This is a genomic window from Metabacillus malikii (assembly GCF_030813355.1).
GTDB classification, from domain to species: domain Bacteria; phylum Bacillota; class Bacilli; order Bacillales; family Bacillaceae; genus Metabacillus; species Metabacillus malikii.
In genome coordinates, this window is sequence record NZ_JAUSUD010000010.1 from 1 (window position 1) to 57,671 (window position 57,671).

The 57,671-nt window shown below is 37.5% G+C and carries 51 protein-coding genes, 21 tRNA genes, 2 rRNA genes and 1 riboswitch (1 of these 75 running past the window's edge); of the genes, 61 read left to right on the top strand and 13 right to left on the bottom strand.

All coding sequences use genetic code 11. The features are described 5' to 3' along the window. The 30 genes from J2S19_RS11025 to J2S19_RS11170 form a co-directional block, all read left to right on the top strand. Positions 1–86 (top strand): 23S ribosomal RNA (locus J2S19_RS11025); the annotation flags it as partial. Between the two features lie 240 nt (positions 87–326). After that, a 5S ribosomal RNA gene (gene rrf / locus J2S19_RS11030) occupies positions 327–442 on the top strand. Positions 443–468: 26 nt separating this feature from the next. Continuing rightward, positions 469–544, top strand: a tRNA-Val gene (locus J2S19_RS11035). 21 nt (positions 545–565) lie between these two features. After that, a tRNA-Thr gene (locus J2S19_RS11040) sits at positions 566–641 on the top strand. A gap of 167 nt (positions 642–808) precedes the next feature. Beyond that, a tRNA-Lys gene (locus tag J2S19_RS11045) sits at positions 809–884 on the top strand. 12 nt (positions 885–896) lie between these two features. Then, positions 897–982: transfer RNA gene (locus tag J2S19_RS11050), tRNA-Leu, on the top strand. 11 nt (positions 983–993) lie between these two features. After that, a tRNA-Gly gene (locus J2S19_RS11055) sits at positions 994–1,068 on the top strand. 11 nt (positions 1,069–1,079) lie between these two features. After that, positions 1,080–1,168: transfer RNA gene (locus J2S19_RS11060), tRNA-Leu, on the top strand. Between the two features lie 9 nt (positions 1,169–1,177). After that, positions 1,178–1,254 (top strand) — tRNA-Arg (locus J2S19_RS11065). A gap of 4 nt (positions 1,255–1,258) precedes the next feature. Beyond that, positions 1,259–1,335 (top strand) — tRNA-Pro (locus J2S19_RS11070). Positions 1,336–1,353: 18 nt separating this feature from the next. Then, positions 1,354–1,429, top strand: a tRNA-Ala gene (locus tag J2S19_RS11075). A 29-nt stretch (positions 1,430–1,458) separates the two neighbouring features. Next, positions 1,459–1,535, top strand: a tRNA-Met gene (locus J2S19_RS11080). 16 nt (positions 1,536–1,551) lie between these two features. Further along, positions 1,552–1,628 (top strand) — tRNA-Ile (locus J2S19_RS11085). 19 nt (positions 1,629–1,647) lie between these two features. Next, a tRNA-Ser gene (locus J2S19_RS11090) sits at positions 1,648–1,740 on the top strand. Between the two features lie 182 nt (positions 1,741–1,922). Beyond that, positions 1,923–1,999: transfer RNA gene (locus J2S19_RS11095), tRNA-Met, on the top strand. 4 nt (positions 2,000–2,003) lie between these two features. Further along, positions 2,004–2,080: transfer RNA gene (locus tag J2S19_RS11100), tRNA-Asp, on the top strand. A 228-nt stretch (positions 2,081–2,308) separates the two neighbouring features. Then, positions 2,309–2,381, top strand: a tRNA-Phe gene (locus tag J2S19_RS11105). 25 nt (positions 2,382–2,406) lie between these two features. Then, positions 2,407–2,482 (top strand) — tRNA-His (locus J2S19_RS11110). A gap of 9 nt (positions 2,483–2,491) precedes the next feature. Next, positions 2,492–2,565, top strand: a tRNA-Gly gene (locus J2S19_RS11115). 11 nt (positions 2,566–2,576) lie between these two features. Then, a tRNA-Ile gene (locus J2S19_RS11120) sits at positions 2,577–2,653 on the top strand. Positions 2,654–2,674: 21 nt separating this feature from the next. After that, positions 2,675–2,749 (top strand) — tRNA-Asn (locus J2S19_RS11125). A gap of 3 nt (positions 2,750–2,752) precedes the next feature. Beyond that, positions 2,753–2,843 (top strand) — tRNA-Ser (locus tag J2S19_RS11130). A gap of 14 nt (positions 2,844–2,857) precedes the next feature. Next, positions 2,858–2,929 (top strand) — tRNA-Glu (locus tag J2S19_RS11135). A gap of 1,233 nt (positions 2,930–4,162) precedes the next feature. Then, entirely contained in the window at positions 4,163–4,654 is a 492-nt protein-coding gene (locus tag J2S19_RS11140; protein WP_307341456.1) for a DUF4825 domain-containing protein, read from the top strand. A gap of 49 nt (positions 4,655–4,703) precedes the next feature. Next, positions 4,704–5,252 carry a GNAT family N-acetyltransferase gene (locus tag J2S19_RS11145; protein WP_307341458.1) on the top strand — a complete coding sequence of 183 codons (549 nt, stop codon included), beginning with the start codon at positions 4,704–4,706 and terminating at the stop codon, positions 5,250–5,252. A gap of 909 nt (positions 5,253–6,161) precedes the next feature. Continuing rightward, positions 6,162–8,081 (top strand): 1,4-alpha-glucan branching enzyme, encoded by a 1,920-nt coding sequence (gene glgB / locus J2S19_RS11150; protein ID WP_307341462.1) that lies wholly within the window; start codon positions 6,162–6,164, stop codon positions 8,079–8,081. Next, positions 8,038–9,204 (top strand): glucose-1-phosphate adenylyltransferase, encoded by a 1,167-nt coding sequence (locus tag J2S19_RS11155; protein ID WP_307341465.1) that lies wholly within the window; start codon positions 8,038–8,040, stop codon positions 9,202–9,204. The genes glgB and J2S19_RS11155 overlap by 44 nt, the downstream gene beginning before the upstream one ends. 287 nt (positions 9,205–9,491) lie before the next feature. Next, the gene (locus tag J2S19_RS11160) at positions 9,492–10,508 is read left to right on the top strand and encodes a GlgC family sugar phosphate nucleotidyltransferase (protein ID WP_307341805.1); all 1,017 of its coding nucleotides are present in this window, start codon (positions 9,492–9,494) and stop codon (positions 10,506–10,508) included. Next, positions 10,505–11,950 (top strand): glycogen synthase GlgA, encoded by a 1,446-nt coding sequence (glgA, locus tag J2S19_RS11165; protein ID WP_307341467.1) that lies wholly within the window; start codon positions 10,505–10,507, stop codon positions 11,948–11,950. The genes J2S19_RS11160 and glgA overlap by 4 nt, the downstream gene beginning before the upstream one ends. Next, the gene (locus J2S19_RS11170; RefSeq protein WP_307341470.1) at positions 11,940–14,345 is read left to right on the top strand and encodes a glycogen/starch/alpha-glucan phosphorylase; all 2,406 of its coding nucleotides are present in this window, start codon (positions 11,940–11,942) and stop codon (positions 14,343–14,345) included. The genes glgA and J2S19_RS11170 overlap by 11 nt, the downstream gene beginning before the upstream one ends. 111 nt (positions 14,346–14,456) lie before the next feature. Here J2S19_RS11170 and J2S19_RS11175 read toward each other — a convergent pair whose 3' ends face one another. The 3 genes from J2S19_RS11175 to J2S19_RS11185 all read right to left on the bottom strand — a co-directional run bounded on the left by J2S19_RS11175 (position 14,457) and on the right by J2S19_RS11185 (position 17,320). Continuing rightward, on the bottom strand, positions 14,457–15,251 hold the full coding sequence (locus tag J2S19_RS11175; RefSeq protein ID WP_307341473.1) for a TIGR00266 family protein: 795 nt from the start codon (positions 15,249–15,251) through the stop codon (positions 14,457–14,459). 185 nt (positions 15,252–15,436) lie between these two features. Continuing rightward, a complete protein-coding gene (locus J2S19_RS11180; RefSeq protein ID WP_307341476.1) occupies positions 15,437–16,195 on the bottom strand; it encodes a yteA family sporulation protein in 759 nt (252 codons plus the stop codon). 192 nt (positions 16,196–16,387) lie between these two features. Beyond that, positions 16,388–17,320 carry a 1,4-dihydroxy-2-naphthoate polyprenyltransferase gene (locus J2S19_RS11185; RefSeq protein WP_307341480.1) on the bottom strand — a complete coding sequence of 311 codons (933 nt, stop codon included), beginning with the start codon at positions 17,318–17,320 and terminating at the stop codon, positions 16,388–16,390. 457 nt (positions 17,321–17,777) lie between these two features. Between J2S19_RS11185 and J2S19_RS11190 the strand changes: the two genes are divergently transcribed. From J2S19_RS11190 to J2S19_RS11235, 10 genes are all read left to right on the top strand, one after another. Continuing rightward, entirely contained in the window at positions 17,778–19,187 is a 1,410-nt protein-coding gene (locus tag J2S19_RS11190) for an isochorismate synthase (protein ID WP_307341483.1), read from the top strand. Continuing rightward, positions 19,174–20,934, top strand: a complete 1,761-nt coding sequence (gene menD / locus J2S19_RS11195; RefSeq protein WP_307341488.1) for a 2-succinyl-5-enolpyruvyl-6-hydroxy-3-cyclohexene-1-carboxylic-acid synthase — start codon at positions 19,174–19,176, stop codon at positions 20,932–20,934. Before J2S19_RS11190 ends, menD begins: the two co-directional genes overlap by 14 nt. Next, the gene (menH, locus tag J2S19_RS11200) at positions 20,918–21,733 is read left to right on the top strand and encodes a 2-succinyl-6-hydroxy-2,4-cyclohexadiene-1-carboxylate synthase (protein WP_307341490.1); all 816 of its coding nucleotides are present in this window, start codon (positions 20,918–20,920) and stop codon (positions 21,731–21,733) included. Before menD ends, menH begins: the two co-directional genes overlap by 17 nt. A 78-nt stretch (positions 21,734–21,811) precedes the next feature. Continuing rightward, on the top strand, positions 21,812–22,630 hold the full coding sequence (menB, locus tag J2S19_RS11205; protein ID WP_307341493.1) for a 1,4-dihydroxy-2-naphthoyl-CoA synthase: 819 nt from the start codon (positions 21,812–21,814) through the stop codon (positions 22,628–22,630). Positions 22,631–23,149: 519 nt separating this feature from the next. Next, positions 23,150–24,613 carry an o-succinylbenzoate--CoA ligase gene (locus J2S19_RS11210; protein WP_307341808.1) on the top strand — a complete coding sequence of 488 codons (1,464 nt, stop codon included), beginning with the start codon at positions 23,150–23,152 and terminating at the stop codon, positions 24,611–24,613. Next, positions 24,600–25,709, top strand: a complete 1,110-nt coding sequence (menC, locus tag J2S19_RS11215; RefSeq protein ID WP_307341496.1) for an o-succinylbenzoate synthase — start codon at positions 24,600–24,602, stop codon at positions 25,707–25,709. Before J2S19_RS11210 ends, menC begins: the two co-directional genes overlap by 14 nt. 1,192 nt (positions 25,710–26,901) lie before the next feature. Next, complete coding sequence (locus tag J2S19_RS11220) at positions 26,902–27,843, top strand: metal ABC transporter solute-binding protein, Zn/Mn family (protein ID WP_307341500.1); 942 nt, start codon at positions 26,902–26,904, stop codon at positions 27,841–27,843. Positions 27,844–27,860: 17 nt separating this feature from the next. Further along, complete coding sequence (locus J2S19_RS11225; RefSeq protein WP_307341503.1) at positions 27,861–28,610, top strand: metal ABC transporter ATP-binding protein; 750 nt, start codon at positions 27,861–27,863, stop codon at positions 28,608–28,610. 5 nt (positions 28,611–28,615) lie between these two features. Further along, a complete protein-coding gene (locus tag J2S19_RS11230; RefSeq protein ID WP_307341506.1) occupies positions 28,616–29,932 on the top strand; it encodes a metal ABC transporter permease in 1,317 nt (438 codons plus the stop codon). Further along, entirely contained in the window at positions 29,922–30,842 is a 921-nt protein-coding gene (locus tag J2S19_RS11235) for a metal ABC transporter permease (RefSeq protein ID WP_307341509.1), read from the top strand. Before J2S19_RS11230 ends, J2S19_RS11235 begins: the two co-directional genes overlap by 11 nt. A gap of 42 nt (positions 30,843–30,884) precedes the next feature. On the opposite strand, the gene J2S19_RS11240 is transcribed toward J2S19_RS11235, so the two are convergent. The 3 genes from J2S19_RS11240 to J2S19_RS11250 form a co-directional block, all read right to left on the bottom strand. Beyond that, the gene (locus tag J2S19_RS11240; protein ID WP_307341512.1) at positions 30,885–31,070 is read right to left on the bottom strand and encodes a hypothetical protein; all 186 of its coding nucleotides are present in this window, start codon (positions 31,068–31,070) and stop codon (positions 30,885–30,887) included. Between the two features lie 147 nt (positions 31,071–31,217). After that, complete coding sequence (locus tag J2S19_RS11245; RefSeq protein ID WP_307341514.1) at positions 31,218–31,376, bottom strand: DUF1540 domain-containing protein; 159 nt, start codon at positions 31,374–31,376, stop codon at positions 31,218–31,220. Positions 31,377–31,685: 309 nt separating this feature from the next. Then, positions 31,686–32,786, bottom strand: coding sequence for a metal ABC transporter solute-binding protein, Zn/Mn family (locus J2S19_RS11250; RefSeq protein ID WP_307341517.1), 1,101 nt, complete (start codon positions 32,784–32,786; stop codon positions 31,686–31,688). Positions 32,787–33,039: 253 nt separating this feature from the next. Between J2S19_RS11250 and J2S19_RS11255 the strand changes: the two genes are divergently transcribed. Further along, a complete protein-coding gene (locus tag J2S19_RS11255) occupies positions 33,040–33,594 on the top strand; it encodes a beta-class carbonic anhydrase (RefSeq protein WP_370875134.1) in 555 nt (184 codons plus the stop codon). Between the two features lie 24 nt (positions 33,595–33,618). Here J2S19_RS11255 and yidD read toward each other — a convergent pair whose 3' ends face one another. Then, on the bottom strand, positions 33,619–33,858 hold the full coding sequence (gene yidD, locus J2S19_RS11260) for a membrane protein insertion efficiency factor YidD (protein ID WP_307341522.1): 240 nt from the start codon (positions 33,856–33,858) through the stop codon (positions 33,619–33,621). A gap of 319 nt (positions 33,859–34,177) precedes the next feature. On the opposite strand from yidD, the gene J2S19_RS11265 reads away from it, so the two are divergent. The 5 genes from J2S19_RS11265 (at position 34,178) to J2S19_RS11285 (ending at position 37,854) form a co-directional block, all read left to right on the top strand. Next, entirely contained in the window at positions 34,178–34,651 is a 474-nt protein-coding gene (locus tag J2S19_RS11265; protein ID WP_307341526.1) for an S-ribosylhomocysteine lyase, read from the top strand. Between the two features lie 648 nt (positions 34,652–35,299). After that, positions 35,300–35,422 carry a hypothetical protein gene (locus J2S19_RS11270; RefSeq protein WP_307341529.1) on the top strand — a complete coding sequence of 41 codons (123 nt, stop codon included), beginning with the start codon at positions 35,300–35,302 and terminating at the stop codon, positions 35,420–35,422. Continuing rightward, positions 35,404–35,538, top strand: a complete 135-nt coding sequence (locus J2S19_RS11275; protein WP_307341532.1) for a hypothetical protein — start codon at positions 35,404–35,406, stop codon at positions 35,536–35,538. Before J2S19_RS11270 ends, J2S19_RS11275 begins: the two co-directional genes overlap by 19 nt. Positions 35,539–35,913: 375 nt before the next feature. Then, positions 35,914–36,924, top strand: a complete 1,011-nt coding sequence (locus tag J2S19_RS11280) for a permease (protein ID WP_307341535.1) — start codon at positions 35,914–35,916, stop codon at positions 36,922–36,924. Positions 36,925–36,936: 12 nt separating this feature from the next. Further along, positions 36,937–37,854, top strand: a complete 918-nt coding sequence (locus J2S19_RS11285) for a TIGR03943 family putative permease subunit (protein WP_307341538.1) — start codon at positions 36,937–36,939, stop codon at positions 37,852–37,854. Positions 37,855–37,907: 53 nt separating this feature from the next. Here J2S19_RS11285 and ytzI read toward each other — a convergent pair whose 3' ends face one another. Next, positions 37,908–38,066: a YtzI protein gene (gene ytzI / locus J2S19_RS11290; RefSeq protein ID WP_307341541.1), complete on the bottom strand. Its 159-nt coding sequence runs from the start codon at positions 38,064–38,066 to the stop codon at positions 37,908–37,910. A 401-nt stretch (positions 38,067–38,467) separates the two neighbouring features. Between ytzI and J2S19_RS11295 the strand changes: the two genes are divergently transcribed. After that, positions 38,468–38,908 (top strand): Dps family protein, encoded by a 441-nt coding sequence (locus J2S19_RS11295; protein WP_307341543.1) that lies wholly within the window; start codon positions 38,468–38,470, stop codon positions 38,906–38,908. Between the two features lie 86 nt (positions 38,909–38,994). On the opposite strand, the gene J2S19_RS11300 is transcribed toward J2S19_RS11295, so the two are convergent. Then, the gene (locus J2S19_RS11300) at positions 38,995–39,210 is read right to left on the bottom strand and encodes a hypothetical protein (RefSeq protein WP_307341546.1); all 216 of its coding nucleotides are present in this window, start codon (positions 39,208–39,210) and stop codon (positions 38,995–38,997) included. Positions 39,211–39,347: 137 nt separating this feature from the next. Between J2S19_RS11300 and J2S19_RS11305 the strand changes: the two genes are divergently transcribed. Both J2S19_RS11305 and ytkD read left to right on the top strand, forming a co-directional pair. After that, the gene (locus tag J2S19_RS11305) at positions 39,348–39,677 is read left to right on the top strand and encodes a hydrolase (RefSeq protein ID WP_307341549.1); all 330 of its coding nucleotides are present in this window, start codon (positions 39,348–39,350) and stop codon (positions 39,675–39,677) included. Positions 39,678–40,021: 344 nt separating this feature from the next. Continuing rightward, positions 40,022–40,495: an RNA deprotection pyrophosphohydrolase gene (gene ytkD / locus J2S19_RS11310; protein ID WP_307341551.1), complete on the top strand. Its 474-nt coding sequence runs from the start codon at positions 40,022–40,024 to the stop codon at positions 40,493–40,495. Positions 40,496–40,612: 117 nt separating this feature from the next. Here ytkD and J2S19_RS11315 read toward each other — a convergent pair whose 3' ends face one another. Genes J2S19_RS11315 through J2S19_RS11325 form a run of 3 tightly spaced genes read right to left on the bottom strand, consistent with a single transcriptional unit; the run spans position 40,613 to position 43,191 of the window. Beyond that, the gene (locus J2S19_RS11315; protein ID WP_307341553.1) at positions 40,613–41,428 is read right to left on the bottom strand and encodes an ABC transporter permease; all 816 of its coding nucleotides are present in this window, start codon (positions 41,426–41,428) and stop codon (positions 40,613–40,615) included. Then, the gene (locus J2S19_RS11320) at positions 41,406–42,185 is read right to left on the bottom strand and encodes an ABC transporter ATP-binding protein (RefSeq protein WP_307341556.1); all 780 of its coding nucleotides are present in this window, start codon (positions 42,183–42,185) and stop codon (positions 41,406–41,408) included. Before J2S19_RS11320 ends, J2S19_RS11315 begins: the two co-directional genes overlap by 23 nt. A 16-nt stretch (positions 42,186–42,201) precedes the next feature. Continuing rightward, a complete protein-coding gene (locus tag J2S19_RS11325) occupies positions 42,202–43,191 on the bottom strand; it encodes an ABC transporter substrate-binding protein (protein WP_307341559.1) in 990 nt (329 codons plus the stop codon). A gap of 164 nt (positions 43,192–43,355) precedes the next feature. Here J2S19_RS11325 and J2S19_RS11330 point away from each other — a divergent pair, with 164 nt between their 5' ends. The 10 genes from J2S19_RS11330 to J2S19_RS11375 all read left to right on the top strand — a co-directional run bounded on the left by J2S19_RS11330 (position 43,356) and on the right by J2S19_RS11375 (position 55,335). Beyond that, positions 43,356–44,135, top strand: coding sequence for an alpha/beta hydrolase family protein (locus J2S19_RS11330; RefSeq protein ID WP_307341561.1), 780 nt, complete (start codon positions 43,356–43,358; stop codon positions 44,133–44,135). 68 nt (positions 44,136–44,203) lie between these two features. After that, entirely contained in the window at positions 44,204–44,446 is a 243-nt protein-coding gene (locus J2S19_RS11335; protein ID WP_307341564.1) for a DUF2584 domain-containing protein, read from the top strand. A gap of 630 nt (positions 44,447–45,076) precedes the next feature. Continuing rightward, positions 45,077–45,252, top strand: a riboswitch (SAM riboswitch). 556 nt (positions 45,253–45,808) lie between these two features. Further along, positions 45,809–47,005: a methionine adenosyltransferase gene (gene metK / locus J2S19_RS11340; RefSeq protein ID WP_307341567.1), complete on the top strand. Its 1,197-nt coding sequence runs from the start codon at positions 45,809–45,811 to the stop codon at positions 47,003–47,005. A gap of 210 nt (positions 47,006–47,215) precedes the next feature. Further along, entirely contained in the window at positions 47,216–47,689 is a 474-nt protein-coding gene (locus tag J2S19_RS11345; RefSeq protein ID WP_307341569.1) for a FixH family protein, read from the top strand. Between the two features lie 170 nt (positions 47,690–47,859). Beyond that, complete coding sequence (gene asnB, locus J2S19_RS11350; protein ID WP_307341572.1) at positions 47,860–49,755, top strand: asparagine synthase (glutamine-hydrolyzing); 1,896 nt, start codon at positions 47,860–47,862, stop codon at positions 49,753–49,755. 527 nt (positions 49,756–50,282) lie between these two features. Beyond that, a complete protein-coding gene (locus J2S19_RS11355; RefSeq protein ID WP_307341575.1) occupies positions 50,283–51,185 on the top strand; it encodes a DUF7847 domain-containing protein in 903 nt (300 codons plus the stop codon). A 107-nt stretch (positions 51,186–51,292) separates the two neighbouring features. Next, a complete protein-coding gene (locus J2S19_RS11360; RefSeq protein ID WP_307341577.1) occupies positions 51,293–51,940 on the top strand; it encodes a DUF4129 domain-containing protein in 648 nt (215 codons plus the stop codon). Positions 51,941–51,972: 32 nt separating this feature from the next. Beyond that, complete coding sequence (locus J2S19_RS11365) at positions 51,973–53,097, top strand: DUF4350 domain-containing protein (RefSeq protein WP_307341580.1); 1,125 nt, start codon at positions 51,973–51,975, stop codon at positions 53,095–53,097. Beyond that, on the top strand, positions 53,094–54,023 hold the full coding sequence (locus J2S19_RS11370) for an AAA family ATPase (RefSeq protein ID WP_307341583.1): 930 nt from the start codon (positions 53,094–53,096) through the stop codon (positions 54,021–54,023). The genes J2S19_RS11365 and J2S19_RS11370 overlap by 4 nt, the downstream gene beginning before the upstream one ends. Beyond that, a complete protein-coding gene (locus J2S19_RS11375) occupies positions 53,974–55,335 on the top strand; it encodes a DUF58 domain-containing protein (RefSeq protein WP_307341586.1) in 1,362 nt (453 codons plus the stop codon). The genes J2S19_RS11370 and J2S19_RS11375 overlap by 50 nt, the downstream gene beginning before the upstream one ends. Here J2S19_RS11375 and J2S19_RS11380 read toward each other — a convergent pair. Then, positions 55,295–56,290 (bottom strand): stage II sporulation protein M, encoded by a 996-nt coding sequence (locus tag J2S19_RS11380; RefSeq protein ID WP_307341589.1) that lies wholly within the window; start codon positions 56,288–56,290, stop codon positions 55,295–55,297. The two genes, J2S19_RS11375 and J2S19_RS11380, sit on opposite strands and share 41 nt — an antisense overlap. 249 nt (positions 56,291–56,539) lie before the next feature. Between J2S19_RS11380 and J2S19_RS11385 the strand changes: the two genes are divergently transcribed. After that, positions 56,540–57,349 carry an RDD family protein gene (locus tag J2S19_RS11385; RefSeq protein ID WP_307341594.1) on the top strand — a complete coding sequence of 270 codons (810 nt, stop codon included), beginning with the start codon at positions 56,540–56,542 and terminating at the stop codon, positions 57,347–57,349. A gap of 269 nt (positions 57,350–57,618) precedes the next feature. Then, positions 57,619–57,671, top strand: partial view of a methyl-accepting chemotaxis protein gene (locus tag J2S19_RS11390; RefSeq protein ID WP_307341597.1) — the 5' end (the start) only. Its footprint extends 1,249 nt past the window's final position; the window shows 53 of its 1,302 coding nt (coding positions 1–53); it begins with the start codon at positions 57,619–57,621; its stop codon lies off the right edge, out of view.

Below are 57,671 nucleotides of genomic sequence, written 5' to 3' on the forward strand. Positions count from 1 at the left end.
GGAAGATGACCAGGTTGATAGGTCTGAGGTGGAAGTGTGGTGACACATGGAGCTGACAGATACTAATCGTTCGAGGACTTAACCAAATAGAAAAGCGGAAGAAGCCCGCTTAAATCCATAGGGCATTGGAGCACTCGAGAAGAAGTCGTAGTTTGACTTCGCACGAGAGGGTGAAATTACCGTAGGATTTGGCTTCTGGAGCTAGACACTAATAAACGTTTATCTCAGCAATACTTGAATAGTGAATCGTTATCTAGTTTTGAAGGAATATAAAAAAACACTTGAAATATTCCCTTAAAATAGTATAATAATTCTTGTCGCTAATGTCTGGTGATGATGGCGAAGAGGTCACACCCGTTCCCATGCCGAACACGGAAGTTAAGCTCTTCAGCGCCGATGGTAGTTAGGGGCTTCCCCTTGTGAGAGTAGGACGTTGCCAGGCTTTAGTACAATTAGAATTATTTTTATGGAGGATTAGCTCAGCTGGGAGAGCATCTGCCTTACAAGCAGAGGGTCGGCGGTTCGATCCCGTCATCCTCCACCATTATATTTATTAATTAATTTTGCCGGTGTAGCTCAACTGGTAGAGCAACTGACTTGTAATCAGTAGGTTGGGGGTTCAAGTCCTCTCGCCGGCACCACTTTTACTCATTTAAAAATGAGCCATTAGCTCAGTTGGTAGAGCACGAACGAGTAAGCAGCGAAGCAAAACATCAGCGCACAAATTGAGCTGCATCTTGGATTAACTATCTGAGATTTGGGCGTCAGAAACAAGTAAAACAATAAATAAGATTACTCATTTTAAGATGAGCCATTAGCTCAGTTGGTAGAGCATCTGACTTTTAATCAGAGGGTCGAAGGTTCGAGTCCTTCATGGCTCACCATTTACACACCTTGCGGGTGTGGCGGAATTGGCAGACGCGCTAGACTTAGGATCTAGTGTCCTTGTGACGTGGGGGTTCAAGTCCCTTCACCCGCACCATCTAAATATATGCGGAAGTAGTTCAGTGGTAGAACACCACCTTGCCAAGGTGGGGGTCGCGGGTTCGAATCCCGTCTTCCGCTCCAGAAGCACTTATGCCGGGGTGGCGGAACTGGCAGACGCACAGGACTTAAAATCCTGCGGTAGGTGACTACCGTACCGGTTCGATTCCGGTCCTCGGCACCATTTAGGTGAGCGCCCGTAGCTCAATTGGATAGAGCGTTTGACTACGGATCAAAAGGTTAGGGGTTCGACTCCTCTCGGGCGCGCCATATTCGGGAAGTAGCTCAGCTTGGTAGAGCACTTGGTTTGGGACCAAGGGGTCGCAGGTTCGAATCCTGTCTTCCCGACCATTATAATTTATACCTTTTGGGGCCTTAGCTCAGCTGGGAGAGCGCCTGCTTTGCACGCAGGAGGTCAGCGGTTCGATCCCGCTAGGCTCCACCAATTTTCAATAATGAATAAAAAATTAATATGGCGGCGTAGCTCAGCTGGCTAGAGCGTACGGTTCATACCCGTGAGGTCGTGGGTTCGATCCCCTCCGCCGCTACCATATTAAGTTTTATAATGGACCTTTAGCTCAGCTGGTTAGAGCAGACGGCTCATAACCGTCCGGTCGTAGGTTCGAGTCCTACAAGGTCCACCATTTAAATTAGAAATATGATGGAGGAATACCCAAGTCCGGCTGAAGGGATCGGTCTTGAAAACCGACAGGGGTGTCAAAACCCGCGGGGGTTCGAATCCCCCTTCCTCCTCCATAACTTTAATTTAAATAAATTTTGTTTTATATTATCGCGGGGTGGAGCACGAACGAATAAGCTTCACTGAATAAGCATCAGCGCACCGATTGAGCCACATCTTGAATAAACAAACTGAAATCGGGGCGGTCAGTAATAGGCAATATCTATGAGCATAGAAATAATTTGTTCTCTTTTATTATCGCGGGGTGGAGCAGTCTGGTAGCTCGTCGGGCTCATAACCCGAAGGTCGCAGGTTCAAATCCTGTCCCCGCAACCAAAATGGTCCGGTAGTTCAGTTGGTTAGAATGCCTGCCTGTCACGCAGGAGGTCGCGGGTTCGAGTCCCGTCCGGACCGCCATTTTTTAATAATTTATATATGGCTCGGTAGCTCAGTCGGTAGAGCACGAACGAATAAGCTCCATTGAGTTTGCATCAGCGTACTCATTGAACTGCATCTTGAATAAGCAATCTGAAATGAGGACGATAGACTAATTATAAAGCAACAAATACTATCGATTCTTAGATATTCTAGATAGTGTATGAGAAGAAACATTTGATATAAGGTGAAAATACTTTATTTATATATGGCTCGGTAGCTCAGTCGGTAGAGCAATGGACTGAAAATCCATGTGTCGGCGGTTCGATTCCGTCCCGAGCCACCTTTTATTATCGTTAATCATTGTGGCGGCTGTGGCGAAGTGGTTAACGCATCGGATTGTGGTTCCGACATTCGTGGGTTCGATTCCCATCAGCCGCCCCATGTTAATAAGCGGGTGTAGTTTAGTGGTAAAACCTCAGCCTTCCAAGCTGATGATGAGGGTTCGATTCCCTTCACCCGCTCCAATAATTATTATGGGCCTATAGCTCAGCTGGTTAGAGCGCACGCCTGATAAGCGTGAGGTCGATGGTTCGAGTCCATTTAGGCCCACCATTAATAAATTAATTTGATTGTTCCGCAGTAGCTCAGTGGTAGAGCTATCGGCTGTTAACCGATCGGTCGTAGGTTCGAGTCCTACCTGCGGAGCCATATGGGGAAGTACTCAAGTGGCTGAAGAGGCGCCCCTGCTAAGGGTGTAGGTCGCGCGAGCGGCGCGAGGGTTCAAATCCCTCCTTCTCCGCCATATTTTATATTTATGGCCCATTGGTCAAGCGGTTAAGACACCGCCCTTTCACGGCGGTAACACGGGTTCGAATCCCGTATGGGTCATTAAAAATTCATGTTATTTATGAAAAAGGCGAACAAATCATATATGATTTGTTCGCCTTTTTTTTGTGTATAGTTAATTATTTAATATCATCCAGTATCTTGCAAGAAATCGTTTTAGACACTTATACATCCTGCATCAATTATTTAGACAAATGATATAGTGGTTCATTAACCATGTGAAGGTCATTTTAATAGGAGGAATTTGTAGATGTGAGCCACATCTATTGGATGAAGACAAAAAACTAATAAGAATTGTGATGAGGAATGTTCACTTACGAGATGAAGACCAAAATAAAAAAGTATGAGATAAGAAATGTCCTTCATCGCGATGATGAAGACCAAAATAAAAAACTGTATGATAAGAAATGTCCTTCATCGCGATGATGAAGACCAAAATAAAAAACTGTGAGAGAAGAAATGTCCTTCATCCCGATGATGAAGACCAAAATAAAAAACTATGAGATAAGAAATGTCCTTCATCGCGATGATGAAGACCAAAATAAAAAAGTATGAGGTAAGAAATGTCCTTCATCGCGATGATGAAGACCAAAATAAAAAAGTATGAGATAAGAAATGTCCTTCATCGCGATGATGAAGACCAAAATAAAAAACTGTGAGGTAAGAAATGTCCTTCATCACGATGATGAAGACCAAAATGAAAAACTGTGAGATAAGAAATGTCCTTCATCACGATGATGAAGACCAAAATAAAAAAGTATGAGGTAAGAAATGTCCTTCATCCCGATGATGAAGACCAAAATAAAAAAGTATGAGGTAAGAAATGTCCTTCATCGCGATGATGAAGACCAAAATAAAAAACTGTGAGATAAGAAATGTCCTTCATCACGATGATGAAGACCAAAGTAAAAACTGTGAGTTATGAAATCTCCTTCATCCGCAAAGTGATGACTATTCTTGATAGGAGATATACCTGAATGTCCTTCATCTGCAAAGTGAGAGAACTTTCAAAGTCACAATAAGAGAAAGATATACTAAAAAAAACTCCCCACAGCAATATCCATCATCAAATAAATTAGACCTTTCTCAGTTGAAAGATAATACAAATAATTATCACCAACAACATAAAGTTCAAATCTAATAACATTGCATAAAAAACAACCATATTAATAGGTTTACTTAAATCAGATTAATCAGTAGTTTGGAAAACTGAAGAATTGATGCTAAAATAGGCACAATATAATTCATATAGGACTACAGAATGGAGGAAGGCTAATGCAACAAACTATTAAATATTTCTTTATCCTAATATTAGGAATGTTAATGTTAAGTGGTTGTGATGCAAGCGCAAATAGTACAAGTACAAACCTTTTTCAATATAAAGACTCATTTGTTGGGGATAACAGTGCTGTTGTCAATACAATCATCCATCTTCAAGGCGAGGAATATTTTCGTGGGGTTGAACTAAGTACTAAGGAGAAGCCATATGAGATTATCATAAAGTATGATTGGTCTGAATCGGAATTGAATGAGAGGCATACGGTCATTCACAATGCGAGCTATTTATTTACATTGATTAAAAATGTAGATTTGATATCTTTTCATTTTGAGAAAAATGATGGAATCGATGAATTTAAAATAGTGAAAGACGATTTTCAAAATTGGTTTGGAAAGAATTTAGAAGAAGTTGATAATGAGGATGAGTTAAAAGAGCTTATCCAGGAAAAGTTAAAAGACGAATCGGATGTAGATCAGTTATTCAATTAAGTAAGTAACCTATTATGCTGCGAACCTAGTTGAGATTGGAGGGAGTTCAATGTTTATCCATAAAATTGATGAATCAGTATCATTAAGGTTAATTGAATTAAATGATGCAACAAGAATTTATGAACTGACGGATGAATCGAGACATTATTTGAAAGAATGGTTACCTTGGTTAAATAGCACTACACAGGTGGAAGATACAGAGAAGTTTATTAAGGGCTGTTTAAAAGGGTATGCGGAAAACATAAGCTTAACTACAGTTATTTTGTTAAATGGAGTTATTGTAGGTGTCGCGGGGTTTAATACAATTGACTGGTCAAATAAAATAGTATATATCGGCTATTGGCTAGGGGAGGAATATCAAGGTAAGGGGATTATGACCAAGGTTGCAAAAGCTTTGACTAACTATGCCATTCATACCCTCATGCTCAATAAAGTGGAAATTCGGGCTGCTGTTCATAATTATAAAAGTAGGAGTGTTCCAGAACGATTAGGTTTTAAATATGAAGCAACGATTAGGCAGGCTGAGTGGTTATATGACCATTATGTTGACCATGCTGTTTACGGAGTTTTAGCAGACGAATGGAAAGAACTTGTTTGAGTTTTCCATTATTAACACAAATGCAATAAGCGAACCTCGAACATGTTTCAGAATATCAAACTATATAAGTAGTATATAGTCAATATTAGTTTTGTTGGAGGGGGGAGAGGTACCTATTTAAATCAATCTATAAGAAAGGTCAGCAGTTTGATAATTTACGAATGGATTCAAGCTGAACTGCTATCATTATTCATGAACTTATAAATGTTAAGGAACTAATAGGTTTGTTATTCAATATATAATTCTTATCATTAAATCTGTCTATTGGGCATACAGGAATTGCCAGCAAAGTTGATTAATGTTTGCTGAGTAACTTAAGTGACCAATAGACTTTTTTTATCGATAATTTAATCGTTTCATGATTTATGTGTAATCCACATATTTTGAAATCTAATGATGTTCCTGGTCGGAGGTAATATCTGAATCTATAAACCGGTTTCGTAGTAGATGATAGAAAATTCTTTCTAACTATTTTATTTAAATATACTTAATTTTAAATGAATGGTTTTATTAAGTTTGTGAAGTATTTTGAAAATGATGAACTTTTTCTTTTTTTTCTTCAAAAAAACTCCGAAATTTTTTTCAACAAATTCCAACAAAAATTTAAAATTTTAATTATTTCCATATAATCTAAACTCCTCTTAAATGCGTAAATTCTCATTTTTCTTTTCTTTACATTAATAGATTAAATGCGTCGTTTATAGATAGGTATGCCCTTACATATATAGGAAGTGTCTCTTTGGTTCCATTAATTAGAATTAGTAGGATAATTTTAAAAGAATAACTTTTGTTCAAGACTTTTTGTTGAATGTAGGTTTCTGTCGTTAAATAGTAACGTTTTCATTGAAGGAAACTATTTGTAAGTCTTGAATGTTTAGCATAGAGATATTATAGGAAAGGGTGAACAAGGTGACGCTCATTTGTCCAACTGATTTTGATATACATTTGTTTCATGAAGGTCAGTTATTTGAAAGCTATCGGTTTTTCGGAGCACATATACAGGAGCATGATGGAGTAGTTGGTACAAATTTCTGTGTATGGGCACCACATGCGAGAAGTGTCCACATAGTTGGCGATTTTAATGGTTGGAATGGAGAGAACCATCCAATGCAGCAGGTGAATGAGGAGGGGATATGGGCTTTATTTGTTCCAGAAATAGGGATAGGTGAACTTTATAAGTATCAAATCACTACTGCAAATGGAAATACGCTTCTAAAGTCAGACCCTTTTGCATTTTATTCAGAGGTAAGACCTAATACTGCATCTATCGTCTATGATTTATCAGGTTATGAATGGAATGACCAAAAGTGGAGGCGGAGGAAGAGAATTAAAAAGCCTTATGATAACCCTTTGTCAATTTATGAAGTGCACCTTGGGTCGTGGAAGATAAAGGGTAAGGAAGAGCTTCTAAGCTATACAGAATTAATAGATGAGTTGATACCGTACGTTATCGAACATGGCTTTACCCATATTGAGTTATTACCTATCATCGAGCATCCTTATGACCGGTCTTGGGGGTATCAAGGAACAGGGTATTACTCAGCAACGAGTCGCTATGGTACACCGCATGATTTAATGAGATTTATTGATGCCTGTCACCAGGAAAATATCGGCGTCATTGTTGATTGGGTTCCGGGTCATTTTTGTAAAGATGCTCATGGTTTATATATGTTTGATGGTGAACCAACATTTGAATATGCCCATTTCAACGACCGGGAAAATTTGGAGTGGGGAACAGCTAATTTTGATTTAGCAAAGCCTGAAGTACAAAGCTTTCTCATCTCAAATGCTATCTTTTGGATAGAGTATTTCCATGTTGATGGTTTTAGAGTGGATGCCGTTGCAAATATGTTGCACTGGCCTAATTCAGATGAATTAGTTGTGAATGAATATGCCGTCGGGTTCTTAAAGAAGTTGAATGAAGCAGTATTTGCAAAGGATGAACATATCCTGATGATTGCTGAAGATTCAACCGATTGGCCAATGGTAACTGCCCCTACCTCGTCAGGTGGCTTAGGCTTTAACTACAAATGGAATATGGGTTGGATGAATGACATTTTAACCTATATGGAGACAGCTCCAGAACAACGTCAAGATTTCCACCATAAAGTATCTTTCTCCCTTTTATATGCTTTTTCTGAAAATTTCATCTTACCATTCTCACATGATGAAGTTGTGCATGGGAAAAAATCTCTTCTAAATAAAATGCCAGGTGATTATTGGCAGAAATTTGCCCAGCTGCGTTTACTGCACGGGTATATGATTGCTCATCCAGGTAAAAAGCTGTTATTTATGGGGGGTGAGTTTGGGCAGTTTGATGAATGGAAAGATTTAGAGCAATTAGACTGGATGTTGGAAGAGTATGAAATGCATAGTAATATGCGGGTTTTCTATAAAGATTTAATGCACCTATATAGTAAGCAGAAGCCACTTTTTGAATTGGATCATGTTGAGGCTGGCTTTGAATGGATTGATGTGAATAATCGTGAGCAAAGTATTTTCTCATTCATCCGTAAAAGTAAAAAGGATGATTTACTCGTTATTATTTGTAATTTTAAAGCAGTTGTCTATCACGATTATAAAATTGGTGTACCAGTCGAAACAGATTATATTGAAATTTTAAATAGTGACTCAGAGTCCTATGGCGGTTCTGGTCAAGTAAATAAGAAAACGATTAAGGCAGTCGAAGGGGAATATCACGGAAGACCTTTTAATATATCCATTACTGTTCCACCATACGGAATTGTTATGTTACGGGCAGTCAAAAAGAGAAGGGAGCAATCAAATGGTAAGAAAAAAGTGCGTCGCAATGTTACTAGCAGGGGGTAAAGGTAGCAGATTGAGCTCACTAACAAAAAATTTAGCAAAACCTGCAGTACCATTTGGAGGAAAATATCGGATTATCGATTTTACGTTAAGTAATTGTACAAATTCAAGCATTGATACTGTAGGTGTGCTCACTCAATATCAGCCACTTGTGTTAAATTCATATATCGGTATCGGCAGTGTCTGGGATTTAGACCGGAAAAATGGCGGAGTAACAGTTCTTCCACCGTATGCTGAGTCTTCAGAAATGAAATGGTATCAAGGAACTGCTAGTGCGATTTATCACAATATTAATTATATTAAACAATTTGACCCTGAATATGTCCTGATTTTATCAGGTGACCATATATATAAGATGGATTATTCGAAAATGCTCGATTTCCATGTTGAAAAAAATGCAGATGTATCGATATCCGTTATTGAAGTTCCTTGGGACGAAGCAAGTAGATTTGGAATTATGAATACGGATGACGAAATGAATGTAGTCGAATTCGATGAAAAGCCTGCAAAGCCTAAAAGTAACTTAGCTTCAATGGGCATTTATATCTTTAAATGGTCAGTCTTAAAGGAATATTTAGAAATGGATGAACGGAATCAATATTCTAGTCATGACTTTGGTAAAGATATTATTCCGTTACTAATTGAAGAGCATAAAAAGGTTGTTGCCTATCCGTTTAGCGGCTACTGGAAAGACGTTGGTACCGTTAAAAGCCTTTGGGAAGCAAATATGGATTTATTAAAAGATAATCCTGAATTGAACTTGTTTGACCAAGAGTGGAAGATTTATACGGTGAATTCGAATCAGCCGCCTCAATTTATCGGAAATGAGGCAACCGTATCTAAATCTTTAGTGAATGATGGATGTGTCATACTCGGTAAACTGCATCATTCTGTGTTGTTCCAAGGTGTTACAGTAGGGAAGAACTCAGTAGTGAAAAATTCAGTGATTATGCCAGATGCGATAATTGGTGAGAATGTCTATATTGAAAATGCGATTATCCCAAGTGGTATTGAAATACCAAACGGAACAATGATTTGCCCGGACCGAAACTCTGATGAAGTCTTATTAGTTACAGAAGAAATCATTGAAGAGATTCATACAATGGTAGATAGTAAAATTATCTGATTTAACAGTTAATATATTTTGATAGATGTAGATGTTTTGTACAGCAGAAATATACTATTCCTCCAGTGGGTGGTGATACCTGTGTTTCTCACCTAACCCACGTATTTTTTAGGAGGAGCGTTTTTTGCTGTCATTAACGTAAAAATTAACCTTTACACTAATTAATCATTCATACTTTTAAGTAAGGAAATAGGAACGGTTGGTGTCGGAATGCTGCTTGTAAAAGTAACGAATAGCGAGTACCAGCCCCTTTTCCGAATAAGGGGGATAATAGATTGCATAGAAAAATGTTAGGTGTTATTGATGCAACAGCAATAAAAAGGGAAATACAAGATTTAACATTACATCGTTCATTAGCAGCGGTTCCTTTTGCTGGGCGTTATCGTTTAATCGATTTTGTTCTATCAAATATGGTGAATTCTCATATACAAAGTGTGGCAATATTCCCTAAGTATCAATATCGGTCTTTAATGGACCATTTAGATTCAGGGAAACAATGGGACTTACATCGTAAAAAGGATGGCTTGTTTTTCTTCCCTTCGCCACATTTGCATAATGAGTATGACGAATTCGGGTCTTTTCGCCAATTTACCGATCATATTGATTTCTTCTTAAGAAGTACACAAGAGTATGCGGTTATTACAAATAGTCATACGGTGTGTAATATTGATTATCAAGAGGTATTAAAGCGGCATATTGCAAATCGTTGTGATATTACGGAAATTCGTAAAGATGGCGAATCATTAGAAATGTACATTATGTCAACGAAACTACTCATGAATTTAATTAATCTCAAGGATAGCCTAGGTTTACATACATTATCAGAGGTTATTACTGAGAATCCTCAAAATCTATTAATTTGTGATTACGAGTTTTCTGGATATGTAGCAATTATCGATTCAATTAATAGCTACTATAAACATAGTATGGAGCTATTAAAGCCTTCTGTTTGGAATGAGTTATTTTTGAAGGAACGTCCAATTTATACAAAAGCAAAGGATGAACCACCGACGAAGTATGGAAATCAAGCAGTTGTTAAAAATTCTTTAATCGGTAACGGTTGTATCATTGAAGGTGTCGTCGAGAATAGTATTATTTTTAGAGGCGTTCATATTGGCAAAGATACCGTCATTAAAAACAGTGTGATTATGCAGCACTCACAAATTGGTGAACGTTGTGGAATTGAACATGTCATAGCCGATAAAGATGTGACGGTTTTATCTGATACGGTCATGAAAGGGTCGGCGTTATTACCTTATGTCATCCGTAAAAGAACGACTCAAGGAGCGATGATGAACTCGTGAACATATTATTTGCTGTTTCAGAATGTGTCCCTTTCGTCAAATCTGGAGGACTCGCAGATGTTGCCGGGGCTCTACCGAAAGAAATAAAAAAGCTTGGCGCAGATGTGCGTGTTATTCTTCCGAAATATAGTTTAATTAAAGAAACTTACCGGGATACGATGGTGAAAATAGATGATCTAACAGTTCCAGTCGGTTGGCGCCAGCAATATTGTGGAATTGAGACACTTGAACACGAGGGGATAACATATTATTTCCTAGACCATGAATATTACTTTTATCGAGACTCTTTATATGGTCATTATGATGATGCAGAACGATTTTCATTTTTCTGTAGGGCAGTATTAGATGTACTTGAAGTTATTGATTTTCAAGCAGATATTATTCATACACATGATTGGCATACAGGGATGATTAACTTTTTACTTAAAGAGGAGTATCAAAAAAGACCGTTCTACGCGAAAATGAAGTCAGTTTATACGATTCATAATTTACAATTTCAAGGTATTTTCCCCTTCGAAGTATTAACCGATTTGCTTAATACAGATGAAACTACGTGCCACCATGTTGAGTTTTACGGCAATATCAATTTTATGAAGGGTGGCCTTCAATGTGCAGATATGATTACGACGGTAAGCCCAACATATAAGGATGAAATTCAAACGCCATATTATGGAGAAAGACTTGATGGTTTATTACGTGCAAAAGCTGACAAGTTAGTCGGGATATTAAATGGCATTGATGAAAATCTTTATAACCCTGAAACCGACAGTGATATTGATGAACAATATTCATTTGAAACAATTGACAAAAAAGTACTAAATAAAGAAAGTTTACAAGCAGCTTTTGGATTGCCAATAAATGCTGATACTCCGATTATCTCGATGGTTACACGATTAACAAAGCAAAAAGGCTTAGATTTAGTGACACGAGTTCTTGATGAAGTATTAAGTCGTGATGTGCAAATCATTATTTTAGGGACCGGAGACAAGGAGTTTGAAGATTATTTCCGCCATATGGAATGGAAGTATCCGGCAAAAGTAAAAGCGTATATTGGCTTTGATGAAGCATTAGCACATCGGATTTATGCTGGGTCTGATTTATTTTTAATGCCGTCAAAATTTGAACCATGTGGCTTAGGCCAGTTAATTGCTTTGAAGTATGGGACAATTCCAATTGTCCGCGAGACTGGCGGTTTAAATGATACGGTGCTCGCTTATCGAGAAGATACACAAGAAGGAAATGGTTTTACCTTTAGAAATTTCAATGCTCACGATATGCTTCATACCATTTATCGGGCACTTGATTTTTATAAAGAAACAGAAATTTGGATGCATTTAGTTGAGCAAGCGATGAAGCAAGATTATAGCTGGGCAAAGTCAGCATCAGAATATAGACAGCTTTATGTAGATCTTATAGCCAGGGGTGAATCGCATGTTCTCTAACAAAGACAGCTTTAAGGAATGCTTTTTAAAAAGACTAGAAAGTATGTGTGGAAAAGGATTTGAAGAGTCGACGACAAGAGATAAATATCATACGTTAGGGAATATGGTGAGAGAATATATTAGCTCGAAATGGATCGAAACGAATGAACGATATCGTTCTGAAAGTCAAAAACAAGTCTATTATCTATCCATTGAATTTTTACTAGGACGATTATTAGGGCAAAACCTATTAAACTTGCAAATAAAAGATATTGTTGAGGAAGGGCTTAAGGAATTAAATATTTCTCTAAGTGAGATTGAAGAATGTGAATCAGACCCTGCTCTTGGTAATGGCGGACTAGGTCGACTTGCAGCATGCTTTTTAGATTCCTTAGCAACGTTAAACCTCCCTGGACATGGGTATGGTATACGCTATAAGCACGGTCTATTTGACCAAAAAATTGTTGATGGGTACCAAGTCGAATTACCAGAGCAATGGTTAAGGCACGGAAATGTCTGGGAAGTTCGCAAGCCTGATGAATCGGTGGAAATTTCATTTTGGGGCAGAGTGGAAGCGAGTACTCATAATGGTGGATTAACGTTTAAACATGTTGATGCACAAAAGGTTCTTGCCGTACCGTATGACATGCCTGTAGTTGGATTTGAAGTTTCGACAGTGAATACATTAAGACTGTGGAATGCTGAACCGGAAACATTTAGTCCACATCAAGATATACTATCATATAAACGTGAAACAGAAGCGATAACTGATTTTCTTTATCCTGATGATACATATGATGAAGGGAAAATTTTACGATTAAAGCAACAATACTTCCTTGTCTCAGCGAGTATCCAAAGTATTATTGCTTCCTTTAAAAAGGAGCGTTCAAACTTAAGAGAATTGCATCAACATGTGGCAATCCATATTAATGATACTCATCCAGCAATGGCAGTTCCTGAATTGATGAGAATCTTAATTGACGTTGAAGGCTTATCATGGGATGAGGCATGGGAAGTGACTAGTCAGACCGTTTCTTATACGAATCATACGATCTTAGCCGAAGCATTAGAAAAGTGGCCCATTCATTTATTTAAGCCATTACTACCTCGAATTTATATGATAATTGAGGAAATAAATGAGCGGTTCTGTGCCGAGCTATGGGCAAAATATCCAGGTGATTGGCACCGTATCGAGCATATGGCGATTATTGCTCATGGCCTTGTGAAAATGGCACATCTTGCAATTGTCGGCAGCAGCAGTATAAATGGAGTCGCGAAGATTCACTCAAATATTTTAAAAAATCGGGAAATGAAATCTTTCTATGAATTTTATCCGTGGAAATTCAATAATAAGACAAATGGAATTTCCCATCGACGCTGGCTCTTGAAGGCAAACCCGGAACTGACAGCATTAATAAAAAATACAATCGGTGAGGAGTGGGTTAGAAGCCCAGAGAAATTAATCGATTTAAAAAATCACCTGCACCAGTCTTCTCTCATCGAACAATTTGCGGCTGTTAAACGAAAGCGGAAGGAAATTCTCGCAAATAAAATTGCTGAAAAAAATGGGATCATCGTCGATTTAGATTCTATTTTCGATGTTCAAGTAAAACGGCTACATGCATATAAACGACAATTACTAAATGTTTTACACATTATGTATTTATACAACCGATTAAAAGAGGATGTTAACTACACAATTCAACCACGAACATTTATTTTTGGTGCTAAAGCATCACCGACTTATTACTATGCAAAAAAAATCATTAAGCTTATCCATTCACTAGCGGAAAAAGTAAATAAAGATCCAAGAGTCTCAAAAGTGATTAAAGTAGTGTTTATGGAAAATTACCGTGTCTCACTTGCTGAGGGTATATTTCCAGCAGCTGATGTTAGTGAGCAAATTTCTACTGCTAGTAAAGAAGCGTCAGGCACAGGCAATATGAAATTTATGATGAATGGTGCATTAACCGTTGGAACGTTAGATGGTGCAAATATCGAGATGATGGAGGAAATCGGCAAAGAAAACATATTTACATTTGGTTTAACGGCTAATGATGTATTAAAATATGAAGAAAATGGCCGCTATCGCTCGATGGAATATTATCACCATGATCAACGGATTCGTCAAGTTGTCGACCAATTAACAAATGGTTTCTTCTCAGAGGATGAAGGAGAGTTTGAATCTATTGCAGATTCATTGCTTGTGCAAAATGACCAATATTTTGTGCTGCGAGATTTTGCCTCATATATTGATGTTCAGGAAAAGGTGGGTCTTGCTTACCAGGACAGAAATGATTGGTATGAAAAGGCATTAATCAATATCTCTCATTCAGGCTTATTCTCAAGTGACAGAACAATATCACAGTATGCAGATGACATATGGAAAATCTCACCTTCGTATGTGAAGGGGTAGTGTGTTAAGCAGCTTTTAAAACTTTTTGCCCAATATGTGCTTGGTAAAAAATATAAAAACACTCATGTTCTTGGAGATTAATCCAAATCATGAGTGTTTTTGATTGGGAGCTTAACGATCCCCATCTAGGAATCTACCTAAGCCACCTAATATACTACCTTCCCCACGTGCATCTCCACCAGCAGAAGGGGCACTTGCTATGACACGGTCAGCCAGACGGCTAAATGGCAATGTTTGAATCCAGACAGTACCAGGACCTTGTACAGTTGCAAAGAACATTCCTTCGCCACCAAAGAAAGCTGTTTTCACTTTTCCAACAAATTCAATATTATAGTCAACATCTTTTGTTAACGCGACAAGACAGCCTGTATCAATTCGAAGCTTTTCACCTGGTTGTAGCTCGCGTTTTACAATTGTTCCACCTGCGTGAAGGAAAGCAAGCCCATCGCCTTCTAGCTTCTGCATGATAAAGCCTTCGCCACCGAAAAAGCCTGTACCAAGCTTACGTTGGAAATCAATTCCTACGGAGACACCTTTAGCCGCACAAAGAAATGCATCCTTTTGACAAATGACTTTTCCACCTAGTGATTCAAGGTCAACCGGAATAATTTTTCCAGGGTATGGAGCGGCGAATGAAACTTTGCGCTTGCCAACACCATTGTTCGTAAATACAGTCATAAATAAGCTTTCACCAGTTAACACACGTTTACCGGCACCAACTAATTTACCGAGGAAGCCCTTTTGGCTGTTGTCTCCATCACCAAAAATTGTCTCCATATCAATGCCATCTTCCATCATCATCATTCCGCCAGCTTCAGCAACAACACTTTCGTTCGGGTCAAGCTCAATTTCAACACACTGCATATCATCACCATGCAGTTCATAATCGATTTCATGTGCATTCATTATGTTTCCCCCCGTTATGTAAAAACGTTTATATATCACTCTTATTTTACATTGTTTTCCTTCCGGAGAGAAGAAGATAATTTCCTGCTAAAAAGTGGAATAAAAAAGGATTGGAGGGGAGGAGAGGATTATGAAAAAATCTCCCCCACTTATTAAGATTAATGGGGAAGATTTAGAGAAAAAAACTAATCATGCTCTCTTTCCGTATAAGGATCCTTTTCATATCCTGGTAAATCACCAAATGCGGTCATTAACCCTTCTTCATCAAGTTCATCTTCATATTTTTCATGTTGATTTGAAGGGTATACAGTAATCTCCTTACCCTCCATATCAGTACCGATGAAGTTTTCAAAGTCTTCTACATAACCATCTGGTTCTTCAGACTCCATGTACACATCATTATAGTGGTCTTTTGGGTAGGATAAGTCAGATGGTGTTTCAGATGAACCATAGCTGTTGACGATTTGATAGGCATCTTCGGCATCAAATGCAACATTTTCATCTTTGTCATCAAAGTTAAATTTACCAAAAGGAGGCATTAAGACCCCTTCTTCTACAGGACGGTTATGGGAAACGACCTCTTCTGGTGCATGATTTACACACGTTGTTGCCGTTGGAATTGCATCGAGACGTTCAAGGGGAATCTCGGCTCCACACACTTCACACTTCCCATATGTCCCTTCATCAATTGCTTTTAGTGCACGGTTTATATCGTTTAATTCTTCTTCAGCATGTTCATTTAAAGCAATATCCTTCTCTCGTTCATACAATTCAGTTGCCTCATCACCAGGGTGGTTGTCATAGCTGGAAAGCTCACCCATTGATTCATGAAAGTGACCAGCATCTAATCCAAAATGAGCATTCATATCAAAGCGTTCGTTTAGTTCATTCTTCATTGATTCAAGCTGTGAACGGAAGGTCTCTACTTGTTGTGAACTTAGCAAGCCATCCACGCTCCTTCCTAAAAATTAGTACTATCCATATTATGAACCATTTAAAAAGGAAACATGATTGTCAAAAATACACAAAAAAGAAGGTGACTCACTATGTCGCCCCTGTCAAAAACAGTAATATATAGAAAACAAATTGCACCTATATATTTTGTTTCTTAGGGGGCAGACACTTGAGTCACCCATTTACATAAAATGTCCGATAAATAGTCCAATTGCTAACAAAAATCCAAATTGTACATTTGTTTGTGCTGTTGCTTTCATCGCAGGCATCATTTCAATAGGCAATGATTTGCCAATGAATTTTTTCACTGCAGATGCAGCTTTTGGTATGCTAAGCAGTACGATTAATGCCCATGGAGTTGTTTGTCCAAGTAAGACTAAAATGATAATAATTAAATATGAAGCAATAAACATTGCAGCTAGGAAGCGAATTGAATTCTTTCTACCTAATAAAATTGCCAACGTTTTACGACCGTTCTCTTTATCACCATCTAAATCACGAATATTATTTGATGTTAAAATAGCGCCAACTAAGATTGCAATCGGAATAGAGATAATGACAATCGATGTTGTTATCGTCTCGGTTTGAATGTAATAAGCTAATAAAATAATAACTGTACCCATGAAAAAACCAGAAACAATTTCACCAAATGGTGTATATGCAATTGGATAAGGTCCGCCTGTATATAAATACCCGGCACTCATACATACAAGGCCAATGACGGCAATCCACCATGTTGTCATCATACAAATATAAATCCCAATGGCAGTTGCAATCCCTAGGAAGCTAAACGCTAAATTAAGGACTGTTTTTGCCTTTATGCCGTTTCGAACGATTGCTCCGCCTATCCCAACCGAATGTTCGTTATCTAATCCACGTTTATAGTCAAAGTATTCATTAAACATATTTGTAGCTGCTTGAATTAAAATTGAAGCAACAAGCATCGCAAGGAATAATGAAACCTTTAAGGAACCTTCATGTAAAGCTAACACAGATCCTATTGTAACAGGAATAAACGCTGCAGATAATGTATGTGGACGCAGTAACATCCACCAAACTCTCCATCCCTTATCCTTTTTAATAGGAGGAACGTGTGCTGTTGTCTGAGGTTGCATATCATCTCTCCTTTTTTTTACAAAAAACAAACTCATCATATCTAAACGACTCCTAAACTTTAGTTTAGAAAAATAACTATGGGGTGTCAATCATTTTACAGTATTGTGACGAAGGATAAATTTAGGGAAAAATAGGACTTGTAAAATATTGTCTTGCTTTCTCATGCACGATACTAAAAAATAGAATTTAAAAAAGCTGAAACTAATAATCAGGTGAAACAATAAAATGGCTGTGTTAGCTTATTATGTGACCGATACAATAACTGTTTAGTTTATTATTCCCAATGATCCCATTAAAATGTTTCTTAGTTTATTGCACGTTTTCATTTTAATCTTGATACGTAAGAGATATAATAAGAATAGTATGCATAAATAGAGAAAAACCATTCTATTGACACACCTAGTTCGTAGGTGTATCTTAATATAAGCAATTTTTCGGTGTCGGGGGGAAAAGCATTTGTTAACAACTTTGGATAATACAATGAAAGAAAATATAGTACATGCTTTAGAGAAAGCAAGGCAAACGAATCAATCAGTGATCGTTAGTACGGTTAGAGAAGTGGATGCAATTAACCCCCTCCATTTCTATGCTACAGCTGAAAAGTTAAACATAGGTGAACGGTTCTTTTGGTCCTCACCAAGTGAACATTTTACATTAGTCGGAGTTGGAAATGAGCTCATCCTAGAAAATGAAGACAATGATGAACGGTTTCAAAAGATCGAAAGTCAGTGGAGAGAGTACCCAAAAAGGTTAATTGCTGCTAAACATGAAATAGGCACAGGTCCACTTCTATTTGGTGGATTCTCATTTGATCCAATCAAGGAAAAAGATTTATTATGGGAAACATTTTCAGAAGCGAAGTTTGTGTTACCAACGAAAATGCTAACAGTACGACAAAATAAAACGTATTTGACGATTAATAAATTAATTACACCTTTTGACGATAGTGGTACTTGTTTGCAACATTTTGAAAGCAGTAACGAAAATATTGAAAAATACAAGTATAACCTAGATTGTGAAAAAGGTAACGAATTCGCTTCAATAGAGTTAAAAACGGCTGAATGGGTTGAAGCTGTTCAACAAGCGACAGACGATATAAAAGCAAATCAATTAGATAAAGTTGTTTTAGCAAGAGAAGTTCATTTAGAATTTAGCGAAACGATCAATCCATATCATGTGATTGGGCGCCTGCAAACTGAACAGCCTACAAGCTTTATCTTTTGCTTTGAAAATGGTCCGAAACAATTTATAGGAGCAACACCTGAACGGTTAGTGAAAAAGCAAGAGAATCAGGTTCTTTCTACGTGTTTAGCCGGGTCGATTAATCGAGGTAGTAATAAACAAGAGGATGAAATGCTTGGCAATAAGCTTCTACATGATGAAAAGAATTTACTTGAACACCACATCGTTGTGAAAATGATAAGAGAAGCGTTGGAATATTGTTGCAATGATTTAAATGTACCAACAAACCCAATTTTGTTAAAAACAAAGAATATCCAGCATTTGTATACACCTGTAAGAGGGTTAGCGAAGGATGGATATTCATTGTTAGATATGGTTGCTAAATTACATCCTACACCTGCACTTGGAGGCTATCCAAAACAAAAGGCTGTTGAAAAAATTAGAGAGCTTGAGCCTATGCATCGCGGATGGTATGCTGCACCAATTGGTTGGTTTGATCATGAAGATAATGGAGAATTTGTCGTTGCGATTCGCTCTGGACTTATCGAGGATAATAAAGCTGCATTGTTTGCAGGCTGTGGCATTGTTAGCGAATCAGACCCTGAAACAGAATACTTAGAAACAAAAATGAAATTAAAACCGATGATGTCTGCATTAGGAGGGAAAGAGTATGAAGGATGCTGATACGTTTACAAGATATGTAGCTAGTTTTGTGGACGAGCTTGTCAGTTCCGGGGTCGATAAGGTAGTGATTAGCCCTGGTTCACGTTCTACACCTTTAGCTATATTAATGGCAGAGCATCCGTCGTTGACATGTTACATTCATATTGATGAAAGATCTGCAGGCTTTTTTGCACTTGGTTTAGCCAAGTCGCAAAGAAAGCCTGTTGCCTTACTGTGCACATCAGGTACAGCTGCAGCCAATTATTACCCAGCAATTATTGAGGCACATTATGCGAGAGTTCCATTACTCGTTTTAACGGCTGATAGACCACATGAGCTACGTGATGTCGGTGCGCCGCAGGCAATAGACCAAGTGCATATGTATCGAAATTATACGAAATGGTTTGTTGACCTTGCCTTACCCGAAGAAAATCAACATATGTTCAAATATGCCAAAACCATTGCAGCGCGTGCAGTTGGAATTTCATCAGCCAATCCGGCTGGTGTCGTTCATCTCAATTTCCCGTTACGTGAGCCTTTACTCCCTAACCTGCAAATGGATGATTTATGGTCAAAACAAGCAGGCAGAGAAACATATTTACATATCCCTAGGTCAAATCATGTTGTACACCTAAATGAATTAGAACACATTGTTCAATTAATGAACGAACATGAAAATGGGTTAATTATATGTGGTGAATACGAAGTAAGCAATATTGCAAATGATATAAAAAGACTATCAAGACAGCTGAAATATCCTGTACTAGCAGACCCACTATCACAATTACGTGTAAATGGGGAGAAAGATGACAGTATAATCGAAAGCTATGATTCAATTTTAAGGGATGAAGACATCTCGCAAACACTAAAGCCATCAATTGTCATTCGCTTTGGAGCAATGCCGATATCAAAACCGATTATGCAACTTTTGAAAAATAATGATGAGATTATTCAAATTGTCGTCGATAGTGGTGGAGTTTATCGTGATCCAACCCTAAATGCAGCACATTTTGTCGTAACCGATGAGCAATACTTTTGTTCTACTTTAATAGAATCGATTAACGAACGTCAACCTACTTCTTACTATCGAAAATGGATAACAAGTAATGCGTTGTATTGGGGAAAAATAAATGGATCGCTTAATCAAATCGACGAGCTTTTTGAAGGGAAAATCGTTCATGTCCTGCAAGAGTGTCTTCCAAATAAAAGTACATTAGTGGTTGGTAACAGTATGCCAATCCGTGATGTTGATACTTTTTTTGGACATACTACTAAAGATATTAGAGTATTTGCTAATCGCGGGGCAAGCGGCATTGATGGAATTGTTTCAACTGCACTTGGTATAAGTGCCACAAATGATATGCCAACCTTTTTATTAATTGGAGACTTGTCGTTTTATCATGATTTAAACGGTTTATTAGCGTCAAAACTACATGATTTGAATTTAGTCATTATACTCGTTAACAATGATGGTGGTGGGATATTCTCATTTCTGCCGCAATCAAAAGAGGAAAGACATTTTGAGACTTTATATGGAACACCAATTGGATTAGATTTTTCAAAAGTCGTCGAAATGTACAATGGTAGTTACACGAAAATCGAAACATGGGAAATGCTACAGTCGACTCTCAATAATAAACAGTTGCTTAAAGGACTACATGTCATTGAAATCCCGACAGACCGGAAAACACGTGTCAAAGTTCATCGAGAGTTGTTGCAAAATGTTTCCCGGGAAATAAGAAACGTGTTGAATGCGCATGAAGATTAGAGAAGTCAATTATTATGTCGAAGACTCGAAAGTAGGAGATGAAGTATTACTTCTTTTGCATGGGTTCACCGGCAGAAATCAAAACTTTTTCCCTTTAGTGGAGGAGTTATCACATATCCGAGTCATCGCACTAGACATGTTGGGTCATGGGAAATCAGATAGTCCAGCAGAACCATCTAGGTATGAAATGGAAGAGATTGTTCAGGATATTATCGAAATCCTTAATGTGCTTAAGATTGATAAAGCAAATGTATTGGGTTATTCAATGGGAGGTAGAGTGGCACTTTCACTCGCTGTCCTTCATCCAAACCGGGTTGCAAAACTTATTCTTGAAAGCAGTTCACCAGGCTTAGAGACTGCGGAAGCAAGAGATGCTCGGAAAGCTGCCGATGTACGTCTTGCGAAAGAAATTTTAAATGACGGTATACAAGCCTTTGTTGCAAAATGGGAAAACATTTCGCTTTTCTCAAGTCAAAAGCGATTGTCTGAAGAAAAGAGAAATCAAATCAGACAGCAGCGACTCGGTAACAATCCGGTAGGTTTAGCAAATAGCCTCATTGGAATGGGGACTGGTGCTCAACCTTCTTGGTGGGCGGCACTCTCTGAACTACATATGCCAGTCCTTCTTGTTTGTGGTGAGCTGGATGAAAAGTTTTGTGAAATTGCTAAACGTATGGAAAATAGTCTCCCTAATGCAAAAATGATCGAAATAAAAAACGCCGGTCATGCAATACATGTGGAACAACCTCGAATTTTTGGTAAAATAGTAAATGAGTTCTTAAATGAGACACTTTTCTAAAAAGTAGGTGGTTAAACTTGTCTACTCAGTTAGGAAAGAAACAGTCTTAAATATAGATTTATCTTAGGAGGATTTAATATGGCAATTGAATGGGTTACGGAACGTCAGTATGAAGAAATTATTTATCAAACATATAATGGAATTGCAAAAATCTCTATTAATCGCCCTCATGTACATAATGCATTTACACCAAAAACAGTGATGGAACTAATTGACGCATTTGCGTATGCACGTGATGATGCAAATGTAGGTGTCATTATCCTAACTGGTGAAGGCGGCAAAGCTTTCTGTTCAGGTGGAGATCAAAAAGTAAGAGGACATGGTGGTTATGTTGGTGATGACCAAATACCACGCTTAAATGTTCTAGACCTTCAACGTTTAATTCGAGTAATCCCTAAACCGGTTATTGCGATGGTGGCAGGTTATGCAATCGGAGGCGGCCATGTTTTACATATTGTATGTGACTTAACGATCGCAGCAGACAATGCAGTTTTTGGACAGACAGGACCTAAAGTAGGTAGCTTTGACGCGGGTTACGGTTCCGGCTATTTAGCACGAATTGTCGGCCATAAAAAAGCGCGCGAAATTTGGTACCTATGCCGTCAATACAATGCACAAGAAGCAATGGACATGGGCCTTGTAAATACTGTTGTACCATTAGAACAATTAGAAGAAGAAACAGTAAAATGGTGTGAAGAAATTCTTGAAAAAAGCCCAACTGCAATTCGTTTCTTGAAAGCTGCCTTTAATGCAGATACAGATGGTTTAGCTGGTATCCAACAATTCGCTGGTGATGCGACATTACTTTACTATACAACAGATGAAGCAAAAGAAGGCCGTGACGCATTTAAAGAGAAGCGCACCCCAGACTTTAAGCAATTCCCACGTTTTCCTTAATAGGGAAGAAGTGCTTCAGTCTTTTTATTATTAAATAAATCTGTCAAATGAATTGCTATTTTGCACTGGCTTTATAAAGGTTGATTGAAGCTGATTGCGAGACTCCTGCGGGATGCGTGGGAGAGGTGAGACCCCACAGGCGTTTACTCCGAGGAGAACGAAAAGCGTAGGCGGCTTGCCCATCGACGTACAAACTGGAGGGGCATCGACTGAGATAAAGGAATCACGATGAGCCGAATGGCGAATCGATGATGACTTATCGTAGGGAGATGACCTGAAGTTTGCTAGTCGATAGCCGCCAGAGCTAGACAGGCTCACCACCCACCCCGCGGAAAGCGAGTACTGGAGAGGAAATCAACCTAAGACAACAACTAAGTAAAAATCAACAATGTTTTTAATTAATTTATGTATGTAAACAAGATTTCTATTAACTAGTATGCAGCTTGATGAATGAATAAATCATCAAGCTGTTTTTAGTATTTTTATCATATTTTGGTGGTGTCGAAAGTGAAACAGGAAATGCCAAATTGGTTGAAACAAAGATCTGAGCTTACACCAAATCGTACTGCCTTGAAAACGAAAGATGAAACAATCACGTTTCAACAGCTTTTTAAACGTGTACAAGTAAGGGCATCTAACCTATCTCAACTAGGTGTAAAGCAAGGACAACATGTAGGAATATTGATGAGAAATAGTGTGGCAATGGTGGAAACGATCCATGCGTTAATGTCGATAGGAGCAGTAACGGTTTTGTTAAATCACCGTTTATCAAAAAGTGAACTAAACTGGCAAATAGTAGATGTCGAAGCAACGTATATCATTGTGGACGATGAATTCTCGGATAATGTCGCTGATTTTCACTTAATTATCAATGAGCAGCTTTCCGCTATGAAAGCAGCTAGCCTGTCGAATGCAGTGCCTCGACATTTTAACTTAGATGACGTAGCAACAATTATGTATACATCAGGGACGACTGGAAATCCAAAAGGGGTTCTTCAAACATACGGAAATCATTGGTCTAGTGCAATAGGTTCTGTACTTAACTTAGGATTGCAAACGGAAGATCGATGGCTATTAGCAGTTCCACTCTTTCATATTAGTGGTCTATCGATTTTAATGCGGAGTGTAATCTATGGAATCGGAATTCATTTACATGAGCGATTTGATGCCAAGATTGTGCATCAAGCGATTATGGATGAAGGTGTGGCGATTATCTCTGTTGTCACGACGATGCTTAAACAATTGCTCGAGGAATTAGGAGAGACTACATATCCACCAAGCTTCAGATGTATGCTAGTGGGCGGAGGTCCTGTTCCAAAAAAATATCTTATTCAATGTAAGGAAAAAGGAATTCCAGTTTACCAATCATACGGGATGACAGAAACGGCATCACAAGTCGTCACATTAACACCTGATGATAGCCTTTTAAAGCTCGGTTCAGCAGGAAAGCCGTTATTTTCAAGCGAATTGAAAATCATAAATAACGGAATTGAATGTCAGCCAAATGAAGAAGGTGAAATCGTTGTGAAGGGACCTACGATTACGAAAGGGTATTGGAAGCGGGAAGAAGCAACGAAAGCCGCTTTTACAGATGGATGGCTTCACACCGGTGACCAAGGCTACTTAGATGCTGAGGGATTTTTATATGTCTTAGATAGACGCTCTGATCTCATTATCTCTGGTGGTGAAAATGTTTACCCTGCCGAAATCGAATCCGTACTACTTAACTACAAAGGTGTAAAAGAAGCGGGTGTTATCGGTATAGATGATGAGAAGTGGGGACAGTCCCCACATGCGTTTATCGTCACTGCTGAGGAGATATCTCCAGTCGATTTACTCGATTTCTGCCGAAGTAAGTTAGCTCGATATAAAGTCCCAAAGTCTTTTACCTTTGTAGATAAGTTACCTAGAAATGCATCGAATAAATTGTTAAGAAGAGAGTTAAAAAAAATAATAAAGGAACAAAGCAATGATAAAGATTAAACAAGTGACCCTCCACCATATCGTTCAATCATTAAAAACACCATTTCATTCAAGCAGTGGTTATGTACAACAACGTGAAAGCATCCTTGTTGAAGTACTTGATGAACAAGGTGTAACTGGTTGGGGAGAAGTTGTAGCGTTTTCGACACCATGGTACACAGAGGAAACAATCTCGACGGCTTTCCAATTACTAAAAGATTTGTTCATTCCATTACTGTTGCAACACACTTACAAACATCCAGATGAGCTCGAACATGTTTTTTCACCATTTAAACGAAATTTTATGGCTAAGGCGTCAATACAAAGTGCTTTATGGGATATATATGCACAAAAGCAAAATCAATCACTTTCTGCTGTTTTAGGTGGTGTACGAAAAGAAATTGCATCAGGTGTTGTAATTGGCCTAGCTTCTAAGAGTGAAATGATGACACAAATACAGCAATATGTTGATGAAGGCTACCAGAGATTCAAAGTCAAAATATCTCCACAACAAGATATTGAACTCATTGAAGAAATTCGAAAGTCTTTCCCGGATATCCCGTTAATGGCCGATGCAAATTCTGCATATGAACTTAACGATATCGACCGATTGAAGCAATTAGACAAATACAAGCTAATGATGATTGAACAGCCTTTAGCAGCAGATGATATTATTGACCATGCAAAATTGCAGCACCAGCTCGACACACCGATTTGTTTAGACGAGAGCATCGTTACGTGTGAAGATGCGAGGAAAGCAATTGAACTAGGCAGCTGTCGAGTAATAAATATAAAGCCTGGTCGTGTAGGCGGGTTAACAGCATCAAAAAAAATCCATGACTTATGTGAAAAGAACAACATACCAGTATGGTGTGGGGGTATGATTGAAACAGGTATTTCCCGGGCTCATAATATTGCCATTGCCACACTGCCGAACTTTACAATCCCAGGGGATATTTCATCTTCATCAAAGTATTGGGAGGAAGATATTGTTGAACCTGAAATTACTGCAGTGAACGGTACAATAAAAGTCCCAACGAATCCTGGACTTGGCTACATCGTAAGAAAAGATTTGATCGAAAAATATCGGCTTTCTAAAACCGTTTATACCGATTAACAAAAATAAGTTTTATTATGGAAAATGCCATAAATAATTTAAAAATTGTTAGTACAAACTGAATTTATTGAATGAGATATAGAACGGAAAATCTCATTTTCGCAAGTTGCACAGTTATAGCTAAGACGTTAAACTTAACTTGTAATAATTGAAAACAACATCTCTTACTGCTCACGATTTTATCCAGCGATTATGCTGGATTTTTTTTGTTTAAATTTACATACCCTTTCACGAAACAACTGAAGAGACTTATTCCCCATTTAAGCACTTTAGACGAAACGATTATAAAAGTCATGATAAGCATGTAGCATTTCGATTATATATGAATGACCATTCGGAAGGTGGAGGATGTTTTAGGATTACATTAGCATTTAGGTTTCGTCATTTTTGTGAAGTTGGTTTTTGTTAGGGCCTTCTCGTTTGTCGGGTCAAATACCCTATAAATCTAATAAGCACAATTCCCATCCTCTATAGTATGAACTTTGGTCTTCATACCTTTTCATCCCGGTATGAAGGACATTTCTTTCTTCTCCAACCTACTATTTGGTCTTCATCCCGCCGATGAAGGACATTTCAATCTAATTCATCCAAAATTTTGGTCTTCATTCAAGTGATGAAGAACATTTCTATCTGATCTATCCAAAATTTTGGTCTTCATTCCAGCGATGAAGGACATTTCTATCTGCTCCATCCAAAATTTTGGTCTTCATCCCAGCGATGAAGGACATTTCAATCTGATTCATCCGAAATTTTGGTCTTCATTCAAGTGATGAAGGACATTTCTATCTGATCCATCCAAAATTTTGGTCTTCATCCCAACGATGAAGGCCATTTCTATTTGATTCATCCTTTATTTTGTTCTTCATCCTTGCCTATAAAGGACACTTCCTACTGCTCCATCCTATTTATAAATGGTTAAAAAAATTGGCAAAAATTAATAAATCAATGTTGACAAAGATGGGAGGATGCATTAGTTTTGTACTAAGGAAACTTTTTTAGATGAGCAAACAAATGATGAGGGATGTTAAAATATTGGCACGCAACCTACATAATAAGCATAGACTATTTTTGTCACATGACATCCCGATTTTTCCTTAACCTCATTTTTAACACTGTTGCTTTTGGTTAATGAAAAATGCCTTATCTAACAAAGTGTCAAAAAAGAACGAGCATAGGAACTGGAGGAGAAACAATGAAAAAATGGTTGAGAAGTTTGTTCGTTATGATGATGGTCTTGGCATTAGCGGCATGTGGTAGCAATCAAACGGGTAGCGGTGACGACAATAACAACAAAAAAGAAGCAATACAAGTGACAACAACAACGGGGCAAGTCGCGGACCTTGTTAAAAATATTGGTGGAGACCACGTTGAAGTCATTTCATTAATGGGTGCAGGGGTTGACCCACATCTTTATCAAGCATCACAGGGGGATATTCAAAAATTAAACAACGCAGATATCATCTTTTATAATGGACTTCATTTAGAGGGGAAAATGGGTGAAATTTTCGAGAAGATGGAAAAGGATAAACCTGTCCTAGCTGTTGCTGATGCAATTCCAGAAGATTTCCTATTAAGTGCAGATGATGATGCAAAAGCTCATGACCCACATGTATGGTTTGATATTGAAGCATGGACACATGGGATTGAAATAGTCGAACAGGAACTGGTGAAATTGTCTCCTGAGCATGAAGAGAAGTTTAAGGAAAATGCGTCAGCTTATAAAGAGGATTTAGTAGAAATGCATGTTTACGCAACAGAGCAGATTGAAACAATACCTGAGGAAAGTCGTGTACTTGTAACTGCTCACGATGCTTTTAAATACTTTGGTGAAGCATATGGTCTTGAAGTAATGGGTTTACAAGGGTTAAGTACAGATTCTGAATATGGATTAAAAGATGTTCAAAATCTTGTAGATACATTAGTAGAACGAAATATTAAAGCGGTATTTGTAGAAAGCAGTATTTCGGAAAAATCAATTAATGCTGTTGTTGAAGGTGCAAAAAAGCAAGGCCATGAGGTTGTAATCGGTGGCGAGTTATTCTCAGATGCAATGGGAGAAGAAGGTACAGAGGAAGGAACATACTTAGGAATGTTCAAGCATAATGTGGACACGATCGTTACATCATTGAAATAAGGTCGGTGAATTGTAGGATGGTACCTGTAAAAGTTGATAATTTAACAATCGCTTATCATCATAAACCAGTATTACAAGAAGTAAGCTTTGAAGCCCCAGAAGGAAAGTTAATCGGAATTATCGGGCCAAATGGAGCGGGGAAGTCTACGTTAATTAAAGGGATTTTAGGATTAATTCCTACAGCTTCCGGTGAAATCTATATTTATGGTGATGAATATAAAAAACAACGAAAGAAGGTTGGCTATGTCCCACAACGAGGTTCAGTTGATTGGGATTTTCCAACCAATGCCCTAGATGTCGTGTTAATGGGGCGCTACGGACATGTTGGCTGGTTTAAGAGGCCTGGCAAGAAAGATTTTGAGTTTGCTAGAGAATGCTTGAGGAAGGTTGGGATGTTAGATTATGCACCCCGACAAATAAGTGAATTATCTGGTGGTCAGCAGCAACGTGTCTTTTTAGCTAGAGCACTCGCACAAGATGCTGATATATATTTCATGGATGAACCATTTGTAGGGGTAGATGCTGCAACAGAAAAAGCGATTATTGCCTTGTTAAACGAACTAAAATCAAGAAACAAGACAGTGCTAGTTGTACACCACGACTTGCAAACAGTAGAAGAGTATTTTGATTGGGTTTTACTATTAAACATGCGGAAAATTGCATTTGGCCCAACTAGTTCTACCTTTACTATTGATAATTTGCAAAAGACTTATGGTGGAAGACTTACATTTTTACAGGAGTCAACGATGATAGGAAATGAAGGGTGATCGACATGCTATTGGATCTCTTTTTACAATTGCAAAATGCGAATACACAGTGGGTCTTAATTGGTACGATGTTATTAGGAATAACTAGCGGTGTTGTAGGGAGTTTCACCTTGCTCAGGAAGCAAAGCTTGATTGGTGATGCGATGGCACATGCTGCCTTACCTGGTGTATGTATCGCGTTTTTACTATACGGGTCAAAATCATTGTTATGGTTTTTAATAGGAGCAGCAATAGCAGCATTACTTTCCTCCTTTATTATTCAGTTTATTATTCATCACTCCCGAATTAAGGAGGATTCAGCGTTAGGAATTATTATCTCCGTATTTTTCGGGTTTGGAATCGTCCTGTTAACGTATATTCAACATAATGGGGCAGGTAGTCAGAGCGGATTGGATGACTTTATTTTTGGGCAGGCTGCATCAATGGTTGCGGAAGATGTTCGACTCATCATGATTATTGCAATTGTCTTGCTCGTTGTGACTGCTTTGTTCTACAAAGAATTTAAATTGCTAACCTTTGACCCGCAATTTGCAAAAGGAATCGGGTTACCATCAAAATTTTTAAATGGATTATTGCTAATGTTAATCGTCTCATCTGTAGTTATTGGCCTTCAAACTGTAGGTGTAGTGTTGATGGCCGCTATGCTCATTACACCTGCAATAAGTGCAAGATATTGGACGAATAAGCTTAGCAACATGATAGTAATTTCTGGAGCAATCGGTGGCCTATCCGGTGCATTAGGTACATTGTTGAGTACGATTTCTAATGGTATGGCAACCGGACCACTAATCATTGTAGCCTCAACGGTGATGTTTTTAATCTCACTAGTTTTTGCGCCAAAGCGTGGGTTATTCGCTAAAATGTTAAAACAAATATCACTACGGAAAAAGACAGCTGTAGACCAAGTATTGCTAAGCTTTTATGACCTTGCTGAGAAGGGGAACATTCAAAGGATTACCGAGGAAGAATTGCAAAGTAAACGAAAAATATCGAATAGCCTTTTCAAGTATGCAAAAGAAGTCTTGCAAAAAAAGGGGTATATTCGCAATGTGAATGATACGATGTGGATGCTTACTGATAAAGGGATAGAAGCAGCTTATCAGCTTGTTTTACAGCAACGCATGTATGAAGTTTATTTAATGTATGAAATGGATTTTGCGGGGTTAGATCTTAAAAGCAAGGCAGATTTAGAAATTCACATCGTATCAAAAGAAATGGAAGAGAAACTTTTTGCGTTGTTAAAGCTTCATGACCGTACACCATTATTGCTTCCGAAATCAACAAACTTAGCTAAAGGGAGAAGGATTGTAAATGACCTATGATGTATGGATTATAATAACCGGATCCCTCGTTGGTATAACTTGTGCAATGGTTGGTTGCTTCCTCGTCCTACGAAAGATGGCGATGTTAGCTGATGCGATATCACATACGGTTTTACTAGGGATTGTTGGAGGTTATCTCGTTAGCAGGAGTCTTGAAGGACCTGCTTTATTAATAGGAGCGATAATTGTTGGACTATTAACAGCATTTTTTGTACAACTGCTTAGTGGAAAAGGTGTGCAAGCAGATGCTGCTATTGGAGTTGTCTTTACATCACTTTTTGCAATTGGTGTAATACTTTTATCAGTATTTGCTGGAAGTATACATTTAGACGTTGATCATGCCTTAATGGGTGAAATAACTTTTATACCATGGGATACAGTGATCTTTTATGGCATTGATTTAGGGCCTAAGGCGGTATGGCTGTTATCATTTGTATTTCTAGTCAATCTACTCATCATCATATTTTGTTATAAGGAGTTTAAAATTAGTTCTTTTGACCCTGAGATGGCTGTTGCAATCGGCATACCTGTCTTATTGTTACATTACGTCCAAATGGGGATGTTATCGATAACAACTGTTGCATCATTTGATAGTGTTGGTGCAATATTAGTTGTTGCGATGCTCATTGTTCCTGCATCAACAGCCTATTTATTAACAGACAAATTATTATCGATGCTCTTTATAAGTGCTGGAATCGGTGTTATATCAGCTATAAGTGGTTATTATATGGCAACAATTTTTAATGTCTCGATATCAGGTGCAATGGCAACTTCAACTGGAATTTTTTTTGCCCTCGCCTTTTTATTCTCTCCTAGACATGGATTTATTGCGAAAAAACGTGCACAAATGAAACTAAAAGTTGAAATGGGGACAGTGTCGTCGAGTAAGTCCCCAGAACAACACATGTAAGAAATGTGGGGAATGTTCTGAGTGAAGATTTCCCCTTTTCGGTTATTCTAATAACCCATATTCTATAGCACGGTCCGCAACAAGATTGTCTACATCATACGGAAGATCGTCCAAAGAACCGAATTCATAATCCCAAATGTTTGTGAATGAATCAACATATTTAGGAAATGTCTCCTCGCTACAATCTTTTACTTCTTGACGAAAAGAATTGAGTAGACTTTCTTTCATTGCAATTCCCCCTTAAGCATTATTCAACAGCAATAGTTTGTGTAAAAAATTAATAAATATGTAAATAAATTGGTATAAATTGAAAATGATTATCAATACTAAAAAGGAACGAGAAGGGGACAACTTCTCGTTCCAGTTTAAGCAAGCTTAGATGTCAGCAGGCTCAAATGTTTTACAATCCGTTTCCTTGCTACTCTCGGCTTGCTCCCCGCTATGGCTCACAACATAAATTGCATCGGCAGAACATTTATTACCCTTCGCCCAATAATGACAATTGCTTACTTCACATAAAACATCCTGTGCCATGAATGTACCCTCCTTTGAAAAATGAGATACATCCTTAGTCATTCCTCTGTAGTTAGGATTCATTCCTTGTAACATATGGCATATCAGTTATGTGGGATATTCCTTTAAATTAGCAAATGAAACTCATGTCGTGTCGTGAAAGAATTCCTTATTTCGATTGAAAATATATTCTTTACATATCTGGGGAAAACGTGTGAAATGGGAGCTTGGCCACATACTAAAAAGTGGGGAATTGAAAGCAAATACCATATTAAAAACAAATATAAAATGAAGAAGGATGAGCACAATTCTAGGCTCATCCTTTCACTGTTATTTTGATAAGGCTTTTCTTAATGTATCAAGGTTTTTCTCCATAATACTAAAGTAATCTTCATTGTTTTTCCGGTCTTCATCAGTAATTGTTTCAAGATTACTTAATGTAAGTGCCTCTGCTTTTAGTTCAGATTGAACAATGTCAGCAATATTGCTCGTAACATTTGTTTCAAAAATTACATATTTTAAATCATGCTCTTTTGCTGTTTCAATGATTGTTTTTAATTCTTTTTGTGACGGTTCTTCTGTTGGTGAAAGTCCTAGAACACTTATTTGTTTAATTCCATATCTTTGCTGCCAATATCCATATGCTGCATGTGAGACGAGAATTTCTTTCTTATCTGCCTCATTTACAAGAGTTGAGAATGATTTATCTAAAGCTTCTAATTGTGATTTTAGATTTTGGAAGTTTTCTTCAAAGGCATCTTTTTGTTCTGGTTGTAATTCAACGAGAGCATTTTTTATATTTTCAGCTAAAGTCATTGACAAAACCGGGTCTATCCAAACGTGTGGGTCTTCATCACCGTGATGATGATGTGCTTCTTCACTGTGCTCAGCTTCATGGTCGTGGTCGGACTCTTCACTGTGTTCAGCTTCATGGTCGTGGTCGGACTCTTCACTGTGTTCAGCTTCATGGTCGTCGTGAGTTGCTTCTTCACTGTGTTCAGCTTCATGGTCGTCGTGAGTTGCTTCTTCAGAATGGTCTTCTAGTGAGGCTAACTCAATGCCCTCCCCAGCGTTAATAAATGCTACATCTTCCTTTTTTAATGCTTCTTCAATTTTTCCAGTAAAGCTTTCAATTCCTACCCCTGAATAGATGAAACCGTCTGAGTTTGCAATATCAACCATCATTTTCGTTGTAGGTTCATATGTATGAGCATCAGCCCCTGAGGGTAAAATACTTTCAACGTTTACGTATTCTCCACCAATTTTTTTTGCAAAATCCTCTAAAGGATAAATCGTCGTATAGATTTTTAACTTCCCATCACTTACGTTTTCTTTCTTAGAAGGTGTAGAAGCGGAGTTCTCTCCATTACATGCAGATAATATAAATAAAAGTGAAATCATCAAACTAACAATATATAGGTTTTTTTTCATCGTCTCTTCCTTTCCTTTATGTAAATCAGTATGATTACGATTAAGCCTAATTTATTATATCTTAATCATTACGATTTGAGAACATGTTTTTTGTAAATCCTTACGTATAAGTATGACCATTGTTTCAGAAAAATAGTTAGAGAATAAACAGTAATAATTACGATTTGTATTTTAACTTAATTCTAGTGAAGATTCAAGAGATATGATATATTAATAGAAAATTAAAAAAGATAGGGTGACATCTATGAAAATTATGGAAGAAATTTTAGTACATAACGAAAAGTTTGTAGCGGAAAAGGAATTTGTTAAATTTGAAACGTCTAAATTCCCTGAAAAGAAACTTGTAATTCTATCTTGCATGGACACACGTTTAGTAGAATTATTACCTAGTGCAATGAACTTACGTAATGGTGATGTGAAAATTGTGAAAAGTGCTGGAGCAATTGTAGCACATCCATTCGGTAGCATAATGAGAAGTATACTAGTTGCGGTTTATGAGCTTCAGGCAGATGAAATTTGTGTTGTTGGACATCATGATTGCGGGATGAGCAAATTAAAGGCTGATGCATTTCTTGAAAAGGCAAAACAACGTGGCATTACCGAGGAAAAGCTTGATACGCTAAGATATTCTGGTGTTGATTTGGATCAATGGTTAAAAGGCTTCGATAGTGTAGAAGACAGTGTTCGAGATAGTGTAGATACAATTAAAAATCATCCATTATTAGCAGAGGGTGTGCCGGTACATGGGCTTGTAATAGACCCTGCAACAGGTAAATTAGATGTTGTTGTAAACGGGTATGAAAAGTAAACAGGCATTGGCAGTACGTTACTTTTAGTGAACGTTACTGCCTTTTTCTTTTTTTTCCGGAACAGGATCAAAGCCACCAGGATGAAAAGGATGACATTTTAATATTCGTATAACCGTTAAATAAGTCCCTTTAAAAACACCGAAACGCTGATACGCTTCAAGACCATAATGAGAGCATGTCGGATAAAAACGACACGATGGAGGGGTAAGTGGAGAAATAAACTTCTGATAGAAGCGGATGATACCGATAAACATTTTTTTCATTTGTGTAAGGCACCTCCTATTTTTCGTTTATTTCACTAGTATACTTTATTCTGAATCGTGAGTGAAACGAATCATGCTTAAGATAGGAGTTAGGACACTAGAAATGTGAATATTTTTAGAATGAGCTGTTGGAAATGTTTTACCTTCGATGGTGCATACTTATATCAATAGTTTATAAGCAAATCTTTCGGTATTATAGTAGATTCGTTTTGGAAAATCGCAAAAATAGATAGTTCGACCCCGATTAGTAGATTCATAAACAGATAGCAAATTGTATGGTACAATGATACATGACAATTTATCATTAGGAGTGATAGAAATGCCTTCAGTTGAAAGCTTTGAATTAGATCATAATGCAGTTAAAGCTCCATATGTACGTCATTGTGGAGTTCATAAAGTTGGTAGTGACGGTGAAGTAAATAAATTCGACATCCGTTTTTGCCAGCCTAATAAACAAGCAATGAAGCCAGATACAATTCATACGTTAGAGCATTTATTAGCGTTTAATATTCGTGAACATGCAGAAAAATATGACCACTTTGATATTATCGATATTTCACCTATGGGCTGCCAAACAGGCTACTATTTAGTCGTTAGCGGCAAACCAGAAGTAACAGAAATTATTGATTTATTAGAAGATACACTTAAATCAGCTGTTGAAGTAACAGAAATCCCAGCAGCTAATGAGACACAATGTGGACAAGCAAAACTTCATGACTTAGATGGAGCAAAGCGATTAATGCGCTTCTGGCTTGAACAGGATAAAGCCGAATTAGCAAAAGTATTTGGCTAATAATAGGTGCGAAGAAAAGGGCAGAATGAACGTTCTCGCCCTTTTTTGTTAGGGAAAAGTTCGCTTCTATTTTTCTAGAAGAGAAATATCTTCATCAAGCTTTTGGTTTAACAAATGTGAAATTTGTTTTCCGTCTATTAAAACGGAAAGTATAGTGATGAGTATATTGATTAGGTGTTTCATTGTGCAGCTACCTCCTTTATTCTCCGTATGATTCCTTATTATAGGGGAGAGTCGATTTCTGCGGAATTGAGTTATCTTACAGTTAGCTTACAAAATTGTAAGGAAATGATTGTACATACTTTTGTGATGGAATAGGTTTGTATTGTTTGCGGTCTATTTGGAATTTGCTTGATGAAGACCAAAATGGTAAGAGTTAAGGAAGGAAATGTCCTTCATCCGTTTGATGAAGACCAAAATAGTAAGAGAGAAGGAAGAAAATGTCCTTCATCCGCCTGATGAAGACCAAAATAGTAAGAGAGAAAGTCAGAAGTGTCTTTCATCGGCTTGATGAAGACCAAAATGATAAGAGAGAAGGAAGAAAATGTCCTTCATCCGTTTGATGAAGGACAAAAAAGTAAGAGAGAAGGAAGAAAATGTCCTTCATCCTTTTGATGAAGGACAAAAAAGTAAGAGAGAGGGAAGAAAATGTCCTTCATCCGTTTGATGAAGGACAAAAAAGTAAGAGAGAGGGAAGAAAATGTTCTTCATCCGCCTGATGAAGACCAAAATAGTAAGAGAGAGGGAAGAAAATGTCCTTCATCCGCCTGATGAAGACCAAAATAGAAAGAGAGAAAGTCAGAAGTGTCCTTCATCGGCTTGATGAAGACCAAAATGATAAGAGAGAAGGAAGAAAATGTCCTTCATCCGCGATGAAACCGAAATGAAAATCCACCAGAAACCCGCTTCATCCCGTCGATGAAACCGAAATCAATGAAAAATACCGATAGAAACCCGCTTCATCTCCTAATGGAACCGAATTTGATCAAAGAATCCACCCAACTCATGCCCCACATCATCCTCTAGATAAACCGACAAATATATCAGCATCATCAGTCCAGATGCATACGTTCTAAGACTTCCAATCCCAATACTAGTAACTGCTACTTATTTCTTCTCTTGATTCAAATAGATAGACTCAATAGAATCTACCTATATTAACTACCACAACCCGAATTCATTACATTAATAGTTTTAGTCATAATTTCTTTCTTACTCTACTATACTTTACTATCTAGTAAATTTTGATAGGAGATTTGCATATGAATCGATTGGTTCTCCCTTTTGTTCGTGAGACGATAGCTTTTTTGTTGCTGGCTTTGTTTTTTTACTTGTTTTTATTTGTGGATTTTCATGAGCTGAGCTTTGATGTTCCGTCTGGGATTTTAATGGTCAATACGATGTTCTTAAGTATATTGCTTGAAGCGATTCCGTTTATATTATTAGGTGTGTTTGTTTCGGCGCTTATCCAAACCTTTGTGTCTGAGGATTTTATTAAACGGGTGTTACCAAAGAATGCGGTTTTTGCGTTGTTACCAGCTGCATTATTAGGAGCGGTTTTTCCGATATGTGAATGTGCAATCGTTCCGATCGTTAGACGATTAATCAAAAAGGGGATGCCATTGCATTTAGGTGTTGTATTTCTCGTTGGGGCACCTATTTTAAATCCGGTAGTGTTTGCTTCAACATATTATGCATTCGGTTCTAATCTAGAAATCGTCTATACAAGAATGGGACTTGCCTTCGTTTTATCAATTGTTGTTGGGTTCATCATTTACCTTATCTTTAAAAATAAGGGACAATTGAAAGTGAGTAAGGAAACATTTGCTGGCGAAATTGTCGTGAAAGAAGAGGGGTCAAGGAAACAGAGTAAGTTTAAAGCAACGTTGTTCCATGCAAGTGACGAGTTTTTTGAAATGGGTAAATTTCTTATTTTTGGTGCGTTTATTGCGAGTCTATTTCAAACATTTTTAGATAGAAGCTTTCTAACGGAAATTGGTATGAGCGAGTGGTTATCACCAGCGATAATGATGGGGTTTGGTTATATTTTGTCTTTATGTTCTGAAGCGGATGCGTTTGTGGCAGCATCATTTGGTGGAACATTTTCAACAGGCTCATTAGTTGCATTTTTAGTTTATGGGCCGATGCTTGACTTGAAAAATACAATTATGCTATTTGCATTTTTCCGAGCGAAGTTTGTAGCTGTCTTTATGGTAGTCGTGACGATAGTTGTTTACCTTTCAATCATTGTTTGTCAACAGCTTTTCCTTTAGGAGGGATCAAAAGTGAATAAACATGATGGTCAGAGGTTTCATGTCTATATTCGGGGGATTTTATTAATTGGGTTTACACTCCTCATGATGAAGCTCGTGTTGACTGGTAACATGACAAACTTCATCGCACCAAAAATGCTCCCGTTTAGTTACTTTGCTATTGTTGTATTTTTATTGCTAGGTGTATTACAAATCTGGCGTAGTGGTTCAAAGAAGCATGACATTCATTGTGATTGTGGAGATTTACATGAGCGACCGTCAGCATTCCGTTCTTTTTTTGTTTATCTAGTTTTTATTATCCCGATTGTGACAGGGTTTCTATTTCCTGATATCGTCCTTGATAGTTCTGTTGCAGCTAAGCGTGGATTTAAATCATCACTTGCACAAAATGGACAAACCGAGAATTCAGCTGAAATCTATGTAGAGGAATTAGATGAAAGTGTAGGTGGACGAATCGCTGAATCCACAAATATTCCGGATGTGCCGTTGGAGCATCCTGAAGGGTTTGAAATTCAGGAGCGACCAGAAGGTTTTTATGAAGAACTGAAATCAGACATGCTACAAGCGCAGACGATTACGTTTACGGAGGAAAATTATATTGCAATGACGACAATCCTTGACCAAAGTCCTGAAGAGTTTGTCGGTCAAGAAGTGGAAATGGTCGGATTCGTGTATCGAGAGGACAATTTTGAAAAAGATCAATTTGTTGTCGCTAGATTTGGGCTTTCCTGCTGTGTAGCGGATGCATCTGTATATGGAACTCTTGTTACAGTACCCAATGGGGAAGAGTATGGGGATGACCTATGGGTAAAGGTCAAAGGAGAAATCACGACGACGAACTATGAAGATTGGACATTGCCTTATGTGAAGGTAAATAAAATTGAGAAAATCAAACAGCCGAAAGAACCGTATGTCTACGAGGCATATTGAACGAAGAAAAGGATTAATCCCTCTATTTAATAAGTTGAGGGACTAGTCCTTTTTTAGTTTGATGGATGATGCTCTTTTTCTTCATCATCATATTCAGGTTTTTTTATCGGATCAACTGTATGTTTGTATTGATAGGCTTTATTTGTCGTAAGAACACTTAATAAGAGAACAATTATTACAATAATAATACAAATAATAAAAATGACCTTCAATAGTGAATCCTCCAATTTATGAAAAATATTTGTGATTAAAATCACAGAGTAACAAGTTGTTGACTAGTAAACTAAAAAGGAACGACCCCAAACATTCAAAACGTCTCTATTAACAGATGAATATTTATTGTGATCTCTAGGTTCCATCAGTTGTTAACCCTGACTGTCTAATAGAGTACTCCTACTAGTGTTAACTTGATAGCAACTAGCATAACAGTTCGTACCCGTATTTTACCATGAATGATTTTATTATTGGCTTTTTTCTAACGGAACGCATTAATTAATCGTATACTTACAAGAAAAAAAATGAGATGACGAAACGCCTAAATAAAATAGCATGTTTCGGTAAAAGCTATAGAGGGTAAGCATTTAATAGAGACGAAAAAAAAGGAGGAATTCAAATGTCAGACAAGTTAATCCAAACAGTGAATAAGCAGGTTGCGAATTGGACGGTTTTATATGTGAAATTACATAATTATCATTGGTTTGTGAAGGGTGCGAATTTCTTCACGCTACATGAAAAATTTGAAGAGTTTTACAATGAAGCAGCAATTCATATTGATGAGTTAGCTGAGCGGTTGTTGGCGTTACAAGGAGCACCTGTTGCAACAATGAAAGAATGCTTAGAGCTTTCATCAGTTAAGGAAGCGGAAGGAAATGAAACAGCAGAGCAAATGGTACAATCTCTTCATGATGATTTCCAAATGCTAGCTGAAGAGTTGAAAGAAGGAATGGATTTAGCTGGCGAGGTGGGCGATGAGACTACTGGGGATATGCTGTTAGCAATCCATCAAAGTTTAGAGAAACATAATTGGATGTTAAAATCATTCCTAGGTAAATAAAATGAGTGAGGGAGTCTAACAAAGCTGTTGGACACCCCTTTTTTATGTCTACTGAGACTTGCTGATTTATCAGAAACAACCTCTAATTAAAATAACTCTTTTTCACCAAGCTCAACTGAAAGTTTATCAGTCAAGTATGCTGTCACACAATCTGATAATTCTTGACTAGATAATTGGTTCAACCAAGATAGCATTTCTTGTTTGTCCATTCGATTGATCGTAGATTTAACATATGCTTGAACATCTTCTTCATCAGCTCGAAATCGGCTGACATCGATTGCTCGAAATAACTTATTCGTCATCGTATCAGTAACCTCCTAATAAAACTGCTTATTAATAGGTTTCACATTTTGGAAATAATCTATCCGAAAATGTCCGGGAATAATAATAGTTACCGTCGAGAAAAATAAGCAAAGGTTAGATAGAAGGGGTTGTGAAAATGGATTCCAAAAAAACATATTATATTAATGTAGCTGATGGTCAAATTAGCCAATTACAGACTGCTTCATCCTGGAATTTTAAAATAGAAGCAACAGACGACGAAATTATTAAGCTGCGGGAACTGTTTGATAATGTTCATGCGTCAGACTGGAAAGGTTTTTACCGAGCGCATACACCGTATATCCAATATCATTACGATAGGGAAAATGACGCAGTTGACAATACGAACAAGCAAATATATCAAATGATTTATGAGCTCGGTGATGACGAAGCTCGTGAACTAATTCGAACTGAGGGTATCCTTTCGAAATTGGAACAACAAGAATAAACTTATACAGCGCAACAACATTGTGATAAGATTTGTATAGACGAAAATCAGCTGCATGCTGATGGGAAGATGAATACGTATACAAATAGGTTTGATTTAAGTTAGGCTAGAAACATGTAAACAGCCTATAATAAAGGTTTGTGTAGTTTCTTACATGGTGTTTGAGACTCCGAGATCGGCAATGTACAAATGGAGACCTCCACAGTTGCATATGCTAAAGGAGTCTTTCAACCCGTTGAAGGGTGAAGCCAGAACATACAAAACCATATTTTAAAGCCTATCATTTTAAAACAGATAAAAAACACTTATGCAAATTGCGCATGAAAGTAGATTGAGGGATTAGCATGTATCGGTTTATCGATTATTATCACAATGAAGTTCACTTATCGTTTGAAGATCATCCTTTTTGTGACGCCCCGAAACACGTCTGGGTCGTCTGTCGTTACTTAGATAAATGGCTATTAACAGAGCATTCTGATCGTGGCTATGAATTTCCAGGCGGGAAAGTAGAAGAGAATGAAACAGCTTTAGAGGCTGCGATTCGAGAAGTAAAGGAAGAAACTGGAGGAACGATTGAAACAATTGATTATATTGGACAGTACAAAGTAAAAGGAAAAGAAAAAACGATCGTAAAAAATATTTACTTTGCAACTATACGGGAGCTAGTCAAACAAGACCATTATTTAGAAACGTTAGGTCCAGTATTACTAGAAGAAATTCCTAGGCAAGTGCAAAAAAACCGTCAATATAGTTTTATTATGAAGGATGAAGTTCTCCAAAAAAGTTTAGAAGAAATAAAGAGAAGATTTTCTATATAAAGAAGGAAGATAACATCATATTTGTCATACATTGAATACATAAGGGAGCATGAATGAAGGACTGAAATCCCTCTATTCATGATAGTGCCCTATGCAATTTGTGTGACAGATGTTATCTTATCCTATTTTCCGGTTTTTTATTAATCTGTTTTCAAGTAGTTCAACACCTTGATACATAATCGTTGCAAAGATGGCAATGATGAGTAGGCTTAATAACACTAAGGTGAAGTTGAAAACTTGGAATCCGTAAATAATCATATACCCTAATCCTTTTGCAGAGACGAGAAATTCCCCTACAATGACGCCTACCCATGAAAGACCTACATTCACTTTTAACGTTGATACGATCGTTGGGAATGAAGCTGGCAGTATTGCTTCTTTAAAAATTTGTGATCGAGTGGCCTCAAACGTTCTAAGCACTTTCACGTAGTTTTCATCAACTTCTTTAAAGGCCGTATACACAACAATTGTCGTAATAATGACTGAGATAATTGTACCCATAGCAATAATTGAAACAAATCCAGGTCCAAGGGCAACAATTAAAATTGGACCAAGAGCAACCTTTGGCATTGCATTTAGGATGACTAAATAAGGGTCTAGTATGTTTGATAATCGTTCTGACCACCATAAGAGTGCTGCAAGTAAAACCCCTAAAAGTGTTCCTAAAATAAACCCTAAAACTGTTTCAAATAAGGTAACCCCAATATGTGGCAGTAAAGAGCCGTCACTTAATTTTGATACAAAGAGGTCCCAGATTTTCGACGGAGAACTAAATAAGAGTGGATCAATCCATGCACGCTGACCTGCAAGTTCCCATAGCCCAAAGAAGCAGATGAAAATTAATAGTTGATAAAAGCGAACCCAGCGCTTTTCTACTTTTAACCCATGCTTGTAATGCTTATGGAGAAGGTCAATTGTTTCCTTCTGATTCAAGTTGCTCCAGCTCCTTCCATATTTGTTGGAATAGCGTTGAAAATAACGGATGTTGTCTAGCATGAAAAGGAGTAATTTCTCTTAATTCATTTGGAATTACATATGTTCGCATAATCGTACCAGGTCTTCGTGAAAAGACGAATACGCGGTCACTCATGGCAATTGCTTCCCCGATATCATGTGTCACGAGTAAAGCAGTCTTGTTAAAATCTTTTAATGTTTGCACAACTAAATCCTCAAGCTTTAATTTCGTTTGATAATCAAGTGCGGAAAATGGTTCATCTAGTAGGAGGATTTTTGGATTCGAAGCTAATGTGCGCACTAAAGCGGCTCTTTGTCTCATTCCACCTGAAAGCTGATGTGGATACTGTTTTCCAACACTTTCTAGCCCCAAATCTTTTAGTAATGCTAAAGTTTTTTCTTTCTTTTCTTTCGTATTTTCTCCGATGACCTTCAACCCTAATGTGACATTTTCCTCAATTGTTTTCCAAGGAAATAAATAGTCTTGTTGCAGCATATAGCCAATATCTGAATCTGGTTTTGATATTGTTTTACCTGTTATCGACACAGATCCTTCTACCGGTTTAATAAGTCCGGCGATTATCGATAACAAAGTCGTTTTCCCACACCCACTAGGGCCAAGGAAGGAAATAAATTCTCCTTCCTCAATGGAGAGATTAATATTTTCTAATGCAACTGTAGCTGACTTTTCTGTAAAATAAATATGCTGCAGATGATTGATTGTTAAAAATGACATGTAAACGGACCCTCCTTTACTTTCCACTGACATCCTTTGCAAATTCGGTATTTACTAATGTTTCATAATCAATTCGGGCTGGGAGCTCACCAGCTTCATCCATAATATCTTGTAAATTCGTCCATTCCTCTTTATCTAATATAGGGTTCTCAGCGTAAGAGCCTTGATTCTTATAACGTTCGACAACGGTTTCGATTATATCTTTTTCCGTGTCTTCAAATTGTGGGGCGATCGCTTCAGCTATTTCTTTGACATCTTTTTCTTTAACCCATTGCTGAGCTTTATAAATCGCAGCTGTAAATTTCTTGACTGTATCGGCATTTTCTTGTAAATAGCTTTGCTTACTCATAAATGTTGTGTAAGGTACTTTCCCAGATTCAGTACCAAATGAAGCGACAATATGCCCGGTTCCCTCTTTTTCAAAAATACTTGCCTGTGGTTCGAAAAGCTGTACATAATCTCCAGTGCCGGAAGCAAATGCTGACGGTATATTTGCAAAATCAACATTTTGGATGAGCTCTAAGTCTTGTTTTGGGTCAATCCCATTTTGTTTTAGTACATATTCACCCACCATTTGGGGCATACCACCTTTACGTTGTCCGAGGAATGTTGTACCTTTTAATTGCTCCCATTCAAAGTTATCGATTTCATCACGGCTCACAAGGAAAGTACCGTCAGTTTCCGTTAATTGTGCAAAGTTAATTACAGGGTCTGATGAACCTTGTGCTTCGACATAGATGGATGTTTCCGAACCGACGAGGGCAATATCTGAACCGTCTGAGAGGAGGGATGTCATTGTTTTATCTCCACCCCATGTAGTCGTTAATTCTACATCAAGACCTTCCTCCTCAAAAAAACCTTCAGACATTGCTACGTAAAGCGGTGCGTAAAAAATAGAGTGAGTTACTTCAGCGAGTCGTATTTTTTCTGTTTTCGCCTGATTACATGCTGACAAGGTAATGACAAGCATACACGAGAGCAGCGCTGTGAATAACCATTTTTTCATGAAAATACCTCCTAGATGCAAATTGCATCAGTATATTCGATAAGTAAAAATTTCCCAAATGATAGGATATGATAGTATATGAATATGTCTTATGATAATTTATGAAATCACTTAAAATGTGTGAATGCCTATAGCACAAAATAAACAGAAAGCGAGTTGCTTGTATGAATGGCACAATAATTAGCAAGGTGAAATATCCTTCTCCTAATCGACAGATTGAATTGTGGGAAATTACATATATGTCAAATCAGTTAAAAGTAAAGGGCTTATTAGCTGTACCGAAAGCAGAAGGCTGTTATGATGGGATGCTATATTTAAGAGGAGGCATAAAAAATGTAGGCATGGTCAGAATTGGCCGCATTATCCAATTTGCTTCTAAAGGGTTTGTTGTGATGGCACCTTACTACCGCGGAAATCAAGGTGGTGAAGGAAATGAAGACTTTGCTGGTGATGATCGTTTTGATGCGATTGCTGCAATTGAGCTATTAAAGGAACATGAAAAGGTGAACAGGCAACGTATCCATGCCTTTGGATTTTCTCGTGGTGGTGTAATGGCACTGCTTACGGCAATTGAATCAAAGGAAATTCGCTCTGTTGTGACATGGGGTGGGGTTTCTGATATGTTTTTAACATATATGGAGCGAGAAGACTTGCGGAGAATGATGAAGAGAGTCATTGGTGGGAGTCCTGCAAAGTTTCCGAAGCGTTATGTATGGCGTACTCCACTGTATAAATTAGAAAAATTAACTGCACCGGTCCTGATTATACATGGTGTGAAAGATAAAAATGTTTCAGTCGAGCATGCTTATCGATTAGAAAAGCGTATGAAAGAATTAGATAAACAAGTAGAGAGCTGGTATTTTGAAGAGTTTACACACTATTTTCCTCCTGCGATTAATAGAGAAACGTTGCATCGTCTCTGTGTCTGGATGAAAAATCACTAAGCAGACTAAACAGTGAAATGTTATGATAGAAGTGTATGATAGCTTGTTATTAAAAGGAGGTTTTCTTTATGGGAATGCCTGTTGAATTTAATACAATGATTGTGACAAAGGGAAATGAAAAACGAATTGAGGAAAATGTTTTCGAGCTCACGAAGGAAGGCTTTCGGATTTATCCAATCGAGATTCCTCTAGAAGTTAGAAAGACGATACATGGAGAACTTATCGGTGAGGCTGTCGTTGAAAAGCTCGAGCTTCAACGAAATCAGACAACCATTTTATACCGGTTAATCGCGTTAAATACAACGAACTGAACTAATGTGACTATATAAAAATTGAAATTAAGTGACACTATTGTTTTTACGAGGTAGTTGTTCTGGTTGATTTCCGCACCAGTACTCTCCAATAGTGGAGGAGGTGGTGACCACATAGCTCCGGCGTTACGACAAGTAAACTTCAGGTCATCACCCTACCACCATCATCGATTCGCCGAAGGAACGTCGTAATTCCTTTAGTCTTAGTCGATGTCCGTCTGAGTTTGTACTCAATGGGAAGCTTGCCCCCGCTTTTCAAATACCTCTGCGTAAACGCCTTCTCACGTTTCGCCTCTCCACACATCCCGCAGGAGTCTCGCAATCAGATCCAATCAATATATTATTTATTTCGTACATAAAATCTCAAATAAACAAAAACAATGTTTGCGTTCATTTAGGTGGTTTATTTTATTTTCAGCCTCATTTCCTACGTCAAGTATGTATGATAAAATCTAAATTTCGAATGAATTAAACTAATAATTTGCAAAAACAAGGGTAAGACTATTAAAGAGATAATAGAATCTTTATATCATTTGTCGTCTTTTAATAGTAAGTTTAGATGAATACTTTATTAGCTTTAAGCTTGACAGTAGGTGTAACAGTACGCTAAGATATTATCTTGAACGGATTCTCTTATCCCGAGCTGGTGGAGGGACAGGCCCTATGAAACCCAGCAACCTGTATCAAAGGAAAAATCAATGAGTTACACAATAGCAATTACTCTATTTCGTGTGAATTTCTATGAGATTTTTTCCGGTGCAAAGGTGCTAACCTGAAGCAAGGCAAAAGCCCTTGATCGATAAGAGCGAAAGGCGTTGAACGATTACAAAACCTTTCCTCAACAGGGGAAAGGTTTTTTTTTTGAAAAGTGAGATAGTATATATTCTTGTACCTAGTCTTGTTGTCTAGCTCCAGGCGCCATCGGCTCGAGGTGTAAGCCATGCTGTCTAGAAGGAGAAAGATAACAACCTTCCAGCCAGCCTGTCTTATGCTTGTCGCCGATAAGCAGGCGTCTTGCGCTTTTCCTATAAAGGTACATAATAATTCTGTTCACAAAACATGCCAACGTGATTCTAAGGAATGTGCGGTCGCCCCTTATATAGTACATAAAAAAGTTAAGATTTTTATGTGTATATAAGGCTAGGCGCTTTAGCGAAACCTGCTGCTCTGGAGGTTGACTCAACTCTTTCTATCAAACGACTGATACATAATGTTTATCACTAGTACACATTTGTATCTAGGTGTTAGTAGTTGAAGGAGTCAGAAGTTATTAATCAACCTCTAATGAGTAACTAATAGGTATTACTTAGGGAAGAGTTCCGGATCAAATATAATAACCGAAAAAACGAGGAGGAGCAGTATATGAGTAGAAAACGTCTCTTTACTTCTGAATCTGTAACTGAAGGTCATCCGGATAAAATTTGTGACCAAATTTCAGATTCAATTCTTGATGCGATTATTGAAAAGGATCCAAATGCACGTGTAGCATGTGAAACTTCTGTAACGACAGGATTAGTGTTAGTTGCAGGGGAAATTACAACAAGTACATATGTGGATATTCCAAAAATTGTTCGTGATACGATTAAAGGTATTGGCTATACTCGTGCGAAATATGGCTTTGATGCAGAAACATGTGCCGTATTAACATCAATTGATGAGCAATCAGCTGATATTGCGCAAGGAGTGGACCGTGCCCTTGAATCACGTGAAGGTACGATGTCTGATGAAGAAATAGAAGCAATTGGTGCAGGTGACCAAGGTCTAATGTTTGGCTTTGCATGTAATGAAACAGCTGAATTAATGCCATTGCCGATTTCATTAGCTCATAAGCTTTCACGTCGATTAACAGAAGTACGTAAGGAGGATATTCTTCCTTACTTACGTCCCGACGGAAAAACACAGGTCACAGTTGAATATGACGAAAATGATAAACCAGTTCGGATTGATACGATTGTTATTTCAACACAGCATCATCCAGAAATATCATTAGAGCAAATTCAACGAAATGTAAAAGAATATGTTATTAATCCTGTTGTACCTGCTGAATTAATTGATGAACAGACAAAATATTTTATTAATCCAACAGGTCGATTTGTCATCGGTGGACCACAAGGAGATGCCGGTTTAACTGGACGTAAAATCATTGTTGATACATATGGCGGCTATGCACGTCATGGTGGTGGCGCATTTTCGGGTAAAGATGCGACAAAGGTTGACCGGTCGGCAGCATATGCAGCAAGATATGTTGCGAAAAATATTGTTGCTTCCGGTTTAGCAGATAAATGCGAAGTCCAATTAGCCTATGCAATTGGTGTTGCTCAGCCAGTATCGATAGCTGTTGATACGTTTGGTACAGGCAAAGTATCTGAGGATGTTTTAGTAGAAGTTGTCCGCAGCAACTTTGATTTACGTCCTGCTGGAATCATCAAAATGCTTGATCTACGTCGCCCAATCTATAAGCAAACAGCTGCTTATGGACACTTCGGCCGCAACGACTTAGACCTACCATGGGAACGAACAGACAAAGCAGATATATTAAGTTCACAAGCACTAAGATAATGAAGCATGGGGACGGTTCTCTTGCTTCCTTTTCTAGGAAAAGGAAGCAAAAAGAACCGTTCTTTGCTTCTTCTTTTCAATTTGCAGTCATATTATAATTGAGAAGATTATGGGAATAAGTGGGTTAGCCTAAAAAGATTCTTTATGAGCAATTTTTAAGCAATGAAGCAGAAGAACCGTCCCCCTGCTTCCGAAACGGAGATGAATTGATTGAAAAAAAGGTTACTAGTTTTCTTGTTGTTGTTGTTGGGTATGGTAGTTTTCACTGCTTGTCAGGAGTCAGAAGACCATAACAAACATGAAACAAATAGTCAGGATGATGAAGTCTTGGCACCGAGAGTTGAAATTGTCGTAGCGGAAAAGGCAGAGAAAAATCAAGATGTTCCGATCGCTGCCAAAGTTTATTATGGAGAAGAGCTAGTTGATGATGCAGAGGTTCGTTTTGAAATAAAACGCAACGATGAGTCAGAGGAAATTGACGCTAAACTAGCTGAAACCGGTACATACGAAATTACTTATCAATTTAAAGAAGATGGGATTTATACAATTATCGCTCACACTGATGTTCGAAAAATCCACACGATGCCATCAACAGATATTCAAATTGGTGAGATTGACGAAGCAATGAAAAAAGAACATGAAGATGCACAAACGAATAATGGTACACATCACGACCATGAGTAAAAACGAAGGAAGCTGGAGACATTAAATCGTCTCCAGCTTCTTTATTTGTAGAAAAATAGAAAAAATATCATTTTTTTGTCTTTTTTTGAAACAATTTCTTTTTCGTTACGTCTTATTTTTGTTAATACAAATTTAGGAATTTCGATATAAAAGAATGGTTGGTGAGTAAGATGTGTGGTTTTGTTGGAGGTATATATAACGAAGAAACACTAGTTCATAATGAACGTTTGGATAGATTTAAGGAAGCAAATCTAGCGATAGAACATCGGGGACCAGATGATGAAGGGTACTACCATGATGAACATGTATCAATGGCCTTTCGTAGATTAAGTATTATTGATATCGAACATGGTCATCAGCCATTTCGTTATGAGCATGACCGTTACATTATGACGTTTAATGGTGAGATATATAATCATGTTGAATTACGCGAGCTTTTAAATAGCTGGGGGATTACTTGTGAGACAAGTAGTGATACGGAGGTAATTATCGCCCTATATGCAGCGATTGGAAAAGATGTTGTTTATAAACTAAGAGGAATGTTTTCATTTATCATTTGGGATAAAGTGGAAAAGACCTTATTTGGAGCTCGTGACCACTTTGGGATAAAACCTCTCTACTATATTGACCGCCAAGATGCAATGTTCTTCGCGTCAGAAAGTAAAAGTTTATTACCATTAATAGACCGATTAGAATTGGACAAAGTAGCGTTCCAACAATATTTAGCATTTCAATATGTTCCTGAGCCGATGACGATGGATACCCATATCAAAAAGGTTCCACCAGGACATTATTTTATTAAAAAAGCCGGTATGAGTAAGTGTGAGTTCACAGCTTATTGGAAACCGAGCTTAAAGCCTGTAACAAATACGAATGAAAAATCTGCAAAAGATGCGATCCGAAATGCAATGACTGATTCCGTTGAGAAACATATGCGCAGTGACGTTCCAGTAGGAGCGTTTTTGTCGGGTGGTGTTGATTCCACCATTACAGTATCTTTAGCAAAGAAACTGAATCCAACATTAAAAACATTTACTGTCGGCTTCGAGCATGAACAATATAGTGAGGTAGATGTAGCAGAAAGAACCGCAGATATTTTGAAGACAAATCATACGACGGTCCTCGTAAGTCCTGAGGAATTTATCGAAGAATTACCAAAAATTATTTGGCATATGGATGATCCGGTAGCGGACCCTGCTTCAATTCCGTTGTATTTTATCGCCCGAGAAGCTAGCAAACATGTAAAAGTTGTTCTATCAGGTGAAGGGGCCGATGAGCTTTTTGGAGGGTATAATATTTATAAAGAGCCAATTGATTTAGCAATGTGGGGCCATATTCCAGCATGGATGAAACGAGCATTACTGACTACTTCTTCTCATATTCCAGATGGAGTTAAAGGAAAAAGCTTTATTTATCGTGGTTGTACAGGTTTAGCGGACCGTTATATTGGAAATGCCCATATTTTCAAAGAAACGGAAATTGCAAAGGTGATAGCTTATGAGATGAATACAAGCTATCATACGATTACAAAGCCTATTTTTGAAGCAGCTAGCCATTTAGACGATGTTAGTAAGATGCAATTAATTGATATGTATACATGGCTTCGTGGAGATATCTTGATGAAAGCAGACAGAATGACGATGGCGAATTCATTAGAGCTCCGTGTACCGTTCTTAGATAAAGATGTCTTTAAAGTAGCCTCCCAGCTTCCGACATCAACTAAAATCGCAAATGGCACAACGAAGGCGATTTTAAGAAAAGCATTTGAGGACATCATACCTGAGCATGTCGTAAATCGTAGAAAACTAGGATTTCCTGTCCCTATTCGTATTTGGTTAAAGAATGAATTATTTGATTGGACGATGAATCTATTAAATAATAGCCCGACAGAGCACATCATTAATAAACAATATGTAAAACAATTGTTAGAACAGCACCGTTTAGGAAAGCAAGATAATAGTCGAAAGCTCTGGACTGTCATAACTTTCTTGCTATGGCACAGCCAATTTATCGAAGGCAACATTCCAGTAAAAACAAACAAGCAACAAGTAGAACTCATAAAATAATAAATTATCATAAACGTAGTTATCATTTCCTTAACTACATACATTTATATAAAAAGTGGACGGGCTAAATAGCTCTTCACATAGCTGCAAAGTAGGGGTCATGCAACGATTGTATTCTTTGAAACAATTGCTTTAACGTATCTATAATTTTGGATTTAATCTACTTACTTACCCTTAAAAGAAGTTGAATTGAGGTATGGGAAAGTGGCATGACTCATAAAGTGAAAGGAGGTTCATATTTAACATATGAGCTTCTTTTTATTAGTGTTTAGTAAATTACAAAACCCTAGCACTTTGGCTAAGCGCTCGACATCCAGCTTTTGATCCCGCCCTTCGAAGTCAGAATGCCTTCTTTGTTTCTATTCTAAATCGTTTTGAGCTTGCATAGCTTATTATGGTGCTGCTCACAGTTATTCTGTTAGTTCCAAGAAATAAGGAAATTTAATTCCAAAAATGTAGATGATTAATAGAAAAATAATGTTAAAATAGTTTTTGTTGGAAGAATTGTCTATTAGGAGGGTAAATGTGTGAATACACAATTAAATAAACCTAAAGGGTTTGGTGAAATTTTAGATTTCACATTTCAATTAGCAAGAAAACGTTTCACGGATTTCTTTCTTATTTTATTACTATTAGTTGGACCGATTTATTTAATCGAGGCACTTATTTTATTAATAGGCGGAACTAGTTTTTTTAGAGAATCACTTTCGGAAGGGTATTGGTTTGAACAATTTTTAACACAGCTCGAGAATACAGGAACGATAGAGTCTGGGAGTATAGGTCTAACAATTGGTTATTTCATTGTAATGTTAATTGGATTCTTATTTTATCCTGTTGCACAGGCTGCAATTATTATTATGATCGACCAAATGAGAAAGAACGAGGAAGTGACTGTCGGAACTGCAATTAAACGTGCGTTTACACGGTTTTGGCCACTACTTGGAAGCAATCTGTTATTCGGATTAATCTTGGTCGGTATAGTGTTTATTCCTATTATTCTATTATCGTTAGTTAGTGGTGTTTTATTCTTTATCGTTCCGATTGTCGGTATTCTCTTGATGATTCCATTATTTTTAGGGTTAGGAGTCGGCTATCTTTTCTTAATGACAAAATGGAGCTTTTATTTTGGCTCTGTGACATTAAAGGAAGGGACACCTGGTTTAGGACGGAGTTGGCGGTTAACGAGAAAACAAACGTGGAAGCTAGTTGGTCTTTATGTCATTTTTTTATTAATTATTATGTGTGTGAGTAATGCTGTACAAATTACAGCAACCTTGCTGTTAGGTAATAGTGTGCTACAATCAATAATCGTTAATTTAGTTACATTAGTAACAACGGTAATCTTCTCGGTAGGATATGCTGTTATGTATTTAGATTTGAAAATAAGACATGATGCAGATGATTTAAAAGATTTACTTGATGAGTATTAATCGTTAATTTCATAGTCAAGAAGTATCCAGTTTACTGTTTCTTGACTTTTTTTCTTATGAAACATTAACTAGAGAAACGAGATGCGGTAAAGGGGGGATTACATTATATGTTGAATGAGGAGCAGGCAAGGGAAGAGCTTACTGACATCTTAAATGGTCGGGAATATAAGGCATATGAAGAAAAACCGAACACTATATTCGAGCAATGGTGGGAAGATTTGAAAGCATGGTTTAATGAGTTTTTAAACAACATATTCCCAGACATAGAAATAACAAAAGACCATTCAGGGTCTGTTTTATTCTTTGTTGTAGTCGTTACGATTGTTTTGTTGCTATTACTCGTAACTCTATTAGTACGAAAACGGAATCGAAATCGGGCGATTCATAAAAATATGCCGTTACAGTCTATTGATGAATTAAAATGGACCTATGAGATGCATCTTGCTGAAGCGAATAAGCTTGAGGCTACAAATAAGTACAAAAAGGCGACAAGACATATGTTTCTAGCACTGTTGTTGTACTTCCATGAAAAGGAATGGTTAATTGCACGAATATGGAAAACAAATTGGGAGTATTATGATGAATTAAAACAAGTAAAAGGAAATTGGGCACAGCAATTTTATGAGTTAGCATTATTATTTGATGAAGCAACATATGGGGAAAAGGTAGTAAAGGAACAAGAATATCGTACATACAAAAAGAATGTTCTAAAGCTCATTCAGGATGGACAAGACTTAGAGAAAAATAAACAATAGAATTAATAAGAGGAAAGGAGGAACGACACGATTTGCAGAAATTATTACGAAATAAATGGACATTGCTTTCAGTCCTCATCCTCATCGTTCTCGCTAGCAGCTATTACGTTGGCACAGGTCAAAAGAAATCATACCCCAATTATGTTTCACATTCCCCGGCACCTAGTGGAGTGAAAGCATTTTATACATATTTAGATCATCACCTTGGGGCTGTCAATAGGTGGTCACACGTCCCAAATTTATTAGATAAAGATAAACAGCAACTACTCATTATGATTGAACCCACTATTACCCCTGATTCTGAAGAAGTTGAACAGTATACCCGATTTATGGAAGCAGGTAATACAATTTTACTTATGATGGCAAATCCGAAAGATTTATTTGATACGAATATCATTTTTACAGATGATGAACAATCTTCACTGATAGTATCAGATATGAATAATCGAGTCTATGAATCAGAGATGTTGAATAATGTTTATCTAGTTCCTGAAGAGACAGATGAAGTCCTTTTACAAAGCGGAGATGGACAAACAATGGCATTGAAGCGTCCTTATGGAGATGGGGAACTCATCATCGCCAATAACCCGAACTGGATGACAAATGAGCACATATTAAAAGCGGATCATTTACCACTCGTCCTTCAATTACTAAATGAAGTTGAGGATATAAAGACAGTTTATTTCAATGAATATGTTCATGGTGATCAAGAAACTTCAATTATGAAGGTATATCCTAAGTGGTTTTTACTGCTCGTTATCCAAGGTGGAATCATTGTCATCTTTTTCCTATGGTATCGTGGAAAGCGCTTTGGGTATATTATGGTACCGCGAGAGGAAACCGTTCGATTTAGTGATGAGCGGATAAAGGCACTTGCTGCATGGTATCTAAAAAGTGAACAATATCGTGATGCGCTCGCGATTCAAGCAGATTATTTGAAGCTACTATTACAGGAACGTTGGGGAATTCCTTATAAAACAAGCTGGTTAGATAGTGAAGGAAAGATGAGTAATAGGTCGAGGCACTCACATAAATATATTCAAAACTTTGTAGGACGCTTAACAATTCTATTACGAGAAAAAAGGATTTCAAAGAAGGATTATTTAGAATGGTCTAAACAAATAGATGAATTAAGGAAAGAGGTGGAGGAAGGATGAATGTAAAGCTAACATCCTTACTAGAACAATATGAATATAAAATAAAAGGGCAACAATTAAATATCAGATTGCTGCTGTCTTCGATTTTAGCAGGTGGACATGTATTATTAGAAGGTGTACCAGGGACAGGAAAAACACAAATGGTTAAAACACTTGCAACTTTAATCGGTGGCAATTTTTCGCGGATCCAGTTTACACCAGACCTCCTGCCAAGTGATATTACTGGTAGTACGATCTACAATATGAAAGAAGGCACGTTTGAAACATTAAAAGGTCCTATTTTTACAAACATTTTATTGGCAGATGAAATCAATCGTACACCAGCTAAAACACAGGCAGCACTTTTAGAAGCGATGGAGGAAAAACAGGTGACAATTCACGGTGAAACGTATTCTCTACCTGAAGTTTTCTTTGTCGTGGCAACTCAGAATCCGATTGAATTCGAAGGGACATATCCATTACCAGAAGCGCAACAGGACCGATTTTTATTTAAACTAGAGGTTCATTTTCCGTCATTAGAAGAAGAGCTTAATGTTTTAAAACAGGTGTTAGAAAATAAGCAAATAGTTGGGACAGAGACTTCAATTTTAACAATTGATGAGTTCTTATCAATAAGAAAGGAAATTGAGCAAGTGACGATAGGAGATTCCGTCCTTGATTATATGATGAAGCTGGTACGCAAAACACGTGAGACAGAGGCGATACGCTTCGGTGCAAGTACACGTGCGGCAATATCAATTGGAAGGGCAAGCAAGGCGTGGGCCTATTTATCCGGACGTGATTATGTTACACCAGATGATGTGAAGATGGTTGCAAAACCAGGGTTAAGACACCGCATTCAATTATCTCCACATGTAGAATTGGAGGGAGCAACCGTTGACCAAATCATTGACGAGCTTGTGGGGTCGATTCCTGTTCCAAGATAGAGGAGTTTTACCAACATTTCGATTTGTCTATGTTTATATCGCTTTGTCTGCGTTACTCCTTGTTACTACTTTATGGGACGCATCATGGACATTTGTTGTTATTATCAACACGCTTTTTATTTTACTCAGTTTCTTTGATTTATTTTTTTCTCCACACAAGCAAGAATTGGCGTTCAGTCGGAATCTCGTCCATGAATTAGAAAGAGGGAAAACATATCAAGTTGACATAGCAATTGAAAATCGTTCGAAGTATCCGATTTGTTTTCGTTTTAAAGATGGTATTCCACAGTCATTTACAAGAGAAGAATTGCCATTCAAAGGTAAAATAGGTGCTCAGACTGCTGTTGTTGCCTCCTACAACACAAAAGCAACGGTAAGAGGGAAATACAAGATTGAAAAGCTCTATTTTCGATATACAAGTTTACTAGGTTTATGGGAGAAACAAGTAACTCTCAAAATTGAGGATGAAATGAAAGTTATTCCGGATTTAACAGAGACAAAGCAATATCTAGAAGATGCGCAAAAGTTTTTACTACATGAAGGTGTAAACATTCGGAAGCATCATAGTGGAAGTGGAGAGTTTTCAAAGATTCGTTCCTTTGTTGTTGGGGACGACCCACGCAAAATCAATTGGCGTCAAACTGCAAAACTCCAAGAAGTTATGACAAATGAATATGAGCCAGAGCATGGGAAGAATGTGACTATTTTAATAGACTGCGGGAGAATGATGGGGGCAGAATTAACAAAAACGAATCGCATGGAAAAAGCTGTGGAAGCTGCGTTAACGGTGACTGCTGCAGCATTGCAAAAAGGGGATTATGTTGCGGTTATTGCATTTTCTAAAGATATAAAAGTTTATGTTCCACCGGGTAAAGGGATGGCACATCTGCAAACGATCCTACAAGCAATCTATCATATTGAAGTAGATGCTGCTGAATCAAACTATGCTGCTGTTTTTACATATTTACAAAGTATTCAAAAAAAGCGGAGTTTTATTATATTATTTAGTGATGTTCGAACCTTCCTTTATGAAGAGAACGCCTTAATTTATTTAAAACGAATTAGACAACGTCATTATTTTTTAGTGCTTGGAATTGAGGATGAAATGATTAAGGGTAAGGTAAAATTAGACCCAACAAACGTAGAGCTGGCGATGATGAAGAGCGTTGCCCAGCAGCAAGTACTAATCAAAAAGCGGGAAAAAGCTAAGTGGGAAAAACAGGGCCTGCAAATGATTGAGGCCCAGGAAGATAAGCTTGCTACTGCAGCGGTTACTGCATATATTGACTTGATGAATCGAGGGCTCTTGTAGCAGCCCTTGTTTTTTGTAAACGGAGATAGCCAATCAAAATATAAACGATTAACCCGATTAATGTAGTAATTGCTACAAAGTACTTTGCTTCAAGCGAAATGTCTGCTGGGGTAATAAAGCCTTCAATAATCCCGGCGATAACAAATAATGGTACAGTCCCTAAGAATAGTTGTACGGAATGCTTTGCATATTTCTTTAGTTGGAAACCGCGCGAATAGTTACCTGGCACGAACAATTTGTAGCCCATAAGTAAGCCAGCGCCACCAGCTATGAAAATTGCTGCAAGTTCAACCATCCCGTGTGGAACGATAAATGCCCAAAACTCATACATCATACCTTGTTTCCAAAACACAGCTGCCAGCGCACCGACGATTATTCCGTTATAAATAAGTAAGTAAACCGTTAAGATACCAAATGTAATGCCGCTCGCAAAGGCGAGAATCGCAACTTGAATATTATTCGTCATAATACTTGAGGACATTATAGATGCGTCAACTTCATTTTCACCTAATTGGCTAGGATTTACTCCATATGCAATTTCAGCGGGAAGAATCGAATATAGGTGTAGCGAATCATTAACAATTGCAAAGAAGCTACCAACTCCACCGAGTGTGAATAATAACATGGCGATTAATATAAATTTCCATTCGTCTAAAAATAATCCGATAAATGTCGTGCTGAAAAATTGCTGGATTTGCTTCATACTCGAAAGCTGGTCTTTATACAATAAATTATGTGCTTTTGAAACGAGACCATTCAGATAGTTAGTTACTTCTTCATTCGGTAAATACGTTTGGCTGTATGAAAGCTGTTGTGCTGCTTTTAAATAAAGACGATGAAACTCATCAATATCCTGACTTTTTACATTCCGTTTATTTTTATGTAGCGTTACAATGATTTGTTCAAGCTGTTTCCAATCATCACGATGCTGTTTCACAAATTGCTTCACATTCATTTAGTACACCTCTTCTTTAAGAATAGGCCGTTTTCGAAATAGTTTTCACAATACCTTGGAAAAGAGCCTTTAAATCATTCCGTTTGTTGGCCAATATAAATATAGGAAGTAGATAGCTAAGTTGTCTAAAAATGCTACACTAGACCTGTTTAGCAATGTTTTTATTACTAGTACCTTACTATTATAGTAATATATGAGAAAAATAGAAATAGCTTCAGGGAATAATAACCAGAAAGAGGTGCAACAAAGATGGAGCGAGAAAAAATTGATATTAAAACACCGGAGTTTGTCTCATTACAATTTCAATCAGCGGGATTAGGAAGCCGGGCAGCTGCATTTATAATTGACCAAATCTTATTATCCATTGCAAATATTCTTATCGTAATAGGATTTTTATTACTAATTTATGGGTTCTCGTCGTTAAGCTTTTATTCTTATGAGCTAATGTTTAGTATTCCATTTGCTATCATGTTAATTGTGTTATTTATACTTAATTGGGCTTATTATGTTGTACTGGAATATTTCTCAGGCGGAAAAACGGTTGGAAAGCGGATCGTTGGTATCCGAGTTATTCAAGATAATGGTCATAGTATCACATTATTATCAAGTTTTATTCGGAACTTATTAAGGATTATCGATTCGCTGCCAGCATACTATTTGTTGGGGATGTTTATGGTATTCTTCCACTCGAAGAATAAAAGATTAGGAGACCTCGTTGCAGGGACGATAGTTGTTCATGAACGTAGAAAGAAGAAAAATAAATTATCTGCCATTGAGAAAGAAATAAAAGCAAGAGGTCTTTCTAAGGAATCACTCTTATTAGATGAGTGGGTGCTACGCTCATTAGGAGAAAAGGAATGGAAGCTTGTTCATACATATTGTCATCGGGTATTAAACCTCCCATCAGCTGAACGTAAATTATTAACTATTCAGCTAGCACAAAGACTTTTTCCTAAAATCGAACAACTGGAAAAAGATAAGACAACAGAGGAACTTGAAAATATTATCTTTGTACTTTACTTATATTTAAAAGAAGAATGGGAGTTTGATTTCTCATAAAATTGATGAGGATAACTCATACGGTCTGACACCTTCAATAAAACATTGATAGATTGAATACAAATCTAGTAATCAATCATATGCTTTGTGTTAGTGGAGGGACAGTCATGTAGAGTGATTCTCTTTTTTTTGATCTGCAATCTGACTGTGTAAAGTGTATAGGGAATTGCTCCTATAAAGATTCTATAAATATATGTCTAAAAGACTAAATGTTAACGCATTCATAACCGATATAATAAATATATCATGAAAGAATGTGGGGGAAGAAGATGAATACAACTGATAGACCTGTTAAAAAGACTGCTACTCAGCTGTTAATAAG

Bases quoted from the DNA above. Each gene is read 5' to 3' on its own strand.
- asnB (WP_307341572.1), top strand. From the start codon at position 47,860: ATGTGTGGTTTTGTTGGAGGTATATATAACGAAGAAACACTAGTTCAT.
- J2S19_RS11335 (WP_307341564.1), top strand. From the start codon at position 44,204: ATGGGAATGCCTGTTGAATTTAATACAATGATTGTGACAAAGGGAAAT.
- menB (WP_307341493.1), top strand. From the start codon at position 21,812: ATGGCAATTGAATGGGTTACGGAACGTCAGTATGAAGAAATTATTTAT.
- J2S19_RS11240 (WP_307341512.1), bottom strand. From the start codon at position 31,070: ATGAAAGAAAGTCTACTCAATTCTTTTCGTCAAGAAGTAAAAGATTGT.
- J2S19_RS11360 (WP_307341577.1), top strand. From the start codon at position 51,293: ATGTTGAATGAGGAGCAGGCAAGGGAAGAGCTTACTGACATCTTAAAT.
- ytkD (WP_307341551.1), top strand. From the start codon at position 40,022: ATGTATCGGTTTATCGATTATTATCACAATGAAGTTCACTTATCGTTT.
- menD (WP_307341488.1), top strand. From the start codon at position 19,174: ATGAAGGATGCTGATACGTTTACAAGATATGTAGCTAGTTTTGTGGAC.
- J2S19_RS11275 (WP_307341532.1), top strand. From the start codon at position 35,404: ATGTCCTTCATCCGCCTGATGAAGACCAAAATAGAAAGAGAGAAAGTC.
- J2S19_RS11175 (WP_307341473.1), bottom strand. From the start codon at position 15,251: ATGAATGCACATGAAATCGATTATGAACTGCATGGTGATGATATGCAG.
- menC (WP_307341496.1), top strand. From the start codon at position 24,600: ATGATAAAGATTAAACAAGTGACCCTCCACCATATCGTTCAATCATTA.
- J2S19_RS11385 (WP_307341594.1), top strand. From the start codon at position 56,540: ATGGAGCGAGAAAAAATTGATATTAAAACACCGGAGTTTGTCTCATTA.
- menH (WP_307341490.1), top strand. From the start codon at position 20,918: ATGCGCATGAAGATTAGAGAAGTCAATTATTATGTCGAAGACTCGAAA.
- J2S19_RS11230 (WP_307341506.1), top strand. From the start codon at position 28,616: ATGCTATTGGATCTCTTTTTACAATTGCAAAATGCGAATACACAGTGG.
- J2S19_RS11300 (WP_307341546.1), bottom strand. From the start codon at position 39,210: ATGACGAATAAGTTATTTCGAGCAATCGATGTCAGCCGATTTCGAGCT.
- yidD (WP_307341522.1), bottom strand. From the start codon at position 33,858: ATGAAAAAAATGTTTATCGGTATCATCCGCTTCTATCAGAAGTTTATT.
- J2S19_RS11145 (WP_307341458.1), top strand. From the start codon at position 4,704: ATGTTTATCCATAAAATTGATGAATCAGTATCATTAAGGTTAATTGAA.
- J2S19_RS11325 (WP_307341559.1), bottom strand. From the start codon at position 43,191: ATGAAAAAATGGTTATTCACAGCGCTGCTCTCGTGTATGCTTGTCATT.
- J2S19_RS11170 (WP_307341470.1), top strand. From the start codon at position 11,940: ATGTTCTCTAACAAAGACAGCTTTAAGGAATGCTTTTTAAAAAGACTA.
- metK (WP_307341567.1), top strand. From the start codon at position 45,809: ATGAGTAGAAAACGTCTCTTTACTTCTGAATCTGTAACTGAAGGTCAT.
- J2S19_RS11235 (WP_307341509.1), top strand. From the start codon at position 29,922: ATGACCTATGATGTATGGATTATAATAACCGGATCCCTCGTTGGTATA.
- J2S19_RS11225 (WP_307341503.1), top strand. From the start codon at position 27,861: ATGGTACCTGTAAAAGTTGATAATTTAACAATCGCTTATCATCATAAA.
- J2S19_RS11220 (WP_307341500.1), top strand. From the start codon at position 26,902: ATGAAAAAATGGTTGAGAAGTTTGTTCGTTATGATGATGGTCTTGGCA.
- J2S19_RS11280 (WP_307341535.1), top strand. From the start codon at position 35,914: ATGAATCGATTGGTTCTCCCTTTTGTTCGTGAGACGATAGCTTTTTTG.
- J2S19_RS11330 (WP_307341561.1), top strand. From the start codon at position 43,356: ATGAATGGCACAATAATTAGCAAGGTGAAATATCCTTCTCCTAATCGA.
- J2S19_RS11270 (WP_307341529.1), top strand. From the start codon at position 35,300: ATGTCCTTCATCCGTTTGATGAAGGACAAAAAAGTAAGAGAGAGGGAA.
- J2S19_RS11155 (WP_307341465.1), top strand. From the start codon at position 8,038: ATGGTAAGAAAAAAGTGCGTCGCAATGTTACTAGCAGGGGGTAAAGGT.
- J2S19_RS11140 (WP_307341456.1), top strand. From the start codon at position 4,163: ATGCAACAAACTATTAAATATTTCTTTATCCTAATATTAGGAATGTTA.
- J2S19_RS11370 (WP_307341583.1), top strand. From the start codon at position 53,094: ATGAATGTAAAGCTAACATCCTTACTAGAACAATATGAATATAAAATA.
- J2S19_RS11245 (WP_307341514.1), bottom strand. From the start codon at position 31,376: ATGGCACAGGATGTTTTATGTGAAGTAAGCAATTGTCATTATTGGGCG.
- J2S19_RS11305 (WP_307341549.1), top strand. From the start codon at position 39,348: ATGGATTCCAAAAAAACATATTATATTAATGTAGCTGATGGTCAAATT.
- J2S19_RS11295 (WP_307341543.1), top strand. From the start codon at position 38,468: ATGTCAGACAAGTTAATCCAAACAGTGAATAAGCAGGTTGCGAATTGG.
- J2S19_RS11380 (WP_307341589.1), bottom strand. From the start codon at position 56,290: ATGAATGTGAAGCAATTTGTGAAACAGCATCGTGATGATTGGAAACAG.
- J2S19_RS11250 (WP_307341517.1), bottom strand. From the start codon at position 32,786: ATGAAAAAAAACCTATATATTGTTAGTTTGATGATTTCACTTTTATTT.
- J2S19_RS11185 (WP_307341480.1), bottom strand. From the start codon at position 17,320: ATGCAACCTCAGACAACAGCACACGTTCCTCCTATTAAAAAGGATAAG.
- J2S19_RS11320 (WP_307341556.1), bottom strand. From the start codon at position 42,185: ATGTCATTTTTAACAATCAATCATCTGCAGCATATTTATTTTACAGAA.
- J2S19_RS11160 (WP_307341805.1), top strand. From the start codon at position 9,492: ATGTTAGGTGTTATTGATGCAACAGCAATAAAAAGGGAAATACAAGAT.
- J2S19_RS11255 (WP_370875134.1), top strand. From the start codon at position 33,040: ATGGAAGAAATTTTAGTACATAACGAAAAGTTTGTAGCGGAAAAGGAA.
- J2S19_RS11210 (WP_307341808.1), top strand. From the start codon at position 23,150: ATGCCAAATTGGTTGAAACAAAGATCTGAGCTTACACCAAATCGTACT.
- J2S19_RS11265 (WP_307341526.1), top strand. From the start codon at position 34,178: ATGCCTTCAGTTGAAAGCTTTGAATTAGATCATAATGCAGTTAAAGCT.